This window comes from Lysinibacillus sp. NPDC056959, from assembly GCF_042674095.1.
In the GTDB taxonomy this organism is placed as follows: Bacteria; Bacillota; Bacilli; order Bacillales_A; family Planococcaceae; genus Lysinibacillus; species Lysinibacillus zambalensis.
Genome location: NZ_JBHURE010000005.1, coordinates 115,344 through 173,014, shown reverse-complemented (window position 1 = coordinate 173,014; position 57,671 = coordinate 115,344). Strand labels below are relative to the sequence as shown.

The window sequence follows — 57,671 nt, the reverse complement described above, 5'->3', positions numbered from 1 at the left end:
AAACACGCAAACAGCAACTTTCTAAGCTTTTTGCGACTTTAAAGCTCCCGGTGACTGTCAATTATGAGGATCAGCGTCCTTTGCAAGTGATTAATAGTGTGGAACAAAGTGAATCTCTTTGGCAGGCTATTAAGGTTTACAACGGAGAGGGCATGGTTGCGAAGAAGAAAACAAGTAAATGGGTTGGGGATACACGCTCGACACATTGGTTGAAAATAAAAAATTGGAGATATGTAACGGTGATCGTTACGAAATATGATCATAGCAATGGTTATTTTCATGGCAGTATGTATCAACAGAAGGAGCTAGTTGAAGTAGTTAGTTTTAAACATGGAATGTCAGAGGAAGAACGTAAAACACTTATTGCTTTTTTTCAAGCAAATGGGCAGAGGAAAAATGAAACATGGGAGTTGGAGCCATCCATCTGTGTCGATATAGCGTGTATTGATTTTGATGGCAGCAAATGTCGAGAACCGCGTTTTCATGCATTTCGACTGGAGATGTTGCCAGAGGATTGTCATTGGCAGCATATGCAGCGTCAGCTTTTTCCTATTCCAGACACTGTTCAGATAACGCATCCTGATAAGCCAGTTTGGCCTGAAATCGGTATTACGAAGGATGGTTATTTGCATTATTTGCAAATGATATCTCCGTATTTGCTACCTTTTTTGCGAGATCGACCGCTTACGTTAATTCGATTTCCTCATGGCGTGCCGGGGGAAAGCTTTTATCAAAAAAGTAGTCCAGAGAAAATACCTGCATTTGCTTCAACAGGATGGATGGACGATATTCATTATCTTGTATGCAACAATCTTGAAACATTACTATGGCTTGGCAATCAGCTTGCATTAGAACTGCACATACCTTTTCAAACGTTAGAAACAGAGCATCCTACTGAAATTGTCTTCGATTTAGATCCACCTTCAGTCGATCAATTTTCGCTTGCCGTTTCTGGGGCACTGGATTTAAAGGAAATGCTCGATTATTTTAAGCTTCAATCTTTTGTGAAAACATCAGGGGGTAAAGGATTACAGCTATATATACCATTACCTGAAAACGCCTTTACTTATGATGAGGTGCGCGTATTTACTGAATTTATCTGTCGTTTTTTATGTGAGCAAAAGCCAGAATTGTATACGATCGAGCGTTTAAAGAAGAATAGACATCAAAAATTATATTTAGATTATGTGCAGCATGCAGAAGGCAAGACGATTATTGCGCCCTATTCAACTCGGGGCAATGAGAAGGGATTAGTGGCAACGCCATTATACTGGGAAGAGGTTAATGAGTATTTAACACCTGATCAATTTACGATTCCTGCTGTACTGGAGCGTATGAAAGAAGGAAGCAATCCATTTAACAATTTCCGCGAAATAGGGGAGAGCCAGGATTTTCACTCGGCTTTAGAACGTTTAAAGGAGCAATGATACATTCATAAGTTGAACATGCAGAGTGGAGCATAACCTCAATAAAAGCAAAAAGCATCAGCTTTAGTGGCGATGCTTTTTAACAAGATTTTAATATTATTATGTAATCTAAATCTTTTGAATAGTTTTTGATTTCGTTTGCTAAATCAAAAATTAATGTTAATACTTACTAAGGGTGACTTGCTTAAATGTTTGGTTGCCTCGGATATGGTCGCCATGCCAATGACTGTTAACAGCCCATGTAACAGCTTGTTTTGTTATTTCTTCAGCTATGAGCTTTAAGTCTGCAGATGCTTGTAGCTTAAAGTGTTTATTTATAAAACACATCATTCATTTAGCGCACCTCTTTTTAATTTACTTAGCTATATCTTCTTTATAATTCTCTTGTGTCTGATTAAATTTCTTGAGTCCGATAATATTTCCTAGAATCGTGAAAATAGCAGTTCCTACGAGAACGATCATTAATTCGTTGTTATCGAAATAATGATACGAAGTTAATGAATTATTAAGATGTCTTATATAAAGAACTATTGCATAGGTTGAAAAGAAACTGATAGTGGCTCCAAGTGTAAAGCCACTGATATGCAACCAGTTGTTATATTTCTTTAATAAGAAATGAGATAAAAACACAAGAATGCTTGGCAATAACAGGATATAGTAGTCAATTGTGTTCCTAATAAAGATGTTTAGTATGTAATCTTCGTCTAATCTGTAGTGATATGAAAAGATAACCATTGGTATAACTTTGATCAACCAAAAACCGATTAATGTACCAAAAATTATCGGTTTGATCGTTATTTTTTTTATTAAAAAATAACAGATAATAAAGGAAATAATCACAGTGATAGGTGACATTAAGAAAATACCAATTTGGTAATACCTATATTGATCATCACTATTAAAATGATAAATTTCTGCTAAAGTAAAAGATGCGAGAACTGCGGCAATAGCAGTAACTAAATAAGATATTACATTTAAAAAAATTTTCAATTGGGTTACTCCTTTTTTGTTAAGATTGTTGCTGTAAAACAAAAAAGACATCATTCATCTATATAATGCATAGAGAGCACTCAGTCTTCCTCTTTTGGCATTTCGTGAATCGAATATTTAATGAGAGCACTCGCTAGTTAAACAACAAATGTTTACCTCACTTACAATTACAAAACATATACCAGTAACATCAACAATAATAATCGGTTTAAGCGGTTTAAATATGAATGATAAAAGAATAGGTAATGTTACTCCCATCCAAACTTCTGAAAATAAGGAACTCGCTTTCTCACATCTTTAAAAGAATAAGTAAAGAGTAATTCTATTACTATTTTCTCAATTAGTAAATAAACGCCTTTACTTGCTGGAGAAAAGTCACCTTTCCAATTTCATTCCATAGAATACTTTACCTATCAAATCTTAACAATTTATTGCGTTATTTTATATATGTAATTTTTTCTAAATCCAACGAGGATAGCAATGAGTTTATTTTGGAGTATTGAATAGTTTCTAAAGAGAAATTGCCTCTTTTTAATCAGTATCAATTAATTAGTCTCATTTTTGATTAAAAACACAAAAAGACCACCTCGTATGAGATGGTTAACCTTTTTGGTCATATAATCGCGGTAAGTTAGAATGGGTTAGATGAAAATAAAAGAATAGACCAGCACGATCCTTATATTTAGAAACTAATGACAGCCCTTAAAACGGGAAGGGGCAAACGATTTCTCTCAATCAAGTATTAAGAAAGTCGCCGATGTGTTTTCTACTGAATCTTTAAACAAATCGTGTTTAAGGACCATTCTATACGTCGTTCTTTTCTAGATAATCAAGAATCCCCATTGCAGAAACAATGGTATCGAACGGGATTGTTTGATAAACGGGATGATTTTCTGCGATACCGTTTTCCTGTAAATAGTTGTGTAATAGTGCCTTCAAGCTACTATCTAAATAATGTACTTGTTCTTTAAAATCACTAGATACCGTTAACGCTTTTTTTCCTTCAGCTAGAAATAGCGGCGTCCAATAGCGCACTTGTCTGTAAGCTTCAGCCGGATTTCTATATGCACCGAAATGACCGAAATACAATTCTGAAGCATTTAACTTTTCATAAAGCTGGATAGATTGCTCCATCGTATGTGGGTCATACTGATTTGGTGAAGTGGAAGGAATAATTAAATCAATTGCTTCGCTCTCCATTTCTGGATAACGTACACCAGTAGTATCTCCAACAAACAATCCGTTCGTAGCAGAATAATGCATTGATACATGGTGCTTTGCATGACCTTCTGTATGATAAAACGTTAGCTGATGCTGACCTAAAGATAGTACCTCCTCATGGCCGATTTCTATAATGCGTTCAGCATCAATAGGTACAATCGGATCAAATAGAAGATCGAATTCTGCTCCGTAAACACTCTTAGCACTTGCAATTAGACGACTTGGATCTACCATATGAGATACACCTCGTGGATGGACAACGAATGTGGCGTTTGGACAGCTTTGTAAAAATAAACCTGCTCCTCCAGCGTGGTCTAAATGGATATGCGTAACAATTACATATTGAATATCCTCCAGAGTAATATGTAATTCATTCAAACCTTCTACTATATAAGGCATAGACGGACTAGCAGAAGTCTCGATTAAGGCAATTTTTTCATCAATCAGCAAATATGAGCTTGTACGTTGTTCTCGATTTAAATCGTGTGTATCAATACAATAAAAATTTGGTGCAAGTTGTTGGACTCTCCTCATTAAATAATCCCCCTTCATTTCTATTGAGTACGAAATATTCTCTAATATGCATTTTTTATCTATAAAAAGTAGTGATTATACTTTATAATAATAGAAAATTATACTGAATGTCCATTCATTTTTTAGGAGGATTTATTAATGGAGAAAAATATTCGCTACGATACACAAAAGGTCCATCGAGTTAATTTAGCCATCATTGCAATTTTGGCTGCGCTAATTTGTGGACCGCTCATATTTTCAAAGGGCATTATGTTCTTATTTGTTGGACTTGCGGTTATTGCTTTAGCTATATGTAATTACTTTTTACCAATTAAAACGTATGTTAAAGGCTTTATTTTTGGAATGATTCCTTCAAGTGTTGTCTTTACGTTATTTTTAGTTGAAAGCTTTTCATTAAATAAACATTATATTTTACTTTGTTCGGTGGCCATTATCGCTCTGTATTTTAAGAAAGAATTACTAGTATTTTTTGGCGTGCTAACAAACATCAGCTTCCTGATTCTTTATATTGTTAAGTCTGAATCATTACTAGGTCCATTTAATGATATAACGGTATTCATAACCCTTCTAGCGATTATGAATGGTGTTATTATTGCATTATATTTAATCGCAAAATGGGGCAATGAACTAATTGAGCATGCTGCAATTCAGCAAGATGAAGTAAAAACGTCATTAAATCAACTTGAGAATACGTTTCAGGAAATTGAAAAAAGTAGTCAAGCCTTAGATGAGCACGTTACACATTTCCAACAAACAATGCAGCGTATATCAGGGTCTAGTAAACAAATTCTTTTAGCTACTGAGGATATTTCCGCAAGTATTCAGCAGGAGTCATCTAGCTTACAAATGATTCATGGCACGATGAAGGAATCTGTGCATTTTGTCAACGAAACATTCTCAATTTCAAAGGATACTGTTTCAAAATCTACTGATTTGCAGCAGGAGATTCTAGTAGGATGGGAGAAAATGCAGGATGCGATGGTGCAAATGGACGTAATGAATCAAGCGATGAGTTCTACAGCCGAAACAGTGAATGAGTTACAAACTAGCTTGAAAACCGTAGATAGTTTATTAAAGGGCATACAGCATATTGCAGAACAGACGAATCTACTTGCTCTTAATGCTGCAATTGAAGCGGCAAGAGCGGGGGAGCATGGTAAAGGATTCGCCATCGTTGCTGATGAAGTGCGGAAATTAGCGGAAGAAAGTGCTGCTATTACGGTAAGTATTACGAATGTAACGAGGACTTTGTTCGAAAAATCAACAGAAGCTCATCAACGCTCTGATGACGGCGAAAGAGCGTTACAACAAGGGGAAATGCTTTTACAAGATGTGAGCAACTTCTTCAATGTTCTAAAAGATTCATTTAATAATGCCAATATAGATTTAACTAGAGGGATGAATGAATTAAGCAGCGCCATTTCTCAGTTTGAAACAATCCAATTCCAGATTGAAAAACTTAATGACATGACCGAACAAAATGCAACTTCCACAGGAGAGATTGTGCACTCGGTGGAGGACGAACATACTATGCTTGAAATGATGACGAATACAACTAGTCGTATTCAGGAATTAAGCGATACATTAAAGTCGCTTGTTATGAAAAAAGAAAGAGAATCTTTTTATGATTCTAATGGAAATTAGATTGATATAATTACTTTGATTATTTAGAAAGGGGAAGTGTAGTCTAAATTCTTTTCAAAGGAGGGGGTTTTTAATTTTATGAGTATTTTGTTAATGGATTATATGAGTTCTTTTAATGATTAGAGGATAGGCTTTTTTAATTTCAGACTAAAGATGGATGTAAATGGAATGTGTTTTTTATATATTATTTCATAAATAAAGGTGAAGTAGGAGTATATTAAAATGATAAAAGGTTTATATGAAGCACATTTACCAGTTAGTAATTTAGAAAACTCGATTGTATTTTATCAAAAATTAGGGTTGGAGCTCGCTTACAAAAAAGGAAAGGTAGCTTTTTTCTGGATCGTTAAAGGGGAAAGCTGGTTAGGTTTATGGGAAAGTGATAGCGTTGAATTAAAATACCATCCATCTATCCGACATTTGGCGTTTAACCTCTTTCAGCGGGTGTGCAAGCACCCGCTGAAAGAAGTTAAAGCCTCCGGCGGATGTCACGGAATCGGAAAGGAGTGCTTTGTGCAAGCACAAAGCCGATTCCGGACGCAATTATGCCGAGGCATAATTGATAATTGACGAAGAAGATCTTAAGCGTGTAAAAGAGTGGTTGTCTTCAATTGGCATTGAAGTTCGCACTGAATTTGGCCTTACTTCCGAACATCAACCTTTAGTATTATCAAATTATCCTCATGCACATGCAGCAATTTACTTTTCAGACCCGGATGGTAATTCATTAGAATTCATTACACCATTGAGACTAGATGATATGGAGAGTTTTAATGAGATGTCTCTTGAAGAGTGGAGAAAACGTTATTCCGTCTAAGCTTTTAGCGGATTTTGTGGAATTCTTTAGTGGGAAATTCCATTACAGTTAAAGAGCCTTATACCATGAATGGTTAGGCTCTTTCTTTTGTGCAGGTGATATTATCCATTTTTCAATGCGTTACTGTCATGATTATATTTAAAAACGATGGCAAAAATGATGGCCAAAACGAACGTATAACCGCCAAAGAACAACCAAATATTTTGCCAATTTCTTACGCCCTCAACTGTGAAATAATCAACTACTTTGCCACTAATTACAGCTCCTAAATAGGCGCCAATACCATTGACCATCGTACTAAATAATCCTTGAGCACTGCCTCGAATTCGATGATCGACTTCTTTTTCAACAAAAATTGCTCCCGAAATATTAAAAAAATCAAAGGCACAACCGTAAACGATCATTGATAACAGCAATAGTAAAAATCCTCCGCCAACAGGGCTTCCATACCCAAAGAAAACAAAACGTAATGTCCATCCAATCATACTGATGAGTATTACTTTTTTAATGCCATACTTACTTAAAAAAAACGGAATGGTGAGAATGAAGAATACCTCTGAAATTTGTGACACTGATAATAAAATAGCTGGATATTTAACAGCAAAGCTATTTTTATAATCAGGGTTCAATGCGAAGTCGTGTAAAAATGGATCACCGAATGTATTAGTAATTTGAAGCGCAACGCCTAGTAGCATAGAAAAAATTAAAAACAAAGCCATTTTTTTATCTTTAAAAAGAACAAAAGCATCAAGTCCCAAAAGGCTTACCCATGACTTGTCGTTTATTTCATTGGAAGTTGGGCATGCCGGAAGAGAAATTGTGTAAAGTGCAAGAACTAACGAAGAGCCGCTAGCAATAAATAATTGAATATTACTTAATTCAATTTTGGCAAGACTAATAATCCACATCGCAAGAATAAAACCAATTGTCCCATAGACACGAATAGGAGGGAAGTCCTTTATAATATCAAACCCTTTGTTCTCCAAACTAAAATAAGAAATCGTATTCGATAATGCAAGTGTTGGCATATACACGATTGAATTAAAGAACATTACCCAAAACATCATCGTAGGATCGGAAATTTGAGCCGCAATAAATAGGGTAATCGCACCGAGAAAATGCAATATTCCGTATAAAACATTGGCTTTTACCCAACGATCTGCAATTATACCTATAAGACTGGGCATAATAATGGCTGCAAGACCGTTAGAACTATACACGATTCCAACTTGCGCGCCGGTAAAATTCAACGTATTAATCATATAAGAACCGAATGTAACGAGCCAAGTCCCCCAAATAAAAAATTGAAGAAAAATCATTATTTTAAGCCGTAATTTTATATTCATTTTTTCCTCCTATAGAAGGTAATGTGGTTGTTCTGAGGCAATAAAAATTCACTGCTTTGGATTTTAGAACATAACTACAGCATTTGCTCCTTATGTCCGAATCATACGAATTTATTGGAGTTTCTTTTGAAGGTTTGTCCTATATACAGTCACAGAATTGTTTTGATGAAAAATGCGATAGTATATACGCTCTTTAGTAAACTGGCAAGAACGTGGAGAAATACAACAAGGAGGAATTCGGAAGATATCTACTGTACATTCCAATTTTAGAACGTGATTTTATATTAGGGCTAGTTCTTGAATTTTTTGGTAGGCAATCTAGTAACTAAATAATATAATTAGTAAGTGACGTTTTAAAATTTAAAGTTTAGGAGTAGGTTCTTTGGAAATGTTTATTATGGCAATAGTGGTTACGTTAATTTTCGGCAGTTTTTCTTACATGCTGTTAAAAAATACTGAAGATTTTTTAAAGATGAGTTCCTTTTCAGAAAAATTCATTAAGAAATCATTTTTAAAAAAGTTCGTAAAGTTTATGGGCTGGTGGTTTTTAATACTAGTGATAGGTGTATGGATTATAGCAATCCTCTCTTTATTTGAATGAAATGGTGTGTAGTAGTTGAAAATAATGTATGTCCAGTCATTGTTACACATAGAACGAGAAACCTAAGGGATAGCATACCTTTACATATCTTTTTTCAACAAAGTGAAGTTACTCATTTGAAAAATAATGAGTAACTTTTTTTCTATTTTGCAATTACTTTATTAAAGGGCGGTATGGTTCACTTTTGAATCGGATGATGAAGTAGCCGAAAGGTTGATTTTCGCGGATAACTATTTGTATTTTAAGAAAAGTCTTGACGTTATTTCCGCTCATATTTATATTTTACATACAACCGAACAGTTATGTGTAAAGTGAGGAAACGATCATGCCAAATGTTTATCGAGCATTAGGTGATTCAACGCGACGCCATATTAGGAAGTATTACCCAAAAGGAGATAGTTGAAGCATTTGATATCTCTCAGCCAGCTATTAAGAAGCATTTCACACCTACTTACAACACGCGTATTAATTGAGAAATTTAGTTAAATTGAAGCTTCGGTACAATCATAACCTACATGATTAAATGTAACTGGCACTTAATAGAAGGGCTCTCAGACGTATTGAAAATCCAGAATTCTCCGTCTCGATTCGTCTGAGAGCTCTTTAAGTATATACGGGAGAGTCTAATACAAAAATCTTATAACAAGAGATAAATAGGCCGCAGAGTTTTCTTTAAGAAAGCTTTACGGCCTATCTATGTTTTAAGCCTCGTGGCATAACAGTCGATATGAATAAGGATTATTATAAAGTGAGTAATACTTATTTCTTATTAAAGTAAAAACGCTGAAAAGCCGCTTCCAGAGTTTTTGAACATTTAAATGCTATGTGTTGAATTATTTACTTAACCTTATCGTTCATACGACTAAAAATGGTTGCTAATATAGGACCTGATATATTATGCCAGACACTGAAAATCGCACTTGGCACCGCGGCTAATGGAGAGAAATGTGCAACAGCTAACGATGCACCTAGGCCCGAATTTTGCATTCCAACTTCAATAGCAATAGCTTTCTTTTTCGCTAAGTTCATACCGAAGATCTTTCCAAATAAATACCCGATTAAATAGCCTAAACAATTGTGTAAAACAACAACAGTGAAAATAATTAAACCAGTTTCAGCAATCTTTTGTTGATTGCCTGCAACTACAGCAGCCACAATAGCAACGATGGCTACTACAGAAACAAGTGGCATCACTTTCACACTTGCTTTAGCTTGCTTGTTAAAGAACTTTTGTACAATGAAGCCTAATGCAATCGGAATAATAATTACTTTGACGATCGACATGAAAAGTGCACTAGGTGCAACATCTATGTACTCACTTGCAAATAAATAAATAAGTCCAGGTGTGATGATCGGAGCTAATAAAGTTGTGATAGATGTAACTGTCACCGATAATGCCACATCCCCTTTAGCAAGGAATGTCATGACATTTGAAGATGTGCCCCCTGGGCAGCAACCTACCAATATAACTCCAATTGCGATTTCCGGTTGAAGATTGAACAGTTTCACCAGTAAAAAGGCTAAAGTTGGCATGATTAGAAATTGACCAACTACACCAACTGCCACATCTTTCGGTCTAGTTAAGACTTCTTTAAAGTCCGCAACCGTTATGGTTAATCCCATACCGAACATTACAATACCTAATAATGTCGTGATATACGCTCCAATCCAAGAAAATCCGCTAGGGATAAAAAAGGCAAGCACTGCAAAAAGGAGCACCCAAATTGCAAATGTATTGCTAACAAACTGACTAAAACGTTCTAAAACTTTCATGTAACACCTCGATGTAATATTTTACTAACATAGTAAACTATAAACTAATTACAGAATTTAATCAATAATGGGAATAATCAGTCAATGAAGTATAGTTCGTTACCATATTTTCAATAGTAGAATTTTATTTTGAGTAGTTATGTGAATTAGAAATTAAATTTGACAAAATGCTTTTTGAAATTTCGAAAAATAATGACCTAAACCTATTTAAGTGGTAAAGTATAGAAAAAATGAATGGAGAATTTTGTTATGGAAAAATTAAAAAGGGTTGAATTAAAGTATTTTTCAAGTGAATATATGAAAGAATTGAACTCTTTTATACTTACAGAGGAACAAAAACAATTTTCTGCACTTCCAAGCAAATTTGAGGAAATTAATGAGGGACAGTATCGTATTGTTATTTTAAGTGATAATACACCAGTTGGTTTCTTTCTCCTAAATTCAAATGAGAGAGTAAAGAAATACTCTAATAATTTGAATGCTATGTTATTAACGGCACTATCAATTAATCATACCGAACAAGGAAAAGGCTACGCAAAACAAGGAATGACATTACTAGTTGAGTTTGTTAAAAAAGAATTTCCGAATTGTGATGAAATTGTTTTAGTTGTAGACAAAGATAATATACTAGCACAAAAACTTTATTTAAAAGTAGGATTTGAGGATACAAATGAGAGATTAATAGGACGTATCGGTGAAGAAATTATTATGAGACAATTAATAAAATAATAGTAGACCACAAATAAAAGTTAGGTTCGTTTTACAATCTTCGTCACCAGAGTTGATTCTACATTTTGTAGATTAACTCTGGTTTTATGTATTATTGAAAGTCTAGCATCAATCCTTGAAAATCAGCTTCATAATATGTATCAAATGGTGCAAGTGTTCATTTGTATCAAACGTTACATTTTATATATGTATGAAATAAATTAACAATTAAACTCGGAGGTAGGTCGGTGCGGTAAGTATCTCCTCCCGTGGTGTTTATAAAAACAATTAATTACCAGAAGAGACCGACCGACGACCAATCTGCGCTATTTAGTAGCAGCACATCTCGATGCAGATCACTTAGGTGGTTTATTAGCTGTACTAAATTCACTTTCTATAGGTCAATTTGTCAACAGTGGTACATACGACAAAAAAATATGCGCAGTTATTAGAATTAGTAGAACAAAAGAATATTAAATATGTCGAGCCGAAAATAGAACAGTTATTAGTTGGGGGCTGGAATACAGGTTTTACTTACAGTCACAGTATGTTGACGCAAAGGCTTCATATAAAAATGATGCCTCTATTGTATTAAAAACTGGATATAAAACGTGTAATTTCTATTAATGGTAGATGGCGTATGATAGTTGAGTAGATGGAGGATAACGACGAAATCAGACGCTTGGTGCTTAAATGTAAGACTAAACTTGTCATTTCTTGCGCTTACCCGGGAAATTATTTCTTATTTCCTAACCTGAGTAACCATTATTCCAAATAGCTTTCATGCAGATAAAAAATAATGCAGTGGTTGAAGATCCTTTCGCAAATAGTAAGGGAGCGATAGAGGTCAACTTTGATGATTTTCCATTCTAAATCTGGGGCACTTATAATTATTTCGGGATACATAGCTGATGAAGTTCCATCGTTTGAAAACTACACAATTATCGCGGCTTTTTTGTTTTAATGATTTGTATCAGTTGTATATGTTTATCAATTTTGAATCCATGAATCCAGTGAATAAATGGGTCACATGCCCAATTGTTCTGCTTGCGGGGATGGGATATAATAGAAAATAATTCAGAACTATCTATATTATGGAATCCTGAAAGCAGAATGCGCATTACGACGAAGCGTCTGGTTCATGAATTCTTTATCAAAGATAGAGGTTGTTGCGGTGTTTGCAAGAGAACTCTTCAAAAGCAATGATGTCAGAATATATGAAGAGGAGCAGAAAATCAATGTATACAAAGGAGCATAAGTTGAACACGGGTCTCACTCTGGAAACGATAGACAAAATGAAACTGGAAATCGATAAATGGATGACCAATATTAGCGATAAGGACGCGGAACAAATCGTAAATCGTACTTCACTACGGGCAGGAATACATGATTACGCTCTGCTCGAATATGTCAAGGGCAGGGTGAAGGTGAGGGAAGCGGAAAACTTTTTAACGTTGCCAGTAGTCAAGACCGGCAAATCTTCAGAAACGCTGACCGAGGAACAAGTGAGAGAACGGATCGTCCCTGAGCTTGCTTCTTTCATACGGCAAAAATTGGACGAGTTGTCGCCGGCTTTGTTTAATTGTCCATTTACGTTTAACGGCAAGTTCCGGACGCGAGAAGGAGATGTTAACGTTCGTATTCTGGAATACGTCGACGAAACGAAGAAGAAACAATTGCTGAAAGGAATCTCCTTTTATATCGTGGATAAGCTCGAAGCGGGAAAAAATCCGACTAAACCTGTGGAGACGTTTTTCCTCTCCAAGCACCTGTTGGACGAGAGACTGTTTCCAGATTTAGATGCAGCGCATATCATCTCTATTTTCGAGAAAATTCAATATGTGAATAAAGAGAACAAACATCTTACAGAACATCGTCGTTATCTGATTGGTGCTTTGCGGAATTGGTTGGAGAATCACTGGTTACCCTGTTATTTCGAAAATATGGGAACACAATGGCAAAAAGAATTTAAGAAAAAAGGCGATGCCCGCATTGAAAATACTGAGCAAGGTCCGATTGAACTAGTCATCTATGCTGCAACCTTGATTTTGAAATACGAGCCCTCCCACATAAGAGATAAGGGTGTGGATATTTTGAATTGTGCAATCGAGTTGGGAAGCGACCGAGCGAAACGTATGACAAAGGAAGGCAGTGGAACGTTCGCCAAGGAAGATATCAGTTTTTGTGACGAACTAGTGAAATGCACAGCCAACGATGTGTTTGCCGAGGTGAACATAGCCATTAAGCAAGAAAAGGAGGAGAGTTATGCGCGTGCCCTCCGGTTTCTAACTCGCTTGTTAAGCCTGGGCTTCCACAAAAGCTATCAAATCAAGCTGAAATCCGGCGTAAGGCAATGGCTACGAATCAAAGGATTGGCCAAGTCGGGCACGCATCACTTCTTCGCCAATGCCCTAGAATATCCGAATTTGCATCCCTTGTTGGAGGAATATGCCCGTGCTGCGATGGAATCATTTGAATGGTATACGGATACAGAAGGTGAAAAGAATTGCATGCCAGGTAGTTATGCAGTCTTCGGCCTCGGATTGGCGGACCAGACCTATTTTCCGTTAGTAGAAGAATATATGGCAATGGTTGACGAAGAACACCAGTCCGTTCAGAACGACTTCACGGTCGCTTTTGCCGAGTGGCAAGGCGTAAACGCGGAAACGATTCCTACGCTAGTGAAGTGTATGCTGCATAGCACGGATTCTATGAAACTTAAAATCAAAACCGATATGGAAAATGAGAGGCATCTCATGCTGCTGCTAAATCAGGTTCGTGACCTTCAGGATTACGAGGTCGAGCATATCGTATACTTAATCTGGGGCGGACCGGACAAGCTAAAGAAAATAGCTGCCAAAACCAAAGGAAATCGAGGGAAGTGGCTCACTGAGTTGGCGCAGGCCGCCAGCCGCGGATAAATTGGCTATTGCGATAGGACAAAGGGTTTAACAGGATAAGTATTGTAGCTGCACAATAGAAGATGACCAGCAAAGCTAATTTAGCCGAGCTGGTCTTTTTAATTTACTTAGTCATCATTAACCATAAGTCTAAAGCCCAACATGGTATCAGTCTATCACTGTATTTACGAGTAAATAAAACTTTGATATTCTATTTATGGTAAATATTTCTTTGTGAAGGGAGTAGTCAGGGTGTTAAAGTGAAAAATTTTTTAATTATGGGGGCATTAATTATTGTTTTAGGAAGTGTATATCTATAAAGGAGGAAATTCGTTTATGAAAAATAAACTATCTGCGGTGTTAGCCGCTACATTAGCGTTAACGATGAGCCTACCAACATGGGCGATGGCGTCTTCTACCAGTCAAACTACGGTTGTGGCTAGCCAAGAATTAGCTAGTCAAGAACTGAAAAAGATTGCGGCAGAGAAGGCTACTCTACTCACGAAGACCTATGAGACAACTAGCGTGCAGTATGCGCTAATTGATAATGGTAAAGTTATTTTGTCGGGTCAGACAGGCAAGAACGATATGGAAGGGAAACAGCCACTGACCAAAGATACCCTATACGGGATTGGTTCAGTCAGTAAAATGTATGTAACAGCGGCTGTAATGAAATTGGTCGACGAAGGAAAAGTCGATTTGGATGCTCCTGTCGTCCATTATGTTCCTGATTTCAAGATGAAAGACGAGCGTTTCAAGAGCATTACGCCACGTATGCTGTTGAACCACTCCTCCGGCTTGCAAGGTAATACGCTTAGTAATTCATTTTTATTTAAAGATAATGATACCTATGCACATGATAACTTGTTGCAGCAATTGTCCAACCAGCAATTGAAGGCGGATCCTGGCGCGTTCTCCGTATACTGCAACGACGGTTTTACGCTGGCCGAGATTGTAGTGGAAAGAATTAGCGGGTTGAGCTTTACCGAATTCATACATCAACAGTTTACAAAACCCTTAAAGCTAAATCATACGAAAACGCCGCAGGACAAATGGGAAGACGATAAGCGGGCTGGACTTTATTCTCCAATGTACCAAGGGCAGCTTCCTACTGAAACGGTGAATGTGATTGGTACGGGAGGGATCTCTTCCACAGCAGAAGATTTGGTGCAATTCTCACAAATATTTATGGGACAGGGAAAAGGAATCCTCTCTGAAAAGGCAGTCAAGGCGATGGAGCAAGAGGAATATAAAAAAGGAATGTGGCCTGGGGATGGAGATAATATTATCAACTATGGTCTTGGCTGGGATAGTGTGAAACTATATCCATTTAGTGAATATGGGATAAAGGGCTTAGCTAAAGGCGGCGACACGGTACTGCAACATGCTTCACTGGTCGTGCTTCCAGAACAGAAGATGGCAGTGGCTGTGTTGTCATCCGGTGGGAGTAGCATTATAAATCAACTGATGGCGAATGAATTACTGCTCGCCGCGCTTAAAGAGAAGGGCACAATTAAGGATATCAAGCACAAATCCTTTGGCAAGCCGACCAAAGCCAAAATGCCTCAAGACGTAGCGAAGAAAGCGGGTTTTTACGGCAATAGTTTCGGTCAATTCAAAATAGAAATTACGAAGACTGGAGAACTAATCTTACTATCTAATCCACAAGTAAAATATGTTTATACTGCGAATGGAAGCTTTATTAATGAGAATGGTACCGCCAAGCTCAATTTCGTCACTGAGAAGAATGGCCGAACTTATTTGAAGGAGAGCACATATTCATCGCTGCCAGGTTTAGGGCAAGCAGTGGTTACTCAATATGTAGCCGAGAAACTAGAAGACAATGTGCTATCGAAGGAAACCGCTGCTGCATGGGCAAAGCGTGAAGGCGTCAAGTTCTATCTTGTGAGTGAGAAGTTTAGTTCAATGCAATATTTAATGATGCTTGCCGAACAAATTAATAGCAAAGAAGGCATGGAGGGTTATTGGGAAAGCTTAAAAATTACAGGTCCTAACACGGCGATGCATCAGCTCCAAATACCTGTGGCGGGTGGCCGTGATACGACGGAAGCCCGTTTCTATACAGAAGGCGGCGATGAATATATAGAGATGTCCGGATTTGTATACGTAAGTGAATCCAACGTAAAACCGCTGGATGCAGGCCAATCATCCAAAGTTACGCTGCAAGCAAATGGGCATGCTAAATGGTTTACGATTCCACAAGAGGCAGCAGGGAAAACGATGACCGTGGCGTTGCCATCAAAGAGTTCGTTCGCGGTGTATGATGAGAATGGAGTATGTATCAATTTTACCGTTATAAGCGGCAATAACAAAGTAAAACTACCGAAGAACGGAACAGTTGTATTTGCTGGCGTGCCGAACTCGGAATTTGCAATTACGTTGAACTAACTATAATTCTAGAACGATTTCAACAAAACCAATAAGATACAGAAATAATTCGAGCTCATTTGACTGCATTCTTGACTCGGAAATATGCAGAAGATAATTAACGAAAGCCACTAAATGAACTAGATCCCAAGAGTTAGACCGAAAAACTTTTGGGGTCACTATCATATTGGCTTTTTTTTATTTTAAAACAAAATGGAAATAAAGGATATAAGACCTAGGTAATGTAAATTATTTTCTTTGATAAAATTTCTATTATAAAACGTACCTTGTCTAAATATAAAATCAACTAATAACAACAATTGAATATTTTGAACAGGTGGTAATTACTGACTATGAAACTGCGTTTTCTGTACTTAAAATACTGAAAAAACAGTCAATTTCAATGGAACAATATAAATTATTCCTGAATACATCAAACATCTTACATTTATTTCTATGTACAAAAATTTGATAGGAGTGACTACAATTGAGTTTCGAAAATGATGAAATATATCCTTATTGCACATTTATTAGTAGAACGGTGGAAGTTGGCGGACTTACTAAATCGCAGCTTATCCAGAAATTACAAAAATACTCTATCTTGATGAATGAGTATGGAGAGAGGCTATTTGCAGACGATAGATTTATGACTTCTGCTACGAAATACAGCCTACAGACCGTTGAACTAAATGTTGAAGACCTTGGTTTTCCTGAAGGAGCTAATACGACTTAAATTTATAAAAGAGCTGGGGAACTTGGTTTGGAATTGTGCCCGCTTGAATTAGGACCTTACCTAAGACTGGAGTATCTGGATCAGCTTGAAGGTTATTCAGTCAATCCTTTACAGCAACAACAAGCTCCATCAGGCTCCATCACAATAGCATCGGAGGTACTTACTGAAGATGATGAATTTCCGAAAGGCTTCTACATTAGAAGAATTAACGGTGTTTTGTGGCTTCGTGGATACTGTGCCGATTATCTACACGCCTACGCCAATACAAATTATTAAAGACAATGGACGTTTTGGCGAAGGGCGATCAGAAAAAACAGAATGGGTTGATTTTGCTGGAGTATATAAAGGACGATCTATTGCCTTCGATGCGAAGGAAATAAGCAATGCTAGTTTCCCTCTTGATAATTTATCGAATCACCAATATGAACTACTAGAATAATGGCATAAAAATAACGCTTTTTCGTTTCTCCTTGTGAGTTTTCGTAAATATAACAAAACAGTTCTTCTGCCTTTTGAGGTGCTACAAATGAACTGGGAAGCGGCTAAAAACGGCGGTCGAAAACAATACCATATAAGACCTTTGAAAATGAGTGTATTGAGGTTAAGTCGAAGAATGGATATACGCTGCATTATTTGAATGCGTTAGTGGTATGACGTATGAATACGGTTCGCAAGGAAGTAAAACAGCGTAGAGTAAGGCTAATTAATCAGCAGGACCACATAGCTTTTCTCGAGTGCAAGCATGTTCGAAACGTAGAGCTTATGATCCTATTTAAAAGTGTGGGAGAAGCAAGACTTATAGGCAACTACGAAGCATTAGGAAAGAGCTTGAGTAGATCAGTCGTTTACGTAGGTGGGGTAAGTGAAGATTTGAAAGAAATTGTTTAGCAAAAAGGATGGTGAATAAATGACTATCGTATGTCGTCATTGTAATGCTAGTGAAGGGTTCTATGTGAGAGAGCGAGTATCCGGCTCATCAACTACTTACTACACAAAAACGGGTGATTTCATGGCTGACCAGAGTAGTATGTATGACCATTTAAATCATCATGGAGGCACAGTAGCTTACTGTATGAATTGTCATAAGGCTATGGGAAAAAAAGAAGATTTCGAGTCGGGCGATGTTGAAAAAGAAGCAACTTTTTACTAAACAATTTGAGGATTGTGTCTGATAAATTTTGTGTAACAGGGAAAGAGGTTCATTTTCTTGAGTATTTAAGTTTATTTAGTTCCTTTGTTAAATATTGAACTTGCTTTTCTAATTCATCTATTTTATTTGAGGAGCTATTATTGTTGGTATTTGATTGTTGGGATTGAGCTTCCTCTAGAGCCATCATAGCTGCAATAGTAGATAGGCCGTCACCTAATGTAGTAATTAGTCCAGCAATTACAGCAAGCTTAGCAGCATCATTTTCGCCATTCGATAAAAGGTCATTCATATTAAAACTATCTTTGCGTTTACTCAAATGTTAACCTCCCTAAATTAATCAGTACTATATCTTATTCTGTATCCTATTTTAAAATTCGGGTGTTTAAACCAAAATGTTCGGTAACAAAAGAGGGAAATAATGAAAGTTACTTTTTTAGTAGGAATGAATGAACAAGATGCTCAGGTAAAAGAGACGTTTGCACTTGAGCAATTAGGAATTGATAAAAATCTAATAGGCGATGAAGTCCAAGGATGCTGTTGATGAGAGTTATAATGAATAGGCTTGGGAACAGCTATACGGAGGTTTTGACTTTGTAGATTAATGACAAAAAAGCCGCAGCGTTTGCAGACGCTACAGCTCAGAATTGGTTTATTCCCTTGTATTCAGGCTAGTCAGATAAGTCATATAACACAACTTAGGAGGGCAAACCTATGTTAAAAGGGCAAAAAGATTACAATGCAACAGAAGTATTGTAGATTATTGATCGCTACAGCCACATGAAAAAAGCTTTAGGATTTGATATTAAGAGTCCGTATGCAAATGAAATTATGGTCGCTAACTACGACAATTTAGGAATGCCGAGAGGTGGAGGAATCAGTGATCCAACACTAAACAAGCATTCAGAAATAATAGTATTCTACCAGAACGTTTAGTAAACGAATACATGGATAAAATTGATTACATTGACGAACACTCTAAATATTTAACAAAAGAACGTGAATTAACTGTACTTGACTGGAAGTTATCTGGAATGAAAACTAAACACATTGCAGAGTTTGAGGGTATAACCTTGATATTTATGATAGTCAAACTATGAAGTATCAATTACAAGTTACATGGAAAGAGATTACTTATGAAGATTTAGAAGTAATGGAGGTTACTATCCAAAATAATATTAACAAAAATAATTCTATTCTCTCTCTTTTCGGAACAATACATGGCATTATTATCTCTATAGCAGGGGCATTTACAGGAGCTTTTGTAGGAATTGCTGCAACATCTTCGAATCGAATGAAGCTTATAAATCAGAGGTTTTGAAATCTGTTGGATTGTTTATGATTATTTTCTAATTATAGTGTCTCTATCATTCATTAATAGTTTGTTAAGTCCGATTCGATACAATAAATTGCTTACTACTATTAGAATTTTAAAAGATATTAAAGAATCAGAACAAAATAAGTAGATTAGGTTACCACTTATCAGTAGTAGCTTTTTATTGGAGGTGGTGTTTATATGCTAAAGCTAGATTAAGAAAAAAACCACTAAAAAGTGGTTTTAAATTAGAAATAAATTATTATCTTTATCTATCAATTCCTTAGTATTCGCATATCCATACCGAACCTACCTTATAACAATTGGGACCAGCTGCTGATGCAGAAGAGATTGTAGATACAGACGTTAAGCCTAAAAGTGATACAGCAAAAAGAAGAATGCCTAATTTCTTTTTCAAATAATCACCTCCTTATTACTTATTTATTAAACTAATTGGAAAATTATAACCAAATAAAATATAAATGTGCTTTTATAGAGCTAATAAAACAAGTTAACATCCTTCGTGGTGTTTTTAGTTTGCTTTGAAAACTGCATCAAACAGCCAGAACACTTTGATATGGTTTTGAGAGTAGAATTTGCAGAAAATTGTTCCTATTTGTTTCCTATAGGATTATTATTAAGCGAAGGAGATATAGTTATCCTTGTCAAAATGTATATAGTGGAGGGTTCAAATGACACCAGAGCAAATTGTTAAAAAATTTTTTGAAGAAGTACGTTCAGGGAAAAATCCAGATTACGCTACTAAACTAATGGCAGACCGAGTATTGGCACACCAAGTTATTTCTGAAGAGGAATCAACAGTTTTAAGAACTCCCACCGATTATGCAGACCATGTAAAAGAAATGGTAGCAGCATATGGTGATTTTTCATTAGAAATCCAAGAATTCATGGTACAAGAAAATAAAGTATATGTGCGTTGGAAACAAGTTGGTACGCATGTTGGAGAGGTCGATGGATATAAGCCGACAAGTCTTCCGGTTATTGAAATCGCAAGCGCGGTATATAGAATTGAAGATGAAAAAATAGCAGAATATTGGATTCAAATTGATCGGGCTGGAATTGAAAACCAACTCAATCGTAACAAAATTAGTTAACATCCTTCGGGGTGTTTTTATTACTTTTAGTCCCCTAGCTTATGATTGTGAGTGAGGTGATGCTAAATTGAGCAAAGTACTTTTTGATGGAATAGACGAAATTCCAAACGAAATCGTTATCGAAAAAATGAAATATTTCATTAATGAAGCAAAAGTTGGAAAGGAACTATTTCAGTCAGATAAAAAAGAAAGTCTATTGCTAGCAAAAAGACTTAGGAAAGAGTTGGAACAAGAATATAAAAATAATAGTCTAGATCGAACAAGGAAACGTTATAAAAATCATAAGTTATTTTCGGCGTTTTACACACCAGCAGTTCAAGATGCTTATGTTAAAATAACTGGACCGCTAAGTTACGAAAAGCTGTACGGTTTTCTTTATGATGTTGAGGATTATATGAATTATCATTTGCCTTGCGAGTATAAGTAAGTAGCTGTTCTGTGTTGACTAATGATTTCTTAAGGTGCTCGATTTTGAGCGTCTTTTTTATTTTACAAAGCAACTAGCATAATGGGGTGATTACAAAACAAACAAATGTTGGAGGTGATGGTGTATGAGATATAGTTAACAGGAATGTAACTAAAAGCAAAGGGCACAAAAATTGGTGTATTTTCAATAAAGCTCTTGTAATTTGCTATAATTAAATTAATACATAAAGGGAGAGAATTTATGTTTGATGTATTGGAACCAATTCTAATCGAAAGTGGACTTGCAAGTATGTTTGAATTAAGAAAAAGAGATGACAAAACTTCAGAATCCATTCCTTGGGTAGCATACCGTGTAAAAACAAATTTCTATAAAATCAGAGCGTTTGAATTATGGGATAATGAACCAAGTCGCTATTTTAGAATTTATCATGCAACGGATATTAATGAAAACTTAAAGACTACGCTAATGTCATTACCAGGAGTGGTGAAAAATAAAAACTATTATATTGATTATCGAACAACAGATTACGTTGAATTAGGGACGAGTATTACTGAAATATTGGCTTCTAAAGAAATAATTCAAGAAAGTAAAGCTACAAGTAGGCTTGCACATACATCTAAATTTGAAGGGTTAGAATTACCAGATGTAGATGTTTCCCAGGATGATGTACTAGGACAAGTATTTTCATGGTGAGAGATTATTGCTATATGGGAAGATAATACAGAAGAAAACAAGTTGAAACAAGTTTTGAATCAAAATGGAATCTATATTCAACGCTCTGAAGATGGAAAAAGTCGATATATCGGTAGCGCTTACGGTTCGGGGGGCATTATTAGTAGATGGATGACTCATTTAGAGTTTCTGGGTAATGCTAATGATGATAAAATGCAATTTACAAACAAAACAACTAAAGCGGCAGTACGTGACTTTATTAAACAAGCAGTAGATAAAGGGCTGATTGAGAAGTTATGGTTAGATAAATTTGATAATGGAACTATGACAAATGGTGATTATGAAGGTTTAAAACTCATCATTGCACAACGTAGTAACTAAAATGTAAAGACCAAGATAGCTTAATTGCCGTCTTGGTCAATGTTCATTTATTATATCATTACATGTCGTCCAAAATATTAAGAATTAAGAATAATTAAGAATACCCATAATCAAAATAACAAAAAACACTACCCCCACAGTATATCCGATTGCAACAGTAACAATTGGATCTGAATCATTTTTATTTTGTACTTGTTTTTTCGGATATTCCTCGCACTCTTCTTCCTTAATCGTATTACAATATTCACATATTTCAATCTCAGCCCCATCTCTATGTACTTTCTTAAATGGATTAATGGCTAAACAATTAGGGCAATTTCTCAATTATATTCTCCTCGCTGTCTTGACTACTAATTACTATTTTAGGAAATTTATCATGAATTGTATATATAAAATTAGGCAATAGTAACCGAAATCACGCTACTTAAAATTTATTCCTGCAACTTTCACTTGTCAAAAAGCAAAAGTTCGCTCTATAATAATTACGAACAAACGTTCTTAAATTGAGAGCGAGTAGTATGATAAGTTTCGAGCAAAGGCGATTACTTCATAAATATGTGGTTTATGATATGGCTGTTCAATCGTTACAGCGTGATTTCAAAGTGATAGAAAATCTTAAAATGAGTAAGGTCTACTTGCCAATCCTTGAAAGGCTTCTATAGGACATAACACAAGATTATTACAACTCTAAGAGACTGTTAGCCAAAGATAAAATTAGGATAGTGAAATGGGAAAAGATAGACGAATACTTTAGTGATGTACATGTAGCGACAGCAGGGAATGATGTTGTTCTTCGATATGCAAACAAGCAATCAAAACGCAGGTTGAAAATTTATTAATTAGTCATCAAAATAAAGACCAAGCGCTCAATTGAAAAGTGAACTGCACCCCGTCAAGTAGACAGTGGAAATAATAAAAAATGTATTTAGCGGCTTGAGCCCTAAATTCTAAGAGGCCACTGAAAAACTTCATCTGGTTCCACTTAGCGAGGTATTCGACGATTCAATCGTCGAATACCTCGCCTTTTTAATTTATAATTGAGAGACTAAATGCAGGTGGTGTTCCCAATGATTTCAAACCAAGAGACTTTCAACTTAAGTCCATATATGGCCATTTACGATATTGTCGTGCCAAAAGATAATATGCTTCGTCAAATTAACGAACTAGTGGATTTCTCATTCATTTTAGAAGAATTGAAAACAAAATATTGTTTAGACAATGGAAGAAATGCGATTCCTCCGATTCGAATGTTTAAGTACTTATTGTTAAAAGCCATTTTTAATGTATCTGATGTAGACCTTGTCGAACGTTCAAAATATGACATGTCTTTCAAGTATTTTTTAGGTATGGCGCCAGAAGATGACGTGATTGATTCAAGTTCACTCACAAAATTCCGAAGACTTCGTCTTCAAGACGTAAGTTTATTAGATATGCTCATTGGAAAAACAGTTGAAATCGCACTCGAAAAGAACATTATCAAAAGTAAAACAATCATTGTGGACGCAACACATACCAAAGCACATTATAACCAAAAATCACCGAAAGAATTTTTACAAGAAAAATCAAAACATACCCGCAAAGCAGTGTATCAATTTGATAAATCCATGAAAGAAAAATTTCCAAAGAAGAATACTTCTAACGAAGTAAAAGATGAATTAACTTACTGTAAAAGATTGATTGCCATTATTGAAAATAAACCACAAATCGCTCATCTACCAGCTGTAAAGGAAAAATTGAACGTGTTAAAAGAAGCTGTAGAAGATACGCAAGAACATCTAAATTATTCAACAGACACCGATGCACGAGTAGGACATAAAACAGCAGACAGTTCTTTCTTTGGTTATAAAACACATTTAGCAATTAGTGATGAACGTATAATTACAGCAGCAGTCGTTACAACAGGTGAAAAATCAGATGGACATTATCTACAAGAACTGATTGAAAAAAGTAAAGTAACAGGAATGGAAGTTGAAACAGTCATCGCTGACACGGCTTATTCAGGGAAAAACAATTTACTTTATACAAAAGAACAAAGCATTCAACGGATTTCTAAGTTAAATCCAATGATTACTCAAAATGGGCGAGGAAACGGAAAAGGATTTGACTTTAATAAAGATGCAGGTTTATTTGTATGTCCAGCAGGACATTTAGCAAATAGAAAAAGTAAAAAACCAGATTCACACCCAGGAGCAAGTGCAAGAATGGTTTATTTTTTTGACATTGAAAAATGTAAGGTCTGTCCACTCCGAGAAGGATGTTTTAAAGAAGGTGCAAAAACTAAGACCTATTCTGTTGCCATTAAATCAGAAGAACATTTAGACCAACAAGCTTTTCAAGAAACAGAAGAATTTAAACGCTTAGCTCGAGAACGTTATAAAATCGAAGCAAAAAATAGTGAGTTAAAAAATAAACACGGGTACGATCAAGCATCGGCTGCGGGTTCATTTGGCATGCAAATTCAGGGAGCAACGACGATATTCGCTGTCAATCTAAAAAGAATCTTAAAGCTTCTGAATGGAAAAGGGTAATAAATTGGTGAAAAAATTAGGGCGTTTCCTGTTCAAAATTGAACAAGAAGCGCCCTATCTTTCTCTAAAACGAATTTATTTATAAAAAACGCAAGTTTTTCAGTGCCCTCAAATTCTAAAGGACTCAAGCCGTTTAATCGTTTCTGATAGCGATAATGATTATAAAAACGAATATAGTCATCAATCGCTTGTTTTAACTCTCCATATGAATCGTACTTATGTAAATAATACTTCTCACACTTCAGTGCGCCCCAAAATGATTCAATTGGTCCGTTATCAATACATCGACCAACACGCGACATACTTTGCGTCATATTAGCCGTGTCCAGGATTCGCTTAAATTCCTTCGATGTATATTGAAAACCTCGATCACTATGTATTAAAGGCTGCTCGCCTGATTGTAATGATTCAATTGCTGATTTTATTGTTTTGAAAACAAGGGGATTATTATTCGAATGATCCAACACATAGCTCACAATTGAACCATCATATAAATCGATAATTGCACTTAAATAAGCTTTTTTCCCGTTTCCATACTTAAACTCTGTGACATCTGTACACCATTTTTCATTTGGCTTTTCCGAATTAAATGCTCGATTTAATACGTTCTCCGCCACATGATGTGCTGGGGATTTACGATAAGGCTTGCGTTTTCTACGAATAACAGACTTCAATCCACTAATCTGCATTAAACGATAAATACGCTTTTCGTTAACCATCGCTTGATTATTTTCTTTTCGCTGACGATTGATTGCCAACGTTGTACGACGATAACCGTAAATACCATCTACTTGTTGGTAAAGGAGATGAATGTCCTTTAAAATTGCTTCATTTTCAACTTCTCTGTTAGAAGGCTTGCGACTTAACCACTTATAATAAGCGGCACGCGAAACACCAGCGATTTCACATAGTAAAAGAATCGAAAGTTCTTCCTCTTTATGTAATTCTTGAATCGCTAAATAGCGTTGCTGTAGACGAATTTGGCTTAGCGACGCCTCCTTTCGATTTCCTCTAACTTTTTTAAAAATAGATTTTCTGCACGTAAACGTTCATTTTCACGTTCAATACGTTGAATCTCTAATTTTAATTTCTCCTCAACGGTTAATTCGACTTCATCTTTTGTGCGACCACGGCGATCATGTAATCCCTCTTCACCGTTCGTTTCAAATTTCTTCGTCCATTGATATACCTGTTGATACGAAACACCATAGGTGTGCGCTACCAACTGATAATTTTTCTGGTTCTTCAAACAGTAGTAGACTATTTCAACACGTTCCTCAAAAGTTGTCTTTCTTCCTTCTGTCATAGCTTGACTCATTCCTTTACCTGAATCTTTTAATTCACTATGACTAGTATACTTTTTTACCCACCTTTTTAAAACAGAGGTACTGCTAATCTCATATTTCGCTAACACCTCCATCTGTGAATAATTCCGTTGAATGTAGTCTTCTACAGCCGCTAATTTTAACTCTTTTGAATAGAATTTACATGAAGTAGCTTCTTGTAATCCTTCACGTCCACCTGCCTCATATTTCATTTTCCATCTATGAAAAGTTTGATGATCTAATGAAAACCTTTCACACAATTCATTGATAGAATAGTTACCTTCTTCGAACAATTGAAGGATATGTAGTTTTAACTCGAGTGGGTGTTTGCTTCGCCCCATAAAAAATACTCCCCTTAGATAAACAGATTTTACTTTTTAACCTGTCTACCTAATAGGGAGCATATCACTTTTTTTATTGTCGTATTTTTACATCTTTAAATGTGAAATGTTTACCGCCAAAACTAAAAGTTAAAGTAACAGTGTCTCCTTCGACTGTGGATGGCTTAAAGTACTGAATGTTTGTTACTGTACCATCTAAAAAATTTATTACTGCAGGTGCATCCTTAGAGCCGTATTTTTCTTTCATTTTATAATTAAACTCAAAATCATATGCATCTTTGTCATTTATTTTTGTTGAAGTATCATATATTCCGCCGCCATAAACACCGTTATTAGTATAATGAACAATAACCCTTAAAAATTCCGAGGTTAAATAAACATCTTCAACTCTGATTCCCAAATCCCCTTTAAAATCAAAAGGAGAATCTAAATAATCCCAAAGGCGTTCTTCGGAGATTGTTATTTTTTGTTCAGTTGTTGTTTCTGACGTGTTATTCTCTTGTTCAACCTGGTATTTAATTGTCCTTGCTAAAAAAGCTGAAATGTGAGCACGTGATAAGTTGGCCTCTGGTTTAAAAGTGCCGTCATCATATCCTGTTGTTATGCCTGCAGCAGCTAGTTGTTTAACTGCTTCATAGGCATAATGTTCTTCTGGAACATCCATAAAAAATTTATTTCCTTTAGGTAGGTCAAATGCTCGAGCGATGAACGCTGCCATTTGACCACGGGTTACTTTTGCTGTTGGTTTAAAAGTATTATCACCATATCCATTAATAATTCCTGCCTCAACAGCTGATTGTATATATCCGCTGTTTTTATTAGATTTAAGTACATCACTAAATTTTGTAGTGCGTTGTGCACCGTCAAGCCCTGTAGCTTTAGCTATCATAACTGCTACTTCTTCCCGGGTAACAATATCTGATATTCCATATTTACTGCTCTTGTCAATAACACCCATATCTAATAAGTAATTGATATCATCATAATTCGGGTGTGATGGAGGCACATCGCTAAATGTTGCTGCCAACGAAGTGCTAGGTAAAACTAGAAAGCATGTAATAATAGGAATCAGTAGTAAGTATATCTTCTTCATTTCAAACTCCTCCCTCTATATTTCCATTCTAGGGAATTTGGAGGGGGAAGTACAGACAAAAAAAGACAATTGTACTGGTTGTCTTAATAATTGGTTAGAGGAAAGAGATAATGTTTTTAAACAATATTTATTCCCGCACTTGCATTACCTATAATATCAATTATTTGATTAGAAAATTCTGACGAAATATAAAATACCATTAATAAACGATCACCTGCAGAGGGGGAACAAAGACTAAAAACCACAATAATTGATATTAAACCTAATCAGAGTAATTGAATCTAATACCGTTTTATAACTGGCTTAATGAACATGACGATCGTACACAAATAAATAACAGACCAATTTTAGAAACTTGACCAGAATCACAAATGGAATAGTTAACCAAATAGATATGGTGTATTGTATTAATAATTTAAAGTAGTAAAAGTAGGAAGAAAGGAATAGATATTATTTGATTTATAAGGAAATTCAAGATTTACTTAATGATCTCAATTCATTTGCCAAACATATAGCAAGTGTTAGATTATCAAATTTATCATTTGATGTATATGAGTTTAGAGATGAAAATGTAATGCAGGTAGATTTAATATTTGCAGAAAAAAGTCAATTTGAAAATATTCAAGAGGCATTTTCTGCAATATTTAAAAAAGAATTGTTCGATGGAGAGGAATGGGATATCAATGATGAACCAAATCCTTCTGATGAACAATGGCTAACAGCGTTAGAAGATGGCTGGATTAATGATTATTATCCCCCAAAATATGTTTGTATTGAGTTAGTAAACAAAGATGAGTTTATATGTAGATTTAAAAATGAATTAGCATATCTTAATGTAACAGAATCAATTGTTAAAGAACTTTTAACTAGATTGAATCACATTGAAACTATTCAAATAAAAAAGGGTTATACATATGATTACATATTTGGACAATCTGAAAGTCATTACTTTTTGTTTGAATGGGGAATATATGATTAGTATGTTGATCATTTCGTGATTAGTGGTTTTTTGTTATGTGTTCATATAGTTGTGGAAGACAAAGCATTTTACGCGTTCAAAATATAAGCAGAAAGAAGTGAATGAAAGAAGGTATTTTTTCTTAGGTTTTATTCCTTGTTTAGGTCATATGTGGTAACTTTGGTATGTACATATTATTAAATAAAAGGTGAGGTATGAAATGTTACATAAGAAATCATCTAGAAATAATTTATTGGCTAAAGCTCTAGCTGCAAGTGTTATGACAGCTGCTGTGGTTATTCCAGTTGCAACTGAAAATGTGGAAGCAGCACCAGTTACCAAAACAACGTTTAAAGATGTACCTAAATCACATTGGGCATATGAGTCCATTAAACAAGTAGCTGAAAAGGGACTAGTTACAGGGTATGAAGACGGTACTTATGAACCATCTGCACAAGTTACTCGCGCTGAGTTTGTAACGTTTTTATCAAGAGTATTCGACAGCAGTGAACGAACAACTTCAAATTTTAACGATGTTCCAGGTACACATTGGGCTAATGATGCGATCCAAGAGGGATTAGCATTAGGGTTTATTGAAGTCGGGGATTTCGCTAACAACAAATTTGAGCCAAACAAACCAATGACTCGTGGTGAAATGTCTCGTTGGCTTGCAAATGGTCTAGCACATAATAACGCTGATTATGGCAAAGCGATTGAGGAATTGGCAAATTCAAGCCTTACTTTAATTCCGATCCCTGAATTTTATAAAGGCGGGGTGAACAAAAAGGATTTACCGTATATCGGTGTTGCTTTAGGAACTGGATTACTTTCAGGTTATGAAGATTTCACATTCAAAGCAAACGGCAACACAACTCGTGCCGAGGTAGCAACGATTCTTATTCGCTTTATGGATGCTATGAAGAAATCACCAAAAGATTTCACTGGATTAGAGGAGCTAAGAGAGGTTGCTAAAACAGGTACAAACATCTTGACTTTAACTAAATATGAGCAATCACCTAAAAAATTCGGAGGGTATGAAGATGTACTTGGTAAACAACATACTTATTTGAATGATACAGGTGTAGCAACAATCGAACATGCTATTTTTGTTGATATAACAGGCTCAGCAGCGAAAGGGATCTTTAAAGACATGTTCTTTGACGAGACCTCAGAAGCAATTAGACTAAATAGAAATGCGTATCGGATTTACTACGAATACACTTTAGTGCCAAGTCGTGATGTAAGTTTCTCAAGTGTTAGGAATGGTTCTCATATGCATTATGCTTCAGCAGACTTGGTGGAAAAAACAAAAATTGAACAATTTAATATTCCATCACCAAAAAGCTATGGGAAAAATGATTTTAAAAAGAATGAAAAGTACAGATTTTGGGGTGCGAACGGGGTTATAAATGATGAAAATATTAGTGGTTCAGCGGATGATGGAAGTCGGTTCTATTATGTAGTTCCGAAATAAAAGGAGTTTTTAAATAAAATTTATTTATAAAGACTAATTAATAACATTAAGACCACACCGTGATGGGTGGTCTTAATTGTTATTTATAAAATCAATGTTTTGCAGCATGCTTTTAATCAAACATTATGTTAAACAACAGCAGGTGAGCTACTGGTTATTTTTATTAGAAATTATTTATCACAAGCTATTCCATCGCCATCCCTATCTAGTTTGGATGAATACGCTGGGGTCATTGGTGAATATTTGTGAATCCTGCTACCTTAGCCTCTTTACAACTTCTGATTATATAGAGTTCGACTTTATTTTCTATTTAATTACAACATAATATGCAATATTACAACCATATTAAGTGAAATACTTCCTAATTTGGATATAATATGGTAATCTAGTATTAGCTGGTCAGCCAAACAATATATTAGGAGGTTTTTGAAAAATGAAGAAACTCTATACATTTTCTATTATGACATTACTCTCAATATTTTTATTGTCCACAGGTGCCTCTGCCTCAGAGAATTATATTCAGTGGGAAACAGAACCTAACGATAGCTGGGATACTGGCAGTTTTCTTATGACTTATAACTACAATCAGGCTATAAATAGAGGTTATATCAGTTCAAAAAATGATGTTGATTATTGGAAATTTGAATATGGAAATAATCCTAATGGCTATCAAGTTGCTTTGGAAGTTCCTGGCGGATACAATTATGGAGTAGTAGTAATGGAAAAAATAAATGGAAAATATGTTGAAGTAGCCAGAGACAATGGAGACTTCGGCAAAAATGCTTATGTAAACATTCCTGGCTTAAAAAGTGATAATTCTGTGCCACAATATATAATAGGGATATTCTCGCCATACAACATTATTTATACGCCGGATGAATACTATCAACTTGTGGTTTCTCCTCTTTAATAGTTAGACGAGATCACATGTTTAAATTCGTCAATTCTTCGTTCGGTAAACAGTAAGCCCGAAATATAAAAAATAGCGCAGTATGGACTGAAATGTATTAGGCTGTAAAGTTCGTTACATAAAAATTTCTAAAAGTTTGAGGACACAGAAAGACGATATTCAACAATCGGGCTCGATTGTTGAATAAGCGACGCTGTTCTTCTTCAACTAACGTGTTCTTTAGTTAAATTTCGATTCACTAAATATCAAAACAAAAAGGCAGAATTTATTCTACACGTTTTATAGATTAAATCTGCCTTTTAATTTTAACAGCAATAATCTTTGGGAAAGAAGCTTTATAAAATTTGAAAAATAATGAGTGACTGTTTTTGATTTTCTTGAAACATAAATCCAAAAAATAAAGAATAAAAAATACTAGTTGTTGTAAATTATTTTTTTAAAAATTTCTATTAAAACGTATCTGTCCAGACGATTGTTTTAAATATTCGATTTTATAAGGTGGGGCACCATTTATAAAAAAACTACGTGCGCCCCAGAAAGTGCCCCAGAAAGTGCCCCAGTTAAATACATTTAAATACACTTATATAGAAAGGTATAAAAATCTCCGATTTGTAAAACCTTGATGTTATGCACTCGTGAAAATTAAATACATTTGGATAGAAATCAATGTCATAAGGATTACTTATTGAAAAAGATAATATTAATGTAATTTACTTATGAATATAAATGAGCTATCATGGGTATTGGAGAAAAGATGCTTTAACAATTTATATAGGCCTTTTCAAAAAGATATTTAGGGGGATCCGCAAATGGCACAAGGTAATTTACACAACAGCCGCGCATCATTCGAAGTTAATGGTAAAACTTATAATTACTATGACTTAGCTGCGATTGAAAAAGCTGGCGTTGCAAAAGTTTCAAACCTTCCTTACTCAATCAAAGTATTATTAGAATCAGTTTTACGTCAATATGATGCATATGTTATCAAAGAAGAGCACGTAAACGAATTAGCAAAATGGGGTAACGGCGCAAATCCAGAAGCTGAAGTTCCATTCAAACCTTCTCGCGTAGTATTACAAGACTTCACTGGTGTACCAGTAGTAGTTGACCTTGCTTCTCTACGTTCTGCAATGAAAGAAATGGGTGGCGACCCAAGCAAAATCAACCCTGCTATTCCAGTTGACCTTGTAATTGACCACTCAGTACAAGTTGACAAATACGGTAATGCATCTGCATTAGCAGCAAACATGGACCTAGAATTCGAACGTAACGCTGAGCGTTATAACTTCTTAAAATGGGCTCAAACTGCTTATGATAACTTCCGTGCTGTACCACCAGCAACTGGTATCGTTCACCAAGTAAACTTAGAGTATTTAGCTCCAGTTGTACACGTAAACGAAAATGCTGACGGTACTTTCGAAACATTCCCTGACTCAGTAGTAGGTACTGACTCACATACAACAATGATCAACGGTATCGGCGTTCTTGGATGGGGCGTTGGTGGTATCGAAGCTGAAGCAGGTATGCTTGGTCAACCTTCATACTTCCCAATTCCAGAAGTTATCGGTGTTAAATTAGTTGGCGATCTTCCAAACGGAACTACTGCTACTGACTTAGCATTAAAAGTAACTCAAGTATTACGTCAACGTGGCGTAGTTGGTAAATTCGTTGAGTTCTTCGGACCTGGCGTAACTAAATTACCACTAGCTGACCGTGCGACAATCTCTAACATGGCTCCTGAATATGGTGCTACATGTGGTTTCTTCGCAATTGACGAAGAGTCATTAAACTACATGCGTTTAACAGGTCGTGACGAAGAGCACATCGCGGTTGTAGAATCTTACTTAAAGTCTAACCACATGTTCTTCGATCCAACTTTAGAGCCAGTTTACACTGACGTATTAGAAGTAAACTTAGCTGAAATCGAACCAAACCTTTCTGGTCCAAAACGTCCACAAGACTTAATTCCACTATCTCAAATGCGTTCTCGTTACAAAGAAGCAGTAGTGGCACCACAAGGTACACAAGGTTTCGGTTTAACTGAAGATGAATTCGCAAAATCTTCTGTAGCTAAATTTGCTGAAGGTGATGTAGAAATCCCAACAGGTGCTGTAGCAATCGCTGCAATCACTTCTTGTACAAATACATCTAACCCATACGTATTAATCGCTGCGGGCTTAGTTGCGAAAAAAGCTGTAGAAAAAGGCCTAACAGTGCCTAAATGGGTGAAAACTTCTTTAGCACCAGGTTCTAAAGTAGTAACTGGTTACCTTGAAGATTCAGGTTTACAAACATACCTTGACCAAATCGGTTTCAACACTGTAGGTTACGGTTGTACAACATGTATCGGTAACTCAGGTCCATTACTTCCTGAAATCGAAGACGCTATCAAAGAGAACGACCTATTCGTAACTTCAGTTCTTTCTGGTAACCGTAACTTCGAAGGCCGTGTACACCCACTTGTAAAAGCTAACTACTTAGCTTCACCACCACTTGTTGTTGCTTATGCACTTGCTGGTACTGTGGATGTTGACCTACAAAAAGATTCATTCGGTAAAGACAAAGATGGCAACGAAGTATTCTTCGCTGATATCTGGCCTACAACTGAAGAAGTTAACGCTGTATTAGGTACTGTAGTTAACCGTGAATTATTCCAAAAAGAATACGAAACTGTATTCACAGCTAACGAAAAATGGAATGCAATTGAAACATCAACTGAGTCTCTATACACATTTGATGACAAATCAACTTACATCCAAAACCCACCATTCTTCCAAGGTCTTGCAAAAGAGCCAGAAGCTATTAAAGGCTTAGAAGGCTTACGCGTTATGGCTAAGTTTGGTGACTCAATTACAACTGACCATATTTCTCCAGCTGGTGCAATCGGTAAAGAAACACCTGCAGGTAAATATTTAATTGAAAACGGTGTTGCAATCCGTGACTTCAACTCATACGGTTCTCGTCGTGGTAACCACGAAGTTATGATGCGTGGTACATTTGCAAACATCCGTATCCGTAACCAAGTTGCTCCTGGTACAGAAGGTGGTTTCACTACTTACTGGCCAACAGGTGAAGTAGAGTACATCTATGACGCATGTATGAAATACCAAGCGCAAGGTACTGGCTTAGTAGTACTTGCTGGTAACGACTACGGTATGGGTTCTTCTCGTGACTGGGCTGCTAAAGGTACTAACTTACTTGGTATCAAAACAGTTATCGCACAATCTTACGAGCGTATCCACCGTTCTAACCTAGTAATGATGGGTGTTCTTCCACTTCAATTCATGCCAGGTGAATCAGCTGATACTTTAGGCTTATCTGGTAAAGAAGAAATCTCTGTTAACATTACTGACAACGTAAAACCACGTGAAATCTTAACAGTAACTGCTAAATCTGAAGACGGTTCAGTTAAAACTTTCCAAGCTTTAGCTCGTTTCGACTCAGAAGTAGAAGTAGACTACTACCGTCACGGTGGTATCCTACAAATGGTTCTTCGCGCAAAAGCTGCTCAATAATCATTTAAATAAAAAACCGATCTCTTAGGAGGTCGGTTTTTGTCTATACATAAAAAAACTTGTATGGGAGGCATTGGTTTGCAAAAAGATGAACTGAAAAGACGTGCTTTATCCATTGTTCTGTTACCGAGTCACTATGAACTAATCATAGAAGAGTATTCTGAAGACGGAAGAGTGATGTTTTCATGGGCGAATGAACAACAGGATGAAAGTATGACTGTTGAGTTAGATTGCACTGGTCACCTCGTATATTTATCTATTGAAGCTAATGATACTGTTCCTGAAGCTGTTACTTTACCTATTGAAGAAAAAAGAAGAAGTGCGGAACAATTTTTACTCAGTCATTATCCAGAAGCTTTAAAAGACTTAACACTTTCTCAAAAGAAAAAACTGTCGCGTGTAGAACGCTTTTCTTTTGAACAGTTTGTTATGGATGTACCATTAGCACAAGCTGGTTGTTTTATTGATGTTGATGCATTGGGCAATATTGTTAAATTTAGATACAACGGTGTGAAGACGAGTCCTGAAATCCCTTTAAAGCTAGTTTCGAAAGAAAATCTGATGGAATATGTACGTAATGCGTTGTCGTTACAACTAGTGATTACAAAATTATCTCGCGATGTTTACAATGTTAAGAAAGAAGGACTTCATCTCGTGTATGAGGTACTTTCATTTTTAAATTTTAAAGCAGATGTATTAGAACCAACTTTAAAGATCATTCATGATGAAAATGAGCCTGAAAGATATGTTGCTCTTCCTCCTTTGCCAACTAGCTTAATGGCCAATGAAGTGACGAATGAAGCAATCATAGGGATTACAGATGACCTGGAGCTTATTCGAGAAGTGAATATAGGACCAAAGCTAGGAATGGTATGGCGTAAGCAGAATTGGGAGATGCAAGAAAAAGATTTATCGGTGAACAGCTTTTTTAAAATGCAGTCAGAAGATACCGTAAAAGCTTTTATTGCAAAAAATACTGGTAAAATACAAAGTTTTGGATGGTTGCATAAACGCCTAGGAAATCTACAGCTTAATCAAGAAGCATGTTATGAAAAAGCAATAGACTTTTTACAAAAAGTAATTCCTGACTACTATCCTTATCTCCAACGATTAATTCGAGGAGATGAAGAAGAGGATGAAAGAGAATCAAACTCATTTATATTCCATGCCCATAATCAAGGATTACCTATTGCGGATATGGTGATCGTCGTTGTTAATCGTACAACTGGTCTGATTGATTATTATAGTGGACCGAATTTTGATTTGGATGAACTTCGCCAAATGCCTACAGTACCAGCTATATCTTTGGAAAAAGCGTATCGTCGATTTCTAGAAAATATCGATTTTCAATTGGTTTGGGACAAAAATGACGAAAACGAAATTGAGTCTTATCAACTTATCTATCAAGCGTATGATCGACAAACTAAGTTACCTATCCGGTATATTGACGCGACTACTGGCGAAATTATTGTCAGTAATGTTTAGTGAATTGTTTTTTTATATGGATGCAAAGCGACAGTACGGAAGTCTCCAATCACAATAGGTGGTGAAATGAATGCGGATTAAAGTTATTGTTCGCATCCGTAACGCTAGTCAGTTGCACTTGGTACAAAACCGATTTCCTGGGAAGTCGGTTTTTTTATCTACTTCTTTCAAAATGAAAGGGTCGGATTAGAAATTAATCGAAATCGTGGATAGAAACGTTAAAGTCGTGGATAGAACTGCCGAAATCGTGGATAGAATCGTTAAAGTCGTGGATAGAGCTGTCGAAATGATGGATAGAAACGTCAAAGTGACGGATAGAATTGTCAGGGCGACGGAAAGAACCTTCAAAACGAGAGATTGCTCCGATTGAATGAAGAATAACCCCTATGAACTGCCGGATATCTAACCAAAATGAAGTATATAACCCAAAAGTTGCGACTCTAACCATCGAAGTGCAGAATAAAATCATCAATTAGACGGTTAGAGCCACAATTTTCAAATCAGTTTATCTGTTAAATTTCTTCATACTATAAAACTGTAAACCAATCGCGAGTGACATTGAAATTACTGCGAAATAAATCAATGTTATTGTTCCCGTCTGTATAGACAATACGACTCCACCTAAGCTTGCGCCTATTGCACTGCCTAAATAATTTAAAGAACTGTTTAATGCCACTGCCGAACTTCCGTTATTCGGCTGTTGTGAGAGTAAAATATGTTGTTGAGGAGCCTGGCAAGCCCAACCCATTGCTCCCCAGACAAAGAACGGTAAGTATTTTAAAATAGGGAAGTTAAGCATAAAGGGTATACTAATAATCGATAATGTTAAAGTAAATAAAATGATTGTAACTAAAGTTTTTAGTTTTCCGAAGTAGTCGATTAAGTAACCAATCAATATACTTCCAACCAAGCCACCGAATCCCCATGCCCAAAGGTACATTGTTAAATTACTCGAGCTTGTCATTTCTTCTATAAGGGGAGAGAGGTATGTGTACAATCCAAGACTAGCAACACTGGCGAAAAATGTTACACCTACAGTTATAGTTACTCTTTTATCAAGGAACATTTTTAATCGTTCCTTAAGTGCGGGGGGAGGTGTTGTTGGGAAATCGGGCAGAAAAAAATACATACATAAAATAGAAATGACACCGATCATCACTAATAGCCAAAGTGTTATTTTCCAATCATATAAGTTTGATATATAAATACCTAAAGGAACACCAAGCACTGTTCCCATACTCATTCCTCCTATAGTCAATCCTAGAGCTCTTCCTTTCTTTTCACTAGAAACGAACTTTGTAGAAGCTGCTATAGCTAAAGGTGAAAATAAACCAGCCCCAGTCCCCGCAATTGCTCTCGAAAGTAGAAGAATAGAAAAGGTCGGAGCTAAAGCTGTAACGCTATTTGCTATTGTAAAGAGCAGCATTGACCATATTAAGATTTTTTTAATGGGTTTTCCGGCAAGTAAAGAAGAAAAGAACGGCGCTGATATTGCGTAAAATAAAGTAAAAATGCTCACTGCCTGACCAACTTGTGATGTGCTTTTTTGATACGTATTGCTAATTCCTGGGAGCAATCCTGCGATCACATAAGCATCAAAACCCAAGGCAAACATGCCAAAGGCTAATAATAAAACATTTTTCATATATTGAACCTCCATAAATTAAAGCTGCTAACCTATAACGTTATGTTATAATCGAAGCACTTCTATATTTAATAGGTTACTAAAAATCACCGGATATGGAACAATCCTTATTTTATAAGGGTATAACAAATCGTTATAGGGTATGGAGGGATACAATGAATGTAGAATGGTTACACAGTTTTATTGCTGCTGCCAATCAAAAAAGTTTTTCTAAAGCTGCTCAAATTACGAATCTTTCCCAACCTGCACTAAGTAAACATATACGAAACTTAGAGAATAATCTTGGCATCGAATTATTTCATAGGACTTCCATTGGTATCGAATTAACCGAAGCTGGCGATCGTTTATACACTCGAATTACACCTGTTTTAACTGAATTAACAGCCATTCGTGAAGAATTGCAGCAATTTAGTCAAAGCAATCCTATTGCCATCGGTGGTCTGCCTAGCTTAGCCACTTACTATTTGCCAAACAAAATGAATGAACTTAAGCAACTTGGTCGACCTATAACATTGATGATACAAAATACTTCAAAAGAACTGTTACAATCTTTAGATAAAGGGAGACTTGATGCAGTCTTTGTGGATGCAAAGTATACGGGAGAATCTTTGTGGAATTGGGAGTTGTTTTCGGAACCTTATTATGCTGTGTTTCCTTTGAACCATCGTTTTAATTCAAGAATAGCAGTTGAACTTGAAGAACTGTGTGAGGAGCCGCTTATTGTTCATCAAGCTCCTTGTGATTCAAGGAAGGATATCGTAGAACAAATACAATCACTTGGCTACACGCCGAATATCATTAGTGAAGTGAACTTTGGGGATTTTGTTTTTGGCGCAGTAACTTCTGGAATGGGGATTACGATTGTACCAGAATTAATGGCTAAAAATATCGGCCATCTTCAACTTTTTACTTTACCGATTAATAATTTTGGAAGATCTAGAACGATTTCATTAGTTACAAAACATAAAGAATTAGGTTCGAAATTAAATCATTTAATATCAAATTAAATGAAATGAAGCTGCCTCCAAGTGTTTAGTGGAGACAGCTTCATTAAATTAATTAAACCCCATTAATTCTTTTACCTTTTTTGTATTTTCGACTGTTGTCAGCATTTCTAATAAGCTAAATGCAACATCGAATGCAGTGCCGGGATTGGAGGATGTAATAATATGTTCAGTTCGAACAATTCGTTCGTTGACGATGTCTGCACCATAGGATTGAAGTTGTGCTAATCGTTTACTTGTTGGGTGATTATAAGTTGTAGCTTTTCGATTATGCAGCACTCCGCTATGACCTAAAATGAGGGAAGCTACACAAATCGTCGCAATCGGTTTTTTGTGTTCATCGAAATGACGAACAACTGCCTGGAACTCCTCGCTAAAAGCATCTTCATAAAATCCTGCCTCTTCAAAGCCTCCAGGAATCGCAAGTGCATCAAAATCCTCTAATGATATTTCATGAAGTAATTTTTCAGGAGCTACGTTAAAATTCCATGTACATTGCAATTGCTGATGCAATCCAACAGTCACGACTTCTGTTGTACCGTCGCCCTCCCATTTATTCCAGCCAAGTACATCTGTAAAAACACTTGCTTCAACTGCTTCAAATCCATTTGCTAATAGTAATAATATTTTTCTCATGTTAGTAATGCCTCCTTTATACGTTTAATTGTAATGAATAAGGCTATTCAATGACAGAATCTGTATAATGTAATTTAGATGATTTACTTTATAATAAAAGGAATTTTCAAATCTAATTTATTAAAAAAGGTGGATACATATGGATCAAATAGATACAGAAATATTACAGCAATTACAGCGAAATGCAAAAATGTCGATGAAAGAGTTAGCGGCTACAGTTCATTTATCTTCTCCAGCTGTTATTGAACGTGTAAGAAAATTGGAAGAGCAGGGGATTATTGAAGGTTACGGTGCAAGGGTTAATTTAAAAAAGATCAATCGCGACATTCAAGCCATAATTTTATTTAAATCCATTGATTGTAAAAGTCTTTCGGATTTTTGTAACGCACATCCCGATGTCCTTGAATGCTATCGTGTAGCGGGTGAAATCAGTTACATTGTAAAAATTGCAACCAATTCAGTGGAAACATTAGAGCAGTTTATTGACGACGCAATGCCTTATGGTACGCCTTCAACGAATATTGTGCTTTCTTCAACAAAAAAAGCGGTCATTGCGCCTTTTTCTGATGAAAATTTAGACTAATGTTCCTACAACATATCGATTGCAGATTTAGCAGAAGAAAAAGATGATTCTAAAACAAGAAGGCTAGACATTCAAAAATTCAAGAATGTCTAGCTTTTTATTAGCTGTTTTTTATATTTGGAATAGGGACAATTATTGTAAGTATTTGAATTCTTGAAAAATAGGTACAGGGAAGTGAATAAATCATTGATAATTGCAATAATGGACAATGCGTTAGCATTTATTCTATCTTCACCACTCAAATTTAGCTTGGCGTTGGACTTTACCCCTTTGGTTTTTAAACCACAATATGATTAGATATTTTGTGTCTTTTGGTGATATCTTTTGGGTGGTGTTAATGTGGCAATTTCTTTTTATTTGGCCAATATGTATAGGTATATATTATTATTTATACAAAAAGGAATATAAATGGGGATTTTATATAGGGTTAAAGAAAAAGCATGGCATTTTATTGGGAAGCTTAATCGTTTTATGCATTAGTTCACTAGGGATTTGTATGTATGATACAAACAAAAAAGTAATTGCCTTTCATGAACAAGTAATGAAGGAATTTGAAGATAGCTCTGACCGTCCGCAATATTTGATACAAAATAGTGTTACGCCATCTACTTTGCTTTCTTTGTCCGACCAAATTAATGAGGTCAGAAATGGAAAGGTGCGTGCGGCAACTTTCCCTTGGAAAAGCAAGGTGATTGTTGTAATGGACAACGACCAGAAGGAGTTTACTTACGTACGGTTTAATAAGGGATGGAAGCTTGACGGCATTTATCATGAAAGTAGTTATGATTATTCAGAATAAAAAAACGTGAAAAGGAGAGCAACAGTGCGAATGTTAAAAAATGAACCCTTATTAAAGGAAAACGACTTAAAAGAAATTCTTAGAGAATTAAATAGTGGAGGTAGAAGCTGGCAGCAAGAGGACCAAACGCAAATCATACAATCAATGATGATACATATTGGCTCATTAGATAGTGAACTACGAGATAACTTAATTTATGGATTGTTTTATGAATTGATCCGTGAAAAAGACTTACTAGAGCATTCTCTTTTAACGGAGCTTTTAGAGGAGTGTTTGAATAATTTATTATGTAAGGGTATTGAAGAAAACGAATCAGATTTAGTTTTTACCCGTACATTTACGTCGCTATTGATTGCCATAATATTATTTAGAGATAACGCAGACGATTTTTTATCCCAGCAGAACATCGCTGATTGTAAAGATAAAGTACTAGCTTATTTAGCAGCAGAAAAGGATGTAAGGGGCTATGTGCCGGTGAAAGGGTGGGCTCATAGTGTCGCCCATATGGCTGATGCCATCGATGAGTTGGTGAAAAATCCAAAATTAGATAAAGCTACTTATATTGAAATTGTTAGCGCGTTATGGAACGCGATTTTGCAAGAAAATTATGCTTTCATTCATAATGAAGATGAACGGATTTTAGTTCCTATTTTCACAATGCTTGAGCAAGGTTTAGATGAACAAGAGATCGTTAAATTACTGCAACAATTACCTATTACTTTAAAAGTAAAAAAAGAACAGCTCGATGTACAGCATCACAGAATTTTAGTTTTTAACTGTAAATCCTTTGTGAAAAGCTTTTATATTAAAACAAATGGGAAGCCTAAGTTCGCAGCTCTTCATAAACGCATTGAAACATGTTTCGATGAATTATAGGGAAATTACTACCAATAGTAGTACTTTGAAATTATTGACAGACGAAAAATAGTCTGTTACGATGAGTGACAATAAAAGCATACAAATTCGTTGATGAGAAAGAGTAGTGTTTCATTTTGTTCTACAGAGAGCCGACATATTGGTGGAAGTCGGTGTGCAGGTGATACATGAAGATCCTCTCTGAGAAGATTAGCTGAACATAGTAAGCTGATCCGGGTGTCTACCGTTAAAAAGAACACGTATGATTGTACGTTGCTGAGTGCTATTGAACGTTGCTTCAATAGAATTAGGGTGGTATTCGCGGTTAACCCCGTCCCTTACTTGGGACGGGGTTTTTTGTATGCCTTTTATACAAAAATAATTGTATAGGAGGAACTAATATGCAAGCAGAACAAAAGAAGGAAACTACAGTTGAACGAGAAACACGGATCCGAGCATTGTGGGAGCAAGAAGGCACGTTTGCAACATCCGTGACCAATCGTGTTGGACAGCAGCCTTTTGTTTTTTATGAAGGACCGCCAACAGCAAATGGTTTACCACACGTAGGTCACGCATTTGGCAGAACGATTAAAGATGTAGTAGCTCGTTATAAAACAATGCAAGGCTATTTAGTTGAACGTAAAGCTGGTTGGGATACACATGGTTTGCCTGTAGAGTTAGGCGTGGAAAAAAAGCTAGGTATCTCTGGCAAGCAAGAAATTGAGAAATATGGCGTTGAACAATTTATTCAAGAGTGTAAGGGAAGTGTCTTTACTTATGAGAAGAAGTGGCGCTCCTTTACAGAGCAGCTTGGTTATTGGATTGATATGGATGATCCCTATTTAACACTTAGCAATGATTATATTGAGTCCGTTTGGAACATTTTAAGCCATGTGCATAAGGAAAAACTTTTATATAGGGGGCACCGTGTTTCCCCATATTGCCCTAGCTGTCAAACATCATTAAGCTCTCATGAGGTTGCGCAAGGGTATAAGGATGTCAAAGATTTATCTGTAACGGCAATGTTTAAGCTAAAGGACAAAGATGAGTATTTTCTTGGCTGGACAACGACACCATGGACATTACCTGCTAATGTTGCCTTAGCGATGAATTCTAAGCTCGTGTATGTTCGAGTGAAGCAACATGATAAAGTATATATTTTGGCAAAATCATTAGTAGAAAAGATTTTTACTGAACCCGTTGAAATATTAAGTGAGCATAATGGGCATGAATTTGAAGGCGTATCGTACATCCCGCCTTTTTCATACGTAACCGTTGATAAAGGTCATGTCGTTGTGCTGGCCGATTATGTCACAGAGCATAGTGGAACTGGAATTGTTCATATCGCACCTGCATATGGGGAGGACGATTATAAAACGGTTCAGCAAAATGAGCTATCATTTATCAATGTTGTTGATTTGAAAGGCTGTTATACAGAAGATGTTCCAGAGCTTGTCGGTAAATTTGTGAAAGATTGTGATGTTGACATTATTAAAATGCTCGCTAATGATGAGCTATTGTTCGATAAGGAAAAATATGAGCATAGCTATCCGCATTGCTGGCGCTGTGATTCACCTTTGCTTTACTATGCAACTGATAGTTGGTTTATCAACATGTCTACATTGAAAGATAAGCTTTTACAAAATAATGAACAAGTAACTTGGTATCCTGAACATATTAAACACGGTAGATTTGGCAACTTTTTAGAAAACTTAGTGGACTGGAATATTAGCCGAAATCGCTATTGGGGAACGCCACTCAATGTCTGGGTTTGTAACGATTGTGGTCATGAAGAAGCGCCAAATAGTATTGCTGCCTTAAAAGTGTTATCGAAGAGCAATTTACAAGACATAGAGCTTCATAAGCCTTATATTGATGAAGTTGTGTGTACTTGTCCAACTTGTAATGGCGACATGGAACGCACACCAGAAGTGATTGATGTATGGTTTGATAGTGGTTCGATGCCATTTGCTCAACATCATTTTCCATTTGGAAACCTCGATACGTTTAACAATCAATTTCCTGCAGATGTTGTTATTGAAGGGATTGACCAGACGCGTGGCTTTTTCTATAGTTTATTAGCCGTATCGACTTTATTTACAGGTAAAGCACCTTATAAAAATGTACTTTCTTTAGGGCATGTTTTAGATGAGCATGGACAGAAGATGTCGAAAAGTAAAGGCAATGCATTAGAGCCAGTTGAACTAATTCAACAGTACGGAGCAGACGCATTAAGATGGGCGTTTTTAGTTGACAGTTCTCCTTGGAATCCTAAACGCTTTTCAAAGAAAATTGTGATGGATGCTAAATCAAAACTAATCGATACACTAGATAATACGTTCAAATTTTATCAGCTATATGCAGAAATAGATGGCTTCCAATACGATGCCAATAATACAGGTACTCGTACAAAACTAGATCATTGGATACTATCCCGATTACATCATACGATTCAGCTAGTGACAAAATCGATGGACGATTATCAATTTACACAAGCAACACGTGAAATCGGTAAGCTTGTGGAGGAGCTAAGTAACTGGTATATCCGTCGCTCACGAGCAAGATTTTGGGCTAACGGATTGTCAGAAGATAAACGTGGTGCCTACAGTACACTGTATGAGCTACTCACGACAATTTGTCAATTACTAGCACCTTTCACGCCATTTATCGCAGAAGATTTATATCGACAATTATGCGGAAAAAGCGTTCATTTACAAAACTACCCAACATTCAATGAAGCGCTTGTGAATACAAAACTTGAAAACGAGATGGCAAATATTTTAACAATTGTAGAATTAGGCCGTAGCATCCGTAATAGTCAAAGCATCAAAGTGAAGCAACCTTTAAGTGAAATGATTGTCTCAGTTGACGGTGCACTAACGGATTATCAACCATATAGCGAGCTCGTGAGAGATGAATTAAATATAAAAGAATGCCTGTGGACAAATGATTTTTCAGCATATGAAACGGTTCATTATAAGCTTAATTTTAAAACAGCAGGTGCAGCATTTGGAGCAAAAGTGAACAGCGTAAAAGAGTACGTAGTGAATTTAAGTGATGAGGAGAAAAATTTATTACAACAAACAGGTTCAGTTGCATTAACGATTGATGGAGAACAACTAACATTGCTAAAAGCTCACGTGTTAACAGAGTCCGTTGTAAAAGACCAATACGTCTTAGCCGAAGAAGCTTCTTGTCGAGTCCTTTTGAATGTTCAGCTGACAACTAGCTTACTTGAGGAAGGGCAAATTAGGGAACTTATTCGCACAATCCAAGATACACGAAAAAAATGGCAACTTCCTGTTGAGCAATATATATCGATTGCGATTGCTGGAAGTGCCAAAGCTAAAACGATTATCCAGCAGTACGAAGCATTATTAAAGGCAAATGTGTTGTTACATGATATTCATTATGTAAGTGCCGATCACAGTGAACGAAATATAGAGACAGAAATGTTTGATGAAAAAGTTTCTATTTATTTTAAGGTGTAAAATCTTTAGCGTTCAGTCGGGGGCTGTACTTCAAGATGGGATTCCACATGGATCCCATCTTTTTCATTTTCGACTTCATTTTCGACTAATGTCGCAGGTAAGTTAGATAAGATAAATCCTTTTATTGCTAAATTAATGGTATTATAAGGGTGCTTGGATGCGAAGAGGTGAGATTATGGATGAACGAAAAAGAAGAATGCAGCAAAAAATACAAGTTGTCAAACAAAAAAATCAGAGAACTAATCTAATGAATTTATTTCCAAAACATATTTCAAGCGTTATAGAAAAAAGCGAGTTGATTACGTCTCCAGAATTAGAAAAAATCCTAAATAAAGTTCAAGAGAAATGGAATTATGAATTACATAAAGTGGATTTTGCGATTAAATATAGTGATTTCAGAAAAGAATTTAGTTGGGAACATGAGGTTATTCATTATGTGCAAGGGATTGATATGGAAAATAAATTAGTGTACTTGTTTTTTGGGGTAGGTGATAGTCCAATATTTCTTGTTGATGGAAAATGGGCATTAATGAACTTTAGCATTCTATGGGAACATATCGATCATGATGATATATGGATTATTAGTCAAGATTTAAGCTATGGTGTTCTCGTTTCTCATTATCTAGGCTATTTAGAACACGATCCAAACCCAAAAGAAATACTTTATGCAATTACTAAATGGGATCAGGAATCAAAAGGCTTTTTTCATGTAATGTAGTACTTTAATGATATGCTCTCCATTAGTAGATCATTGAAAGCTAGCAGAAGATTTATTTAATCAAATGATAGTATCTTTTAAAAAATTTATGACTATATCATCAGTATCTTTGGATGAGTTACCAAGCCATATCAAGTGTCCCCAAGTATCCAAGAGACATAGTTTCGAATGTAGTATATTTTCGCGAGCTAGCATGGTGTGCTCTGTAGCAACTGGACTATCAAAATTACTATGCATAATTAAAGTAGGGCAATTTATAGATTTTAAATTTTTAACGGTTAGCTCCTTTGTTTGTGATAAATCAATTAGAAATCCATGGCCAGAGCGTTGGCGATTATTCATTTGAACAGTTAATGCAATGTCATTCGAATTAATTTTGTCTTTTGCATCTTTGTATTTTAGAGTGCTAAAAGAAGAAAACATTTGTTTGAAGATGAAGCGAGGGAAACAATTACTCATCGCTGAAATCATGCCCCAAGTATATTTTTCTGTTCTAGAATTGAATAAGACCGATGCTGCTCTATATGTTCGATCCTTTGGAGTGAGCCATTCTTTAGTGACTGCAGATTGCAGAGTAAGTGAACGGGTAAGGTGTGGGAATTTTTTGGCGAAAATGATCCCTGTTGGTCCACCAGCTGATATAGCCAATACGTGAGTTTTTTCTATATTCAAATGTTGTAATAGCTTTGCATAGTAGTCACAAGCCATGGAAAGCGTATCTCCTATTTCCTTAGATGTTTTCCGTACCCTGCTCTTGAAGGTGTGATAATTGAGAAGCCATTTTCTGATAATGCTTTATATCCAAATTCTTCTTGACAATTCGAATGTCCACCATGAAAAACGAGTACTGGTTCTCCAATCCCTAGAATTGAGAATTCAATAGACCCGTTATTAGTCGTATATTCACCGTATGTTCTCATCACTAATATAGCCCCCCTGCCAATCTTTCACATTCTTCAATTTAATTAAATATAAGGGCACTTACATGACAATAAAGCCAGGTTAAAAACATCAAAATGAGGGCAAAAATGTTCTACTTGCATCATCATTTAAAACGGACTGTTCCATAAAACCAATCTATGCAGCAATTCTTCAACTAAATTGCGACGTTCGCTTAATAATAAAGGTTCTAATTCTTCTTTAGATTTATTTTAGTCGGCTAAGTTAATTCCGCAAGCAGCTGCATGGGCAACATTAATAAAAGATTAAAGAGCTGCATATACAACTCTTTTTTCTTATTGTACTAATGAAGTAGGTTGGTTAATCGTAGTAATATTAATTATAAGATTTAAATTCCATTTTCGCTAAATTTGGAGGTTTTATGAAAAACAAGAATTTGATTTGTCGTACCTCAGGTGTATACTCTGATGAATTAACAAGAGGTAAATTATACAAAGTGATTGATATGAATAATGATAAAGAAATGGTTCGTATTAAATGCGACAATGGACGATTAAGATGGTTTCCATTATTCCACTTTAATGTAAATAGCGAGGGCATCATAGATTTAATAAGCTGGACGTTTGATGATGAAGTATCAAATGACCCTAATGAAACAAATTGGATAGAAATAAGTTTGAAAATGAATGACGGAAGTGAAAGATGGTGTATTCTTTATACTCCAGAACGGTTAAAAAACTGTTTACAACAACCAAACATAAATCCAAAAGGACTCCATATAAAGCATATGATAGTTGTCAAAAGTTATAAAGAAGAGGATATACAGAGTGTTTTGGATTATCTTAATCAGGAAGATGAGTTGATTGGTGCAACACTACCACTTAATAGAAGTTCTTCTTGAGCAAACGTGGGCGATTATACAATAGATCAGTCGCTCGAAAAGATAGGTAAATAAGGAAAATATGTATGTGAATGTGATATTAAGGCCCGAATAAAAAGGTGGTTCCTAGGTGTGACTGTTATTTTTTATCTTGTCACAAGTCCCCACCTGAGATTATAGAACTTTTTAAATCACTTGACTTTGAAACTCGTAAAGAGGGAGAGGTTTATGAATCCTACAAAATTTACGAGATGAAAAATCCAACTATATAATGACTAACAAAAATTGCAACATAAATTAAAGTAATATAAGGTTGATAATCAATATAAAATTCTTTATGTGTTAACCTAAATTTATGAGGAATTAAAACCCAACTAATATAGTCAATTATTATTGAAAGTGTTGTCCATTGGATAACGGTATAAAGCATAAATTCTTTTACATTATTCGTATCAATTCCTTTACTATATAGCCAAAGAAAAATTGGAAATATTAAAACATTGTAAAGAACCTGATAGGGTCTAGATTTAACATAAACTGGTGATTTTAAAAAAGTTGTACCTGCCTGTTTCGCATTTTGAACACCAAAAAATTTATTGGTGATTAACATATGTATAAAAACTACTAAAGTTGCGACTGAATAAGCAAGTAACATCCATAAAAAAGACATACCTAAATTATTAAACAAATAACTCCACCTAACCTTCTGAATATAACAATTTATACCAATTTATTACATTATCCTATAAAATAAAGAGATTGTAAATGAAACATTCCGAAAAAAATATCTATAACTTCGAAGGCATAACAAAGTGGTGCGAACTTTATTAAGGGAAATCATTTATTCAACTAAATTGCACCGTTACGGATAGAAAAATTACAGATACAAATTAATATACTCAAGCTATATCTTTAAGCACAAATAAAAGCTGAACTACTATCAAAATTAGTTCAGCTTAAAAATTGCCCATTATATATTGTGTCCTGAAATAGTAAGTGCAAGTGTTTTTGTGAATAGATTACAATAATCCACTAAAAAGATAGAGAGCGGTTGCCCAAATAAAAATCGCTGAGCATTTATTAAAAATATTCATAAGCTTCCCAGAGCTATCAAGTCTTTTCAACGATGCTCCGGCAATGATAAGACCTAAAAACCACAACCAAGAAATCAAAACACATGCTGCCGTGAACAATATTTGCTCAGTACCGCTATATTTTAAAGCACTCGTCCCAATAACACCTATTGTATCTAAAATGGCATGTGGATTTAAGAGAGATACAGACAGTGCGAATATAATTTGCTTTTTTATAGGTAGGGCTTCGTTGTTATCAGCAGTTGCCGGATTTGAACGCCAAATTGTATAGCCCATATAAAGTAAGAAAAGTATACCAACAGTCATTAAGGTGAACCGTAACCATTCAAATTGCAATACGATTAATGATAAACCAAATACTGCAAGTAGGATTAGAAGTGTATCACAAATTGCGGCTGTTATACTGGCTGGTAAGGCCCGAACTAAACGAGGCTGTGTTGCACCTTGAGAAAAGACAAAGACATTTTGTACGCCTAAAGGCAAAATAAGTCCAAACGCTAAAATCATTCCATGAAGAAATGCTTCCAATAACATTCCCTCCTTTCACTAACTATTTTAGATATGTTATAACTAAAAGAAAACGACCAATTGGATGGTTTTTTATCCACCCAATTTTTAGAGGTGATAAGAATGAACTGGCAGCCAAATAGACAGGGTGAAATGACATTGCAGCAACAAATTGTGACATGGGTTATTGCGCATATCGAACGGGGCGATTGGGTAGCAGGGACAAAGCTACCGACACAAAGACAGCTAGCAATGCAGTTTGGGGTAAACCGTAGTACCGTTCAGGAGGCGTTAGAGGAGTTAAAAGCAGCAGGAATATTGGAGTCGAAAATAGGCTCAGGTATTTATGTAGCTCAAAATTCCTGGCATTCCTTAATTACACAATCACAGCCAAATTGGCAATCCTTTATTGATACAAGCTTACATAAGCCTAATTATCATACCATTCAATTAATCAATGAATACGAGCAACGTGATGATGTCATTCGATTAGGTACCGGGGAGCTAGCACCCAGTTTATTACCGACAGCTGAAATTGAAGCGTCATTGAAAGAGCTCTCTTTGCAACCGAAAGCTTTAGGTTATTCATCACCGCAAGGTAGCGATGAACTTCGAGAAGCGATTTGTGAATACGTGACAAAAAGGGGCATTCATGCAAAGCCTCGAAATGTGTGCATTGTCTCTGGTGCACTACAGGCTTTACAGCTCATTGCAGTTGGTCTGCTAGAACAGGGGTCTATCGTATTTCAAGAACAAACATCTTATTTAAATTCAGTGCATCCATTCCAATCTGTAGGTATGCAAATGATGGCTATCCATCGAGATGAACAGCTTGTACAAACTTTAGCTCAACGAAAAAGAAAAAGGCAGGCTGTATTTTATGCTGTTCCTACGTTAAACAATCCGACTGGAGGGGTGTGGACGACGAATGAAAAAAAACAGCTTTATGAAGCATGTCAACAATCTCGAATTCCTATTATTGAGGATGACGTCTATCACGAATTGCTATTTGAAGCGGCAACACCTCCAATTAAATCTATGGATGATAACGGGCAAGTCCTTTACATTGGAAGTGTTTCGAAAACATTAAGCCCTGGACTTAGAATAGGTTGGTTAATTGGTCCAACAACAGTGATTGAGCGGTTAGCGGATATAAAAATGCAAACAGATTACGGTTCAAGCGCCATCTCGCAGGAAATTGTGCTGCATTGGCTGCAGTCCGGAAAGTATGAAAAACATATCGTCGACTTACGCCGAAAATTACAGCAAAGAGCAGATTATGTAGAGGCTATTTTACAAGAAAAATTTTATGATATTGCAGTGTGGAATAAGCCAAAAGGTGGCTTTTATATTTGGCTAAAGTTTCATGAGCCTATTGTTGATAAAGAGTTATTTACCAAGTTATTGCAGCGCGAAGTTCTCATTAATCCCGGTTATATTTACGATCCGCAAGATACTCAACATATTCGATTATCGTATGCTTATGCAACGGAGGAAGAGTTGGAAAAAGGATTAAATATCCTATTTGAGATTGCAAATAAGTAGAAAAAAATTTCTAATTACGTTGTTTAAGTAGATTCTAAAAGAAATCACCCATTGTATGTAATCATATATACAATGGGTGATTTTCTTTATATTTAACATTCTTAAAATGTTCATAAGAATACATAAATTACTCGATACTACTATCTTTCTCGGACTGCGTGTTCGCCAATTTTAAAAACACTTCGTTAATATTTTTCATGCGGTTTTCAACTTTTTTAGCGGCCGCATCGAGAGTGAATCCTTCATCAATGAGCTCCTGAATTAAAAGAATTTTTTTGATATTTAAGTAGTTATATCTACGAGTAGTACCTTCTACTTCATTTTCTGAATCAATAATACCTTTTTCTTCCCAATAACGAATTTTTCTAGTAGGAACTCCTGTTATATTTGAAACTTCTCCTATTCCAACAACTAATTTGTTCAGTAAATCAAAGTCTAACATAGGATCTATTTCATGTTTTTCGCTCATTTGAATCCCTCCAATACTGTTCGTAACTATTTTACATTAAAAGTAGAAAGGTTACAAATTAGTGTTGTTTGGTATTGACTTTGATTGTAAATAGGTTACAATCAATGTTAGTAATGTACATTGCTTGTGAAATCATAAAGGTGGTTTTTTGTATGAATAAGGTCGCTACTATTGAAAACAATGGTAGGAAAAATAATTACAACTTCATTACACTTATTTTATTTTGGTGTGGCCTTGTAGTTGTTTCTAGCCTGTACTTAACGATTCCATTAGTATCGATTTTTGCTGACAATTTCAATGAAACTACTGCTACTGCAGCATGGACTGGTAGTGTATTTTCTCTTTGTTATGCAATTGGCTTATTAATCTTCGGTCATTTGTCAGATCGACTGGATCGTAAACAAATTATTTTATTAGGTTTAATTTGTTTGACTATTATTTCTCCAATTTTAGGAACTGTAGAAACTTTAACTTTTCTTATTGTACTTCGGGGAATGCAAGGGTTCTTAGCAGCAACTTTCGCACCTGTTGCATTAGCTTACATTGTAGATGTATTCCCTGAGGAAAGGAGAGTAACTGCTACGGGATTTGTTGCTTCTGGCTTTTTAATGGCTGGAATTATCGGTCAGGTGTTTAGTAGCTTAGTAAGTCAGTGGTTAGGCTGGCAAAGTGTATTTTACATTCTTGGAGGAGTCTATTTTTTAACAGCGATTTTAGTAGCTGTTTTAATTCCAAAAGGTGAGAGAACTAATAAAAATGAAAATTTGATGAGCACCATGCATCAACTAAAAACAATTTTTACAAATATATATTTAATTTATTGTTATATCATAACGGTTACTTTATTACTCTCATTCGTCGGAATGTATACAGTACTAGGAAATTATTTAACTACTAATTTCAACTTAGATGACAATCAAATTTTGTCTGTTCGAGCTGTAGGGATTTTTGGAATGCTGCTCTCACCATTTTCAGGAAAATTGGTGGAGAAATTCGGTATTTACAATGTAATACGAAGCGGTTTATTGCTTGCGGTTATTGGTCTTACTATTCTTGGAATAAGCTCGAACTTGGCCTTTCTAGTTATTATGAGTGTGGTTTTTGTCGCAGGAATTTCAATGACGGTACCATCACTGATTACTGTTGTAGGTCAGTTAGGGGGACAGAGCCGTGGAATGGCTGTAGCACTTTACACATTTATTTTGTTCATCGGTGCCACTTTAGCTCCTATTATTGCTATGAGTCTTTTGAAAACAGGAAATTATTTTTTAACATTTGAAACTTTTGCTGTACTTATTGGAATAGGGCTGTTTGTCTCATTTTTCATTAAACCTAAAAAAATAAGATACTAGAAAGAGGGGAATAAACGGTTGAAACGTATTCGAATTTTAGTTACTAGTGTTTCCATTGCTGCCATTACTGTTATTGTTGTGACTTTTGCTATTAATCAAAAATCTAATTACGAGGTGAAGAAAATGCAACAACATGAATTGAAAAATGAAGAAGAAACATATCAAATTGCACTAGATAAAGCTCTAGAGGTGATAGATATTCCTGAAGGATACCATTTCAAAGAAGTTCGTAGTGGCAAACAGAATGATGTAGATGTTTTCGTTTTCCGTTATGAAAAAGAAAATTTAGACAATAATGGGCTAGGGGGAGAGCATTATTCCTTTACAGTTGAACAAGAAAGTCACAAAATCATAGGAATTACATGGATGGATCAACGTTTTGCTTCCAATCAACAGCTTCCATCTGAAAAAAGAACAGAGGAAATTGTTCAAGTGTTTCTGAACAAAGTTCAAAGTGGATTATTTGATCAATTAGAAAATCAGTGGATTCGCCCTCATGATGAAGATATTAAAGTAAATAAAGAAGCTTTAACGCTTACAGGCATGAAATATAAATGTTATGTACCAGAGAATGATTCATGGGCATGGGTCATCGTCGGTCCTGATGGAAATATAATGGCATTTGAGCAAGACATTAAATGGAAAGGTGGTCGGTTAACAGAAAAATGGTTACATGATAGTTGGCTATTAGAACGTCAATTATAAGGAGTTATTTTATTGTAGATAAGCCGGTAGACAAAATCGAAAGTTTGTCTACCGTTTATTTAATGAATAGATATAGTCAGATTAAAAATATATGGAAGCCCCTCGAAAGCCTAACAAAAGAATCCATACATTATTATATAAGTCAAACATGGACCAAATTGTTGATAAAGAGTTATTTTACTGTATGCTTACAAAGCTGGTCAATATTATGTAGTAGTAGATGGGGACGGTAAAAGCAAAGAAGCTTATCTTTCTATCGGAACAAAGAACGGTATTAATGTTTTATTTTGGCCATTTAACGGAGGCATTCAATAATCTGCATTTCGTAATTAAAAATAAATAATGTATTTTAAGAACACACTAAGACAAATGAGCCACAAAAGGTTCAAAAATCTTATTGTGTTCTTTTTTATTGTCGAAAAACATAATTGAGGTGAACAAACAAATGGGGAAGATATGTATGTACTGTTTAGAAGAATATAAAATGTTCATATTCATAACTGCATCTAAAGTATTGACTCTGCTATATCAAAACTGTCCAAAACGTGCATGTGAAGGCAAGATTTACAATTTTTTGACGATAATCTGAGTGCGTTGTTGAAACACTAGTAAGACGTCATAAAGAATAAAAACATCACACCTCGAGGAGTGATGTTTTGGGGAAATTAACTTTTCATACTTATTAAATTGTATTTGAATAATAATGTCATTCCGAGATTCATCAGAAAATGCACAAGAAATGGTGCTAATATATTGTTTGTTTCAAAATAAATCCAACCGAAAGTTAGACTTGGAACGGCGATATTGATTAACATAATCGGTTTTTTAAAGTATTGAGTATGCATCCCTAAGAACAATAAAGTTGTTATGATAATGGTAATCCATTGTTGGTCTATAAATAATAGAAGCGAATTTTGAACAATTCCTCTAAAGAACATTTATTCAAATAATGCTGCTATAAACATAAAGGAAGAGATAGTTAACAACGAATAGTTTTGATAGCTTTTATTAGTTTCGTCCATGTAATTCGAAGGAATATACAATGTTAAGATTACGCCAAACAAAAGTAGACAGAATGAAGAGAGAACTATATTAAGGATCATCCTGAATGGCTGATCAAATGATAGGAAATTATGTATCATGAATACTTCATAAACGATAAGAACAAAAATGACTGCCACACAAATGAATGTAAAAGAAGAGAATACAAAAACAGCATCCTTTGGGTTAAAGTCCTTCTTTGCCTTTTTTTGTTTTTCTTTTATATGCTCCATATCTTGCCTCCTTTTCTTGAAAAATTTAGAACAAAAAAATTTTACCATAATATTGTAGCGGGAAGAATGGCCGTTATTGAAGAGAATTTCTTAGATAGGGATCAAATTTTGTTTATCTTCTTTTAATAGGTGTTCAATCGTCAGCCGCTGCCGCTTCTATTTGCGCAAAAGACATTTGTTGGCCTAATGCTGGACGGAGTTAAAATATATAGTCTTAAGTTAATTCACATTAAGAGCGGAAATGAAGAATTGATAATTTTAAACAACAACTTAATAATATTTATTTTTATAATTAAAAAGTTTAATTTTAATTACTTGTATTTTTAATTCCTTGTTGTATAATCAAATCAACTAAAAGGAAGGGAGTTCACTATGGCTTATCAAGTTATCACAAATTGTCCTGTTTGCAGTAAAATATTGAAAATTACAAAGTTGCAGTGCTCTCATTGTCACACAACGATTGAAAATGAGTTTGAATTATCTAAGTTGGCATCTTTATCAAAGGATCAGCTTCATTTTGTAGAAGTATTTTTAACTTGCAGAGGGAATATCAAAGAGGTGGAAAAGGAACTGGGGATTTCGTATCCAACGGTTCGAGGCAAGCTAACAGACATTATCTCATCCCTTGGATATGAGCAAAAGAAGAAAAATGAAGTAGACGAGAAAAAAGTTGTCACTATGCTGGAAAATGGCGAGATTACACCAGAAGAAGCTATTAAGCTTTTAAAAGAAGAATAGGGAGGAATTTATCATGAAAGAGGAAATTGCAAAAGTATTAACAATGGTTCAAGACGGAAAGATTGATGCAGAACAAGGATCAGAACTGATTCAAGTATTAAAGGAAAAAGAAGAAACAAGTAATGATAAGCCGACTAAATATTTAGATAAAACTTTAAAAGTCCGTGTTGTATCAGCTGAAAATGATAACGTCATGGTTAATTTACCTATAAAACTTGTCAAGGTAGTATTACTGGCTGGACACAGCATTGCAGCGAGTGTTCCTCAAGCGGAAAAATACGTTAAAGATATTGATATAAACCTTATTATTGAAGCAATTGAAAACGAATTAGATGGCCAAATTGTTGATATTAAATCGGCAAACGGGGATACCGTTTCGGTCATCATTGAATAGTGATTTGCTTATGATGCATGTAAAAGTGAAAACAAAAGGTTATCGGCTTAACATCCCAATGCCATATGCTATATTAAACATTGTTATTTCAATTTTGTCCTCAAAACTTTTGCAACGAAATTTAAACAAATGGACAAAAGAGCCTTTCGAAAGAAAAAAAATAGACTTTACTTTTCCTATAATAGATAAAAATACACTAAAGCCTATCGTCAAGGAACTGAAAAATTATAAGGGAATCGTGATAGTGGATGTCAAAGCGAAGGACGGCACTGAGGTTAAAGTTAGACTATAATTGATGAGTACTAGCAATTTTAAGAAAAAGCCTAATTTCATGATTGAAAAAAGCGATTATAGCTCAAGTACGTAACCCCGTTCGTAAATCTAGGACGGGGTTAAATATGTAAAAAAATCGCGAAACCTTTTGATAAAAGAATAATTCTAGTAAAGAATCATACATATTTAAATAATGATTATTTATGAAGAGGTGAACCATTGGAGAACATGCCAGAGGGCTATTCTTATGTTCCACAGCCTATTCGGAAAGATGGTGCAGGTGGGGTGGATAAAGGGCCGAGAGATATTATGAGGGATTTAGAAAATCCTGATTTGCTCGTCCCTCCTAAAACAGATGCTGGGCTTGTACCAAATTTAAAATTCTCTTTTTCTGATACGCATATGGTTTTAAAGCATGGTGGTTGGTCTCGAGAAATTACTGTACGTGATCTGCCTATTGCTACGACATTGGCAGGTATCAATATGAGTTTGACACCAGGTGGGGTACGTGAGTTACATTGGCATCAACAAGCAGAATGGTCGTATATGCTTCTTGGCCATGCACGCATTACTGCGGTCGATCAAAATGGGCGTAATTTTATTGCTGATGTAGGACCGGGGGACTTATGGTATTTCCCACCAGGTATTCCACATTCCATACAGGGTCTTGAAGATGGCTGTGAATTTTTACTAGTATTTGACGATGGGCATTTCTCAGATCTTAATACATTTTCAATTTCTGATTGGTTTGCTCATACGCCTAAAGATGTGCTGTCCTCTAATTTTGGCGTTCCAAAGAGCGCTTTTCAACATATCCCGAAAGAACAAGTCTATATTTATCAAGATAAGGTTCCAGGACCACTAGACACACAAAAAGTACAATCACCATATGGCACAGTCCCGCAAACTTTCAAGCATCGTCTGCTTGCACAAACGCCTATTAAAACTCCTGGAGGAAGTGTCAGAATTGTAGACTCCACTAATTTTCCTATTTCTAAAAATATCGCAGCAGCCCTTGTCGAGATTAAGCCTGGTGCAATGAGAGAGTTGCATTGGCACCCGAATAATGACGAATGGCAATATTATCTACAAGGAAAAGGGCGTATGACAGTGTTTGCGGCAAATGGTGTGGCTAGAACATTTGATTATCGTGCCGGAGATGTTGGATATGTGCCGTTTGCAAATGGTCATTACGTTGAGAATACCGGTACGGAGACATTATGGTTCCTTGAAATGTTTAAAAGTGATAGATTTCAGGATGTTTCGCTAAATCAATGGATGGCTCTTACTCCATCTGAGCTAGTACAAAGTAATTTAAATATTGGACCTGAACTTCTACATGTATTAAGGAAGGAAAAGTGGCCAGTCGTGAAATATCCTGGGTTTTCATATTATCCAAAGTGAGCATATAGAAAAGCAGGTGAGATTTTTTTCTCACCTGCTTATTTTAATATTGATATTTATTTCTAGTAGTAAGCAGTATACCGATTGCTGGAACAGTACAAATAAGCATTGCTGCAAATGATAGTCCAGGAGAAATTTCGTATAAATAGCCGCCTAAAAATGTAAGGATAGCTGTACTTAATCCCATTGCTAATGCAGAGTAAATGCCTTGTGCATTTGGAATTTGCTCTTTTGGCAATGCTTTAGTTAAATAGCTGATAAAAGCGTAATGCGCAAGAGCAAAAGATAATGCATGTAATGTTTGAGAAGCGATAAATACCCACACATTTGGGAATAAGTAAATGAGTAACCAACGTAAAGATGAACCACTTGCTGCTAAAAGTAATAAGGAAGATGAGCGCCATTTTTTAAATAGTGTATCAGCCTTCATAAAGTATAAGATTTCGCAAATAACGGCGATGTTAATAATCATCCCCATATAAAATGGATCGACATGTAAATCACCTAAATATATATAGCCGTAGCTATAATAAGAAGCGTGTGCGCCTTGCAACAGAATTACGATTAATAAAACAATAGGGAAGCCTTTAATAGTCCATAATGTTTTCATCGACAACGATTTTGCACGTTGTTCTTT

The 57,671-nt window shown here is 35.6% G+C and carries 52 protein-coding genes, 6 pseudogenes and 1 other annotated feature (2 of these 59 cut by a window edge); of the genes and pseudogenes, 38 read left to right on the top strand and 20 right to left on the bottom strand.

Features of this window, described 5'->3' with window-relative positions; all coding sequences use genetic code 11:
* Nucleotides 1-1,427, top strand: the 3' portion of a protein-coding gene (locus ACFTQ7_RS08635) for a DNA ligase D (protein WP_386828152.1). Its footprint begins 397 nt before the window's first position; 1,427 of the gene's 1,824 nt are visible here — the last part of the coding sequence; the start codon falls outside the window, past its left edge; its stop codon occupies nucleotides 1,425-1,427.
* Nucleotides 1,428-1,607: 180 nt separating this feature from the next.
* Here the strand turns inward: ACFTQ7_RS08635 and ACFTQ7_RS08630 are convergent.
* The 3 genes and pseudogenes from ACFTQ7_RS08630 to ACFTQ7_RS08620 form a co-directional block, all read right to left on the bottom strand.
* Nucleotides 1,608-1,724: pseudogene (locus tag ACFTQ7_RS08630) on the bottom strand (MBL fold metallo-hydrolase); the annotation flags it as partial.
* Nucleotides 1,725-1,781: 57 nt separating this feature from the next.
* A complete protein-coding gene (locus ACFTQ7_RS08625; protein ID WP_386828151.1) occupies nucleotides 1,782-2,417 on the bottom strand; it encodes a hypothetical protein in 636 nt (211 codons plus the stop codon).
* A gap of 804 nt (nucleotides 2,418-3,221) precedes the next feature.
* Entirely contained in the window at nucleotides 3,222-4,172 is a 951-nt protein-coding gene (locus tag ACFTQ7_RS08620) for an MBL fold metallo-hydrolase (protein WP_386828150.1), read from the bottom strand.
* A 138-nt stretch (nucleotides 4,173-4,310) separates the two neighbouring features.
* Here ACFTQ7_RS08620 and ACFTQ7_RS08615 point away from each other — a divergent pair, with 138 nt between their 5' ends.
* From ACFTQ7_RS08615 to ACFTQ7_RS08605, 3 genes and pseudogenes are all read left to right on the top strand, one after another.
* On the top strand, nucleotides 4,311-5,816 hold the full coding sequence (locus tag ACFTQ7_RS08615; RefSeq protein WP_386828149.1) for a methyl-accepting chemotaxis protein: 1,506 nt from the start codon (nucleotides 4,311-4,313) through the stop codon (nucleotides 5,814-5,816).
* Nucleotides 5,817-6,038: 222 nt separating this feature from the next.
* Nucleotides 6,039-6,284 (top strand): annotated as a pseudogene (locus ACFTQ7_RS08610) (VOC family protein); the annotation flags it as partial.
* A 91-nt stretch (nucleotides 6,285-6,375) separates the two neighbouring features.
* Entirely contained in the window at nucleotides 6,376-6,633 is a 258-nt protein-coding gene (locus tag ACFTQ7_RS08605; RefSeq protein WP_386828148.1) for a VOC family protein, read from the top strand.
* A gap of 101 nt (nucleotides 6,634-6,734) precedes the next feature.
* On the opposite strand, the gene ACFTQ7_RS08600 is transcribed toward ACFTQ7_RS08605, so the two are convergent.
* Entirely contained in the window at nucleotides 6,735-7,979 is a 1,245-nt protein-coding gene (locus ACFTQ7_RS08600) for a nucleoside permease (protein WP_386828147.1), read from the bottom strand.
* A 382-nt stretch (nucleotides 7,980-8,361) separates the two neighbouring features.
* Between ACFTQ7_RS08600 and ACFTQ7_RS08595 the strand changes: the two genes are divergently transcribed.
* Nucleotides 8,362-8,580 (top strand): hypothetical protein, encoded by a 219-nt coding sequence (locus ACFTQ7_RS08595; RefSeq protein ID WP_386828146.1) that lies wholly within the window; start codon nucleotides 8,362-8,364, stop codon nucleotides 8,578-8,580.
* Between the two features lie 837 nt (nucleotides 8,581-9,417).
* Here ACFTQ7_RS08595 and ACFTQ7_RS08590 read toward each other — a convergent pair.
* Entirely contained in the window at nucleotides 9,418-10,353 is a 936-nt protein-coding gene (locus ACFTQ7_RS08590) for a bile acid:sodium symporter family protein (protein ID WP_386828145.1), read from the bottom strand.
* A gap of 249 nt (nucleotides 10,354-10,602) precedes the next feature.
* On the opposite strand from ACFTQ7_RS08590, the gene ACFTQ7_RS08585 reads away from it, so the two are divergent.
* The 6 genes and pseudogenes from ACFTQ7_RS08585 to ACFTQ7_RS08560 all read left to right on the top strand — a co-directional run bounded on the left by ACFTQ7_RS08585 (nucleotide 10,603) and on the right by ACFTQ7_RS08560 (nucleotide 18,232).
* Nucleotides 10,603-11,082 (top strand): GNAT family N-acetyltransferase, encoded by a 480-nt coding sequence (locus ACFTQ7_RS08585; RefSeq protein ID WP_386828144.1) that lies wholly within the window; start codon nucleotides 10,603-10,605, stop codon nucleotides 11,080-11,082.
* Between the two features lie 1,217 nt (nucleotides 11,083-12,299).
* Nucleotides 12,300-13,982 carry a DUF6138 family protein gene (locus tag ACFTQ7_RS08580; protein ID WP_386828143.1) on the top strand — a complete coding sequence of 561 codons (1,683 nt, stop codon included), beginning with the start codon at nucleotides 12,300-12,302 and terminating at the stop codon, nucleotides 13,980-13,982.
* 315 nt (nucleotides 13,983-14,297) lie between these two features.
* Complete coding sequence (locus ACFTQ7_RS08575; RefSeq protein WP_386828142.1) at nucleotides 14,298-16,370, top strand: serine hydrolase domain-containing protein; 2,073 nt, start codon at nucleotides 14,298-14,300, stop codon at nucleotides 16,368-16,370.
* Between the two features lie 466 nt (nucleotides 16,371-16,836).
* Nucleotides 16,837-17,358: pseudogene (locus ACFTQ7_RS08570) on the top strand (helicase).
* A pseudogene (locus ACFTQ7_RS08565) lies at nucleotides 17,252-17,719 on the top strand (Holliday junction resolvase RecU). Before ACFTQ7_RS08570 ends, ACFTQ7_RS08565 begins: the two co-directional pseudogenes overlap by 107 nt.
* Before the next feature lie 270 nt (nucleotides 17,720-17,989).
* Nucleotides 17,990-18,232, top strand: coding sequence for a hypothetical protein (locus ACFTQ7_RS08560; RefSeq protein ID WP_386828141.1), 243 nt, complete (start codon nucleotides 17,990-17,992; stop codon nucleotides 18,230-18,232).
* Between the two features lie 49 nt (nucleotides 18,233-18,281).
* Here the strand turns inward: ACFTQ7_RS08560 and ACFTQ7_RS08555 are convergent, their stop codons facing one another.
* Nucleotides 18,282-18,548 (bottom strand): translation initiation factor 2, encoded by a 267-nt coding sequence (locus ACFTQ7_RS08555; protein WP_349658093.1) that lies wholly within the window; start codon nucleotides 18,546-18,548, stop codon nucleotides 18,282-18,284.
* A 102-nt stretch (nucleotides 18,549-18,650) separates the two neighbouring features.
* On the opposite strand from ACFTQ7_RS08555, the gene ACFTQ7_RS08550 reads away from it, so the two are divergent.
* Both ACFTQ7_RS08550 and ACFTQ7_RS08545 read left to right on the top strand, forming a co-directional pair.
* Complete coding sequence (locus tag ACFTQ7_RS08550; protein WP_386828140.1) at nucleotides 18,651-18,773, top strand: hypothetical protein; 123 nt, start codon at nucleotides 18,651-18,653, stop codon at nucleotides 18,771-18,773.
* 552 nt (nucleotides 18,774-19,325) lie between these two features.
* On the top strand, nucleotides 19,326-19,550 hold the full coding sequence (locus tag ACFTQ7_RS08545; RefSeq protein ID WP_386828139.1) for a hypothetical protein: 225 nt from the start codon (nucleotides 19,326-19,328) through the stop codon (nucleotides 19,548-19,550).
* 277 nt (nucleotides 19,551-19,827) lie between these two features.
* Here the strand turns inward: ACFTQ7_RS08545 and ACFTQ7_RS08540 are convergent, their stop codons facing one another.
* Nucleotides 19,828-19,962, bottom strand: a complete 135-nt coding sequence (locus tag ACFTQ7_RS08540; protein WP_386828138.1) for a hypothetical protein — start codon at nucleotides 19,960-19,962, stop codon at nucleotides 19,828-19,830.
* Nucleotides 19,963-20,236: 274 nt separating this feature from the next.
* Between ACFTQ7_RS08540 and ACFTQ7_RS08535 the strand changes: the two genes are divergently transcribed.
* The 4 genes from ACFTQ7_RS08535 to ACFTQ7_RS08520 all read left to right on the top strand — a co-directional run bounded on the left by ACFTQ7_RS08535 (nucleotide 20,237) and on the right by ACFTQ7_RS08520 (nucleotide 22,139).
* On the top strand, nucleotides 20,237-20,659 hold the full coding sequence (locus tag ACFTQ7_RS08535; RefSeq protein WP_386828137.1) for an ester cyclase: 423 nt from the start codon (nucleotides 20,237-20,239) through the stop codon (nucleotides 20,657-20,659).
* Nucleotides 20,660-20,726: 67 nt separating this feature from the next.
* Nucleotides 20,727-21,086: a hypothetical protein gene (locus ACFTQ7_RS08530; protein WP_386828136.1), complete on the top strand. Its 360-nt coding sequence runs from the start codon at nucleotides 20,727-20,729 to the stop codon at nucleotides 21,084-21,086.
* A 240-nt stretch (nucleotides 21,087-21,326) separates the two neighbouring features.
* Nucleotides 21,327-21,779 carry a hypothetical protein gene (locus tag ACFTQ7_RS08525; RefSeq protein WP_386828135.1) on the top strand — a complete coding sequence of 151 codons (453 nt, stop codon included), beginning with the start codon at nucleotides 21,327-21,329 and terminating at the stop codon, nucleotides 21,777-21,779.
* Between the two features lie 42 nt (nucleotides 21,780-21,821).
* Nucleotides 21,822-22,139, top strand: coding sequence for a GIY-YIG nuclease family protein (locus ACFTQ7_RS08520; protein WP_386828134.1), 318 nt, complete (start codon nucleotides 21,822-21,824; stop codon nucleotides 22,137-22,139).
* An 84-nt stretch (nucleotides 22,140-22,223) separates the two neighbouring features.
* Here ACFTQ7_RS08520 and ACFTQ7_RS08515 read toward each other — a convergent pair whose 3' ends face one another.
* Complete coding sequence (locus ACFTQ7_RS08515; protein ID WP_386828133.1) at nucleotides 22,224-22,463, bottom strand: hypothetical protein; 240 nt, start codon at nucleotides 22,461-22,463, stop codon at nucleotides 22,224-22,226.
* A 194-nt stretch (nucleotides 22,464-22,657) separates the two neighbouring features.
* Here ACFTQ7_RS08515 and ACFTQ7_RS24880 point away from each other — a divergent pair, with 194 nt between their 5' ends.
* Together ACFTQ7_RS24880 and ACFTQ7_RS08510 are read left to right on the top strand one after the other, a co-directional pair.
* The gene (locus ACFTQ7_RS24880; RefSeq protein ID WP_483869434.1) at nucleotides 22,658-22,801 is read left to right on the top strand and encodes a YhjD family protein; all 144 of its coding nucleotides are present in this window, start codon (nucleotides 22,658-22,660) and stop codon (nucleotides 22,799-22,801) included.
* 405 nt (nucleotides 22,802-23,206) lie between these two features.
* The gene (locus ACFTQ7_RS08510) at nucleotides 23,207-24,667 is read left to right on the top strand and encodes an IS1182 family transposase (RefSeq protein ID WP_386828132.1); all 1,461 of its coding nucleotides are present in this window, start codon (nucleotides 23,207-23,209) and stop codon (nucleotides 24,665-24,667) included.
* A 110-nt stretch (nucleotides 24,668-24,777) separates the two neighbouring features.
* On the opposite strand, the pseudogene ACFTQ7_RS08505 reads toward ACFTQ7_RS08510, so the two are convergent.
* Both ACFTQ7_RS08505 and ACFTQ7_RS08500 read right to left on the bottom strand, forming a co-directional pair.
* A pseudogene (locus ACFTQ7_RS08505) lies at nucleotides 24,778-26,333 on the bottom strand (IS3 family transposase); the annotation flags it as partial.
* Between the two features lie 73 nt (nucleotides 26,334-26,406).
* A complete protein-coding gene (locus ACFTQ7_RS08500) occupies nucleotides 26,407-27,426 on the bottom strand; it encodes an S-layer homology domain-containing protein (RefSeq protein WP_386828131.1) in 1,020 nt (339 codons plus the stop codon).
* A 454-nt stretch (nucleotides 27,427-27,880) separates the two neighbouring features.
* Between ACFTQ7_RS08500 and ACFTQ7_RS08495 the strand changes: the two genes are divergently transcribed.
* Both ACFTQ7_RS08495 and ACFTQ7_RS08490 read left to right on the top strand, forming a co-directional pair.
* Nucleotides 27,881-28,405: a hypothetical protein gene (locus tag ACFTQ7_RS08495; RefSeq protein WP_386828130.1), complete on the top strand. Its 525-nt coding sequence runs from the start codon at nucleotides 27,881-27,883 to the stop codon at nucleotides 28,403-28,405.
* A 199-nt stretch (nucleotides 28,406-28,604) separates the two neighbouring features.
* Nucleotides 28,605-29,858, top strand: a complete 1,254-nt coding sequence (locus ACFTQ7_RS08490; RefSeq protein WP_386828129.1) for an S-layer homology domain-containing protein — start codon at nucleotides 28,605-28,607, stop codon at nucleotides 29,856-29,858.
* Between the two features lie 170 nt (nucleotides 29,859-30,028).
* On the opposite strand, the gene ACFTQ7_RS08485 is transcribed toward ACFTQ7_RS08490, so the two are convergent.
* Nucleotides 30,029-30,091, bottom strand: a complete 63-nt coding sequence (locus ACFTQ7_RS08485; RefSeq protein ID WP_386828245.1) for an excalibur calcium-binding domain-containing protein — start codon at nucleotides 30,089-30,091, stop codon at nucleotides 30,029-30,031.
* Between the two features lie 200 nt (nucleotides 30,092-30,291).
* Between ACFTQ7_RS08485 and ACFTQ7_RS08480 the strand changes: the two genes are divergently transcribed.
* The 3 genes from ACFTQ7_RS08480 to ACFTQ7_RS08470 all read left to right on the top strand — a co-directional run bounded on the left by ACFTQ7_RS08480 (nucleotide 30,292) and on the right by ACFTQ7_RS08470 (nucleotide 35,768).
* Nucleotides 30,292-30,768, top strand: coding sequence for a hypothetical protein (locus ACFTQ7_RS08480; RefSeq protein WP_386828128.1), 477 nt, complete (start codon nucleotides 30,292-30,294; stop codon nucleotides 30,766-30,768).
* Nucleotides 30,769-31,577: 809 nt separating this feature from the next.
* Nucleotides 31,578-34,283, top strand: a complete 2,706-nt coding sequence (gene acnA, locus ACFTQ7_RS08475) for an aconitate hydratase AcnA (RefSeq protein WP_386828127.1) — start codon at nucleotides 31,578-31,580, stop codon at nucleotides 34,281-34,283.
* A gap of 39 nt (nucleotides 34,284-34,322) precedes the next feature.
* Entirely contained in the window at nucleotides 34,323-35,768 is a 1,446-nt protein-coding gene (locus tag ACFTQ7_RS08470) for a YcdB/YcdC domain-containing protein (protein WP_386828126.1), read from the top strand.
* 505 nt (nucleotides 35,769-36,273) lie between these two features.
* On the opposite strand, the gene ACFTQ7_RS08465 is transcribed toward ACFTQ7_RS08470, so the two are convergent.
* On the bottom strand, nucleotides 36,274-37,413 hold the full coding sequence (locus ACFTQ7_RS08465) for an MFS transporter (protein WP_386828125.1): 1,140 nt from the start codon (nucleotides 37,411-37,413) through the stop codon (nucleotides 36,274-36,276).
* Nucleotides 37,414-37,568: 155 nt separating this feature from the next.
* On the opposite strand from ACFTQ7_RS08465, the gene ACFTQ7_RS08460 reads away from it, so the two are divergent.
* Nucleotides 37,569-38,420, top strand: coding sequence for a LysR family transcriptional regulator (locus tag ACFTQ7_RS08460; RefSeq protein ID WP_386828124.1), 852 nt, complete (start codon nucleotides 37,569-37,571; stop codon nucleotides 38,418-38,420).
* 48 nt (nucleotides 38,421-38,468) lie between these two features.
* On the opposite strand, the gene ACFTQ7_RS08455 is transcribed toward ACFTQ7_RS08460, so the two are convergent.
* Nucleotides 38,469-39,053, bottom strand: coding sequence for a DJ-1/PfpI family protein (locus ACFTQ7_RS08455; protein WP_386828123.1), 585 nt, complete (start codon nucleotides 39,051-39,053; stop codon nucleotides 38,469-38,471).
* A 139-nt stretch (nucleotides 39,054-39,192) separates the two neighbouring features.
* Here ACFTQ7_RS08455 and ACFTQ7_RS08450 point away from each other — a divergent pair, with 139 nt between their 5' ends.
* The 5 genes from ACFTQ7_RS08450 to ACFTQ7_RS08430 all read left to right on the top strand — a co-directional run bounded on the left by ACFTQ7_RS08450 (nucleotide 39,193) and on the right by ACFTQ7_RS08430 (nucleotide 45,499).
* The gene (locus ACFTQ7_RS08450; RefSeq protein WP_386828122.1) at nucleotides 39,193-39,636 is read left to right on the top strand and encodes an Lrp/AsnC family transcriptional regulator; all 444 of its coding nucleotides are present in this window, start codon (nucleotides 39,193-39,195) and stop codon (nucleotides 39,634-39,636) included.
* Nucleotides 39,637-39,973: 337 nt separating this feature from the next.
* Nucleotides 39,974-40,435 (top strand): hypothetical protein, encoded by a 462-nt coding sequence (locus ACFTQ7_RS08445; RefSeq protein ID WP_386828121.1) that lies wholly within the window; start codon nucleotides 39,974-39,976, stop codon nucleotides 40,433-40,435.
* 30 nt (nucleotides 40,436-40,465) lie between these two features.
* Nucleotides 40,466-41,311: a DUF2785 domain-containing protein gene (locus ACFTQ7_RS08440; RefSeq protein ID WP_386828120.1), complete on the top strand. Its 846-nt coding sequence runs from the start codon at nucleotides 40,466-40,468 to the stop codon at nucleotides 41,309-41,311.
* An 81-nt stretch (nucleotides 41,312-41,392) separates the two neighbouring features.
* Nucleotides 41,393-41,632: a binding site (T-box leader), on the top strand.
* 59 nt (nucleotides 41,633-41,691) lie between these two features.
* A complete protein-coding gene (gene ileS / locus ACFTQ7_RS08435) occupies nucleotides 41,692-44,781 on the top strand; it encodes an isoleucine--tRNA ligase (protein ID WP_386828119.1) in 3,090 nt (1,029 codons plus the stop codon).
* Nucleotides 44,782-44,956: 175 nt separating this feature from the next.
* Entirely contained in the window at nucleotides 44,957-45,499 is a 543-nt protein-coding gene (locus ACFTQ7_RS08430) for a hypothetical protein (RefSeq protein ID WP_386828118.1), read from the top strand.
* 60 nt (nucleotides 45,500-45,559) lie between these two features.
* Here ACFTQ7_RS08430 and ACFTQ7_RS08425 read toward each other — a convergent pair.
* Nucleotides 45,560-46,422: pseudogene (locus ACFTQ7_RS08425) on the bottom strand (alpha/beta fold hydrolase).
* Nucleotides 46,423-46,820: 398 nt separating this feature from the next.
* On the opposite strand from ACFTQ7_RS08425, the gene ACFTQ7_RS08420 reads away from it, so the two are divergent.
* Entirely contained in the window at nucleotides 46,821-47,300 is a 480-nt protein-coding gene (locus ACFTQ7_RS08420) for a hypothetical protein (protein WP_386828117.1), read from the top strand.
* Nucleotides 47,301-47,523: 223 nt separating this feature from the next.
* On the opposite strand, the gene ACFTQ7_RS08415 is transcribed toward ACFTQ7_RS08420, so the two are convergent.
* Nucleotides 47,524-47,967: a hypothetical protein gene (locus ACFTQ7_RS08415; RefSeq protein ID WP_386828116.1), complete on the bottom strand. Its 444-nt coding sequence runs from the start codon at nucleotides 47,965-47,967 to the stop codon at nucleotides 47,524-47,526.
* A 331-nt stretch (nucleotides 47,968-48,298) separates the two neighbouring features.
* Complete coding sequence (locus tag ACFTQ7_RS08410) at nucleotides 48,299-48,901, bottom strand: LysE/ArgO family amino acid transporter (RefSeq protein WP_386828115.1); 603 nt, start codon at nucleotides 48,899-48,901, stop codon at nucleotides 48,299-48,301.
* A gap of 102 nt (nucleotides 48,902-49,003) precedes the next feature.
* Between ACFTQ7_RS08410 and ACFTQ7_RS08405 the strand changes: the two genes are divergently transcribed.
* Nucleotides 49,004-50,425: an aminotransferase-like domain-containing protein gene (locus ACFTQ7_RS08405; protein WP_386828114.1), complete on the top strand. Its 1,422-nt coding sequence runs from the start codon at nucleotides 49,004-49,006 to the stop codon at nucleotides 50,423-50,425.
* Nucleotides 50,426-50,552: 127 nt separating this feature from the next.
* Here the strand turns inward: ACFTQ7_RS08405 and ACFTQ7_RS08400 are convergent, their stop codons facing one another.
* The gene (locus tag ACFTQ7_RS08400; protein ID WP_386828113.1) at nucleotides 50,553-50,894 is read right to left on the bottom strand and encodes a MerR family transcriptional regulator; all 342 of its coding nucleotides are present in this window, start codon (nucleotides 50,892-50,894) and stop codon (nucleotides 50,553-50,555) included.
* A gap of 152 nt (nucleotides 50,895-51,046) precedes the next feature.
* Here ACFTQ7_RS08400 and ACFTQ7_RS08395 point away from each other — a divergent pair, with 152 nt between their 5' ends.
* A complete protein-coding gene (locus tag ACFTQ7_RS08395; protein ID WP_386828112.1) occupies nucleotides 51,047-52,246 on the top strand; it encodes an MFS transporter in 1,200 nt (399 codons plus the stop codon).
* An 18-nt stretch (nucleotides 52,247-52,264) separates the two neighbouring features.
* Nucleotides 52,265-52,951 (top strand): hypothetical protein, encoded by a 687-nt coding sequence (locus ACFTQ7_RS08390; RefSeq protein WP_386828111.1) that lies wholly within the window; start codon nucleotides 52,265-52,267, stop codon nucleotides 52,949-52,951.
* A gap of 665 nt (nucleotides 52,952-53,616) precedes the next feature.
* Here ACFTQ7_RS08390 and ACFTQ7_RS08385 read toward each other — a convergent pair.
* Together ACFTQ7_RS08385 and ACFTQ7_RS08380 are read right to left on the bottom strand one after the other, a co-directional pair.
* On the bottom strand, nucleotides 53,617-53,889 hold the full coding sequence (locus tag ACFTQ7_RS08385) for a CPBP family intramembrane glutamic endopeptidase (RefSeq protein ID WP_386828110.1): 273 nt from the start codon (nucleotides 53,887-53,889) through the stop codon (nucleotides 53,617-53,619).
* Entirely contained in the window at nucleotides 53,890-54,225 is a 336-nt protein-coding gene (locus ACFTQ7_RS08380) for a hypothetical protein (RefSeq protein WP_386828109.1), read from the bottom strand.
* A 372-nt stretch (nucleotides 54,226-54,597) separates the two neighbouring features.
* On the opposite strand from ACFTQ7_RS08380, the gene ACFTQ7_RS08375 reads away from it, so the two are divergent.
* From ACFTQ7_RS08375 to ACFTQ7_RS08360, 4 genes are all read left to right on the top strand, one after another.
* Nucleotides 54,598-54,963: a DUF2089 domain-containing protein gene (locus ACFTQ7_RS08375; protein ID WP_386828108.1), complete on the top strand. Its 366-nt coding sequence runs from the start codon at nucleotides 54,598-54,600 to the stop codon at nucleotides 54,961-54,963.
* A 13-nt stretch (nucleotides 54,964-54,976) separates the two neighbouring features.
* Nucleotides 54,977-55,357, top strand: coding sequence for an SHOCT-like domain-containing protein (locus tag ACFTQ7_RS08370; RefSeq protein ID WP_386828107.1), 381 nt, complete (start codon nucleotides 54,977-54,979; stop codon nucleotides 55,355-55,357).
* Between the two features lie 10 nt (nucleotides 55,358-55,367).
* Nucleotides 55,368-55,649: a hypothetical protein gene (locus tag ACFTQ7_RS08365; protein ID WP_386828106.1), complete on the top strand. Its 282-nt coding sequence runs from the start codon at nucleotides 55,368-55,370 to the stop codon at nucleotides 55,647-55,649.
* A 209-nt stretch (nucleotides 55,650-55,858) separates the two neighbouring features.
* Nucleotides 55,859-57,034, top strand: coding sequence for an oxalate decarboxylase family bicupin (locus ACFTQ7_RS08360; RefSeq protein ID WP_386828244.1), 1,176 nt, complete (start codon nucleotides 55,859-55,861; stop codon nucleotides 57,032-57,034).
* A 43-nt stretch (nucleotides 57,035-57,077) separates the two neighbouring features.
* Here ACFTQ7_RS08360 and ACFTQ7_RS08355 read toward each other — a convergent pair whose 3' ends face one another.
* Nucleotides 57,078-57,671: the 3' portion of an MFS transporter gene (locus ACFTQ7_RS08355; protein WP_386828105.1), read on the bottom strand. Its footprint extends 558 nt past the window's final position; only the last 594 of its 1,152 coding nucleotides appear in the window; its start codon lies off the right edge, out of view; the stop codon is at nucleotides 57,078-57,080.

What these genes read in the sequence shown, in the direction of transcription:
- ACFTQ7_RS08535 (WP_386828137.1), top strand. Translation starts at nt 20,237, where the DNA reads ATGACACCAGAGCAAATTGTTAAAAAATTTTTTGAAGAAGTACGTTCA.
- ACFTQ7_RS08560 (WP_386828141.1), top strand. Translation starts at nt 17,990, where the DNA reads ATGACTATCGTATGTCGTCATTGTAATGCTAGTGAAGGGTTCTATGTG.
- ACFTQ7_RS08370 (WP_386828107.1), top strand. Translation starts at nt 54,977, where the DNA reads ATGAAAGAGGAAATTGCAAAAGTATTAACAATGGTTCAAGACGGAAAG.
- ACFTQ7_RS08465 (WP_386828125.1), bottom strand. Translation starts at nt 37,413, where the DNA reads ATGAAAAATGTTTTATTATTAGCCTTTGGCATGTTTGCCTTGGGTTTT.
- acnA (WP_386828127.1), top strand. Translation starts at nt 31,578, where the DNA reads ATGGCACAAGGTAATTTACACAACAGCCGCGCATCATTCGAAGTTAAT.
- ACFTQ7_RS08360 (WP_386828244.1), top strand. Translation starts at nt 55,859, where the DNA reads ATGCCAGAGGGCTATTCTTATGTTCCACAGCCTATTCGGAAAGATGGT.
- ACFTQ7_RS08490 (WP_386828129.1), top strand. Translation starts at nt 28,605, where the DNA reads ATGTTACATAAGAAATCATCTAGAAATAATTTATTGGCTAAAGCTCTA.
- ACFTQ7_RS08400 (WP_386828113.1), bottom strand. Translation starts at nt 50,894, where the DNA reads ATGAGCGAAAAACATGAAATAGATCCTATGTTAGACTTTGATTTACTG.
- ACFTQ7_RS08445 (WP_386828121.1), top strand. Translation starts at nt 39,974, where the DNA reads ATGTGGCAATTTCTTTTTATTTGGCCAATATGTATAGGTATATATTAT.
- ACFTQ7_RS08385 (WP_386828110.1), bottom strand. Translation starts at nt 53,889, where the DNA reads ATGTTCTTTAGAGGAATTGTTCAAAATTCGCTTCTATTATTTATAGAC.
- ileS (WP_386828119.1), top strand. Translation starts at nt 41,692, where the DNA reads ATGCAAGCAGAACAAAAGAAGGAAACTACAGTTGAACGAGAAACACGG.
- ACFTQ7_RS08590 (WP_386828145.1), bottom strand. Translation starts at nt 10,353, where the DNA reads ATGAAAGTTTTAGAACGTTTTAGTCAGTTTGTTAGCAATACATTTGCA.
- ACFTQ7_RS08430 (WP_386828118.1), top strand. Translation starts at nt 44,957, where the DNA reads ATGGATGAACGAAAAAGAAGAATGCAGCAAAAAATACAAGTTGTCAAA.
- ACFTQ7_RS08480 (WP_386828128.1), top strand. Translation starts at nt 30,292, where the DNA reads ATGAAGAAACTCTATACATTTTCTATTATGACATTACTCTCAATATTT.
- ACFTQ7_RS08440 (WP_386828120.1), top strand. Translation starts at nt 40,466, where the DNA reads ATGTTAAAAAATGAACCCTTATTAAAGGAAAACGACTTAAAAGAAATT.
- ACFTQ7_RS08545 (WP_386828139.1), top strand. Translation starts at nt 19,326, where the DNA reads ATGAAGTATCAATTACAAGTTACATGGAAAGAGATTACTTATGAAGAT.
- ACFTQ7_RS08455 (WP_386828123.1), bottom strand. Translation starts at nt 39,053, where the DNA reads ATGAGAAAAATATTATTACTATTAGCAAATGGATTTGAAGCAGTTGAA.
- ACFTQ7_RS08395 (WP_386828112.1), top strand. Translation starts at nt 51,047, where the DNA reads ATGAATAAGGTCGCTACTATTGAAAACAATGGTAGGAAAAATAATTAC.
- ACFTQ7_RS08585 (WP_386828144.1), top strand. Translation starts at nt 10,603, where the DNA reads ATGGAAAAATTAAAAAGGGTTGAATTAAAGTATTTTTCAAGTGAATAT.
- ACFTQ7_RS08500 (WP_386828131.1), bottom strand. Translation starts at nt 27,426, where the DNA reads ATGAAGAAGATATACTTACTACTGATTCCTATTATTACATGCTTTCTA.
- ACFTQ7_RS08600 (WP_386828147.1), bottom strand. Translation starts at nt 7,979, where the DNA reads ATGAATATAAAATTACGGCTTAAAATAATGATTTTTCTTCAATTTTTT.
- ACFTQ7_RS24880 (WP_483869434.1), top strand. Translation starts at nt 22,658, where the DNA reads ATGATAAGTTTCGAGCAAAGGCGATTACTTCATAAATATGTGGTTTAT.
- ACFTQ7_RS08580 (WP_386828143.1), top strand. Translation starts at nt 12,300, where the DNA reads ATGTATACAAAGGAGCATAAGTTGAACACGGGTCTCACTCTGGAAACG.
- ACFTQ7_RS08375 (WP_386828108.1), top strand. Translation starts at nt 54,598, where the DNA reads ATGGCTTATCAAGTTATCACAAATTGTCCTGTTTGCAGTAAAATATTG.
- ACFTQ7_RS08380 (WP_386828109.1), bottom strand. Translation starts at nt 54,225, where the DNA reads ATGGAGCATATAAAAGAAAAACAAAAAAAGGCAAAGAAGGACTTTAAC.
- ACFTQ7_RS08460 (WP_386828124.1), top strand. Translation starts at nt 37,569, where the DNA reads ATGAATGTAGAATGGTTACACAGTTTTATTGCTGCTGCCAATCAAAAA.
- ACFTQ7_RS08510 (WP_386828132.1), top strand. Translation starts at nt 23,207, where the DNA reads ATGATTTCAAACCAAGAGACTTTCAACTTAAGTCCATATATGGCCATT.
- ACFTQ7_RS08405 (WP_386828114.1), top strand. Translation starts at nt 49,004, where the DNA reads ATGAACTGGCAGCCAAATAGACAGGGTGAAATGACATTGCAGCAACAA.
- ACFTQ7_RS08550 (WP_386828140.1), top strand. Translation starts at nt 18,651, where the DNA reads ATGAAAGTTACTTTTTTAGTAGGAATGAATGAACAAGATGCTCAGGTA.
- ACFTQ7_RS08450 (WP_386828122.1), top strand. Translation starts at nt 39,193, where the DNA reads ATGGATCAAATAGATACAGAAATATTACAGCAATTACAGCGAAATGCA.
- ACFTQ7_RS08615 (WP_386828149.1), top strand. Translation starts at nt 4,311, where the DNA reads ATGGAGAAAAATATTCGCTACGATACACAAAAGGTCCATCGAGTTAAT.
- ACFTQ7_RS08420 (WP_386828117.1), top strand. Translation starts at nt 46,821, where the DNA reads ATGAAAAACAAGAATTTGATTTGTCGTACCTCAGGTGTATACTCTGAT.
- ACFTQ7_RS08525 (WP_386828135.1), top strand. Translation starts at nt 21,327, where the DNA reads ATGTTTGATGTATTGGAACCAATTCTAATCGAAAGTGGACTTGCAAGT.
- ACFTQ7_RS08575 (WP_386828142.1), top strand. Translation starts at nt 14,298, where the DNA reads ATGAAAAATAAACTATCTGCGGTGTTAGCCGCTACATTAGCGTTAACG.
- ACFTQ7_RS08365 (WP_386828106.1), top strand. Translation starts at nt 55,368, where the DNA reads ATGATGCATGTAAAAGTGAAAACAAAAGGTTATCGGCTTAACATCCCA.
- ACFTQ7_RS08620 (WP_386828150.1), bottom strand. Translation starts at nt 4,172, where the DNA reads ATGAGGAGAGTCCAACAACTTGCACCAAATTTTTATTGTATTGATACA.